The 44409-nt window shown below is 71.1% G+C and carries 36 protein-coding genes and 1 pseudogene; 23 read left to right on the forward strand and 14 right to left on the reverse strand.

Annotated elements, in window-relative coordinates; genetic code table 11:
• The first annotated feature begins 167 nt into the window (after window positions 1-167).
• Complete coding sequence (locus ABD256_RS40030; protein WP_344430912.1) at window positions 168-1241, forward strand: LysR family transcriptional regulator; 1074 nt, start codon at window positions 168-170, stop codon at window positions 1239-1241.
• A gap of 597 nt (window positions 1242-1838) precedes the next feature.
• Here the strand turns inward: ABD256_RS40030 and ABD256_RS40035 are convergent.
• The gene (locus ABD256_RS40035) at window positions 1839-2333 is read right to left on the reverse strand and encodes a MarR family winged helix-turn-helix transcriptional regulator (protein ID WP_344430914.1); all 495 of its coding nucleotides are present in this window, start codon (window positions 2331-2333) and stop codon (window positions 1839-1841) included.
• A 36-nt stretch (window positions 2334-2369) separates the two neighbouring features.
• Between ABD256_RS40035 and ABD256_RS40040 the strand changes: the two genes are divergently transcribed.
• Entirely contained in the window at window positions 2370-3914 is a 1545-nt protein-coding gene (locus tag ABD256_RS40040) for an FAD-dependent monooxygenase (protein ID WP_344430916.1), read from the forward strand.
• Between the two features lie 343 nt (window positions 3915-4257).
• Here ABD256_RS40040 and ABD256_RS40045 read toward each other — a convergent pair whose 3' ends face one another.
• The 4 genes from ABD256_RS40045 to ABD256_RS40060 form a co-directional block, all read right to left on the reverse strand.
• Window positions 4258-5226 carry an NAD-dependent epimerase/dehydratase family protein gene (locus ABD256_RS40045; RefSeq protein ID WP_344430919.1) on the reverse strand — a complete coding sequence of 323 codons (969 nt, stop codon included), beginning with the start codon at window positions 5224-5226 and terminating at the stop codon, window positions 4258-4260.
• Window positions 5227-5253: 27 nt separating this feature from the next.
• A complete protein-coding gene (locus tag ABD256_RS40050) occupies window positions 5254-5466 on the reverse strand; it encodes a DUF3072 domain-containing protein (RefSeq protein ID WP_344430921.1) in 213 nt (70 codons plus the stop codon).
• A 141-nt stretch (window positions 5467-5607) separates the two neighbouring features.
• On the reverse strand, window positions 5608-6933 hold the full coding sequence (locus ABD256_RS40055) for a pyridoxal phosphate-dependent decarboxylase family protein (protein ID WP_344430977.1): 1326 nt from the start codon (window positions 6931-6933) through the stop codon (window positions 5608-5610).
• A 631-nt stretch (window positions 6934-7564) separates the two neighbouring features.
• On the reverse strand, window positions 7565-9775 hold the full coding sequence (locus tag ABD256_RS40060) for a penicillin acylase family protein (protein ID WP_344430923.1): 2211 nt from the start codon (window positions 9773-9775) through the stop codon (window positions 7565-7567).
• A 261-nt stretch (window positions 9776-10036) separates the two neighbouring features.
• Here ABD256_RS40060 and ABD256_RS40065 point away from each other — a divergent pair, with 261 nt between their 5' ends.
• Window positions 10037-10990: an ABC transporter substrate-binding protein gene (locus ABD256_RS40065; RefSeq protein WP_344430926.1), complete on the forward strand. Its 954-nt coding sequence runs from the start codon at window positions 10037-10039 to the stop codon at window positions 10988-10990.
• 319 nt (window positions 10991-11309) lie between these two features.
• Here ABD256_RS40065 and ABD256_RS40070 read toward each other — a convergent pair whose 3' ends face one another.
• Entirely contained in the window at window positions 11310-11642 is a 333-nt protein-coding gene (locus ABD256_RS40070; protein ID WP_344430928.1) for a carboxypeptidase-like regulatory domain-containing protein, read from the reverse strand.
• 376 nt (window positions 11643-12018) lie between these two features.
• On the opposite strand from ABD256_RS40070, the gene ABD256_RS40075 reads away from it, so the two are divergent.
• The 12 genes from ABD256_RS40075 to ABD256_RS40130 all read left to right on the forward strand — a co-directional run bounded on the left by ABD256_RS40075 (window position 12019) and on the right by ABD256_RS40130 (window position 21835).
• Window positions 12019-12339: a DUF3870 domain-containing protein gene (locus ABD256_RS40075; RefSeq protein ID WP_344430930.1), complete on the forward strand. Its 321-nt coding sequence runs from the start codon at window positions 12019-12021 to the stop codon at window positions 12337-12339.
• 137 nt (window positions 12340-12476) lie between these two features.
• Window positions 12477-13217: an MBL fold metallo-hydrolase gene (locus ABD256_RS40080; protein WP_344430931.1), complete on the forward strand. Its 741-nt coding sequence runs from the start codon at window positions 12477-12479 to the stop codon at window positions 13215-13217.
• 118 nt (window positions 13218-13335) lie between these two features.
• A complete protein-coding gene (locus ABD256_RS40085) occupies window positions 13336-14106 on the forward strand; it encodes a LuxR C-terminal-related transcriptional regulator (RefSeq protein WP_344430932.1) in 771 nt (256 codons plus the stop codon).
• 215 nt (window positions 14107-14321) lie between these two features.
• Window positions 14322-14858, forward strand: coding sequence for a very short patch repair endonuclease (locus ABD256_RS40090; protein WP_344430934.1), 537 nt, complete (start codon window positions 14322-14324; stop codon window positions 14856-14858).
• Window positions 14855-15331 (forward strand): methylated-DNA--[protein]-cysteine S-methyltransferase, encoded by a 477-nt coding sequence (locus tag ABD256_RS40095; RefSeq protein ID WP_344430936.1) that lies wholly within the window; start codon window positions 14855-14857, stop codon window positions 15329-15331. Before ABD256_RS40090 ends, ABD256_RS40095 begins: the two co-directional genes overlap by 4 nt.
• A complete protein-coding gene (locus ABD256_RS40100; protein WP_344430938.1) occupies window positions 15328-15807 on the forward strand; it encodes an RNA polymerase sigma factor in 480 nt (159 codons plus the stop codon). The genes ABD256_RS40095 and ABD256_RS40100 overlap by 4 nt, the downstream gene beginning before the upstream one ends.
• The gene (locus tag ABD256_RS40105) at window positions 15804-16394 is read left to right on the forward strand and encodes a methylated-DNA--[protein]-cysteine S-methyltransferase (protein WP_344430940.1); all 591 of its coding nucleotides are present in this window, start codon (window positions 15804-15806) and stop codon (window positions 16392-16394) included. Before ABD256_RS40100 ends, ABD256_RS40105 begins: the two co-directional genes overlap by 4 nt.
• Window positions 16395-16433: 39 nt before the next feature.
• Entirely contained in the window at window positions 16434-17075 is a 642-nt protein-coding gene (locus ABD256_RS40110; protein WP_344430941.1) for a PadR family transcriptional regulator, read from the forward strand.
• A complete protein-coding gene (locus ABD256_RS40115; protein WP_344430943.1) occupies window positions 17072-18556 on the forward strand; it encodes an FAD-dependent monooxygenase in 1485 nt (494 codons plus the stop codon). The genes ABD256_RS40110 and ABD256_RS40115 overlap by 4 nt, the downstream gene beginning before the upstream one ends.
• The gene (locus tag ABD256_RS40120; RefSeq protein ID WP_344430945.1) at window positions 18553-19341 is read left to right on the forward strand and encodes an alpha/beta fold hydrolase; all 789 of its coding nucleotides are present in this window, start codon (window positions 18553-18555) and stop codon (window positions 19339-19341) included. The genes ABD256_RS40115 and ABD256_RS40120 overlap by 4 nt, the downstream gene beginning before the upstream one ends.
• Window positions 19342-19434: 93 nt before the next feature.
• The gene (locus ABD256_RS40125) at window positions 19435-20955 is read left to right on the forward strand and encodes a family 20 glycosylhydrolase (protein ID WP_344430947.1); all 1521 of its coding nucleotides are present in this window, start codon (window positions 19435-19437) and stop codon (window positions 20953-20955) included.
• Window positions 20956-20980: 25 nt separating this feature from the next.
• Entirely contained in the window at window positions 20981-21835 is an 855-nt protein-coding gene (locus ABD256_RS40130) for an SGNH/GDSL hydrolase family protein (RefSeq protein ID WP_344430949.1), read from the forward strand.
• A 21-nt stretch (window positions 21836-21856) separates the two neighbouring features.
• On the opposite strand, the gene ABD256_RS40135 is transcribed toward ABD256_RS40130, so the two are convergent.
• The 3 genes from ABD256_RS40135 to ABD256_RS40145 are packed head-to-tail and all read right to left on the reverse strand — an operon-like array spanning window position 21857 to window position 24946.
• Complete coding sequence (locus ABD256_RS40135; RefSeq protein ID WP_344430950.1) at window positions 21857-22462, reverse strand: TetR/AcrR family transcriptional regulator; 606 nt, start codon at window positions 22460-22462, stop codon at window positions 21857-21859.
• Between the two features lie 4 nt (window positions 22463-22466).
• Window positions 22467-23285, reverse strand: a complete 819-nt coding sequence (locus tag ABD256_RS40140; RefSeq protein ID WP_344430951.1) for an alpha/beta fold hydrolase — start codon at window positions 23283-23285, stop codon at window positions 22467-22469.
• Window positions 23282-24946 carry an FAD-binding dehydrogenase gene (locus tag ABD256_RS40145; RefSeq protein WP_344430954.1) on the reverse strand — a complete coding sequence of 555 codons (1665 nt, stop codon included), beginning with the start codon at window positions 24944-24946 and terminating at the stop codon, window positions 23282-23284. Before ABD256_RS40145 ends, ABD256_RS40140 begins: the two co-directional genes overlap by 4 nt.
• Window positions 24947-25164: 218 nt before the next feature.
• Here ABD256_RS40145 and ABD256_RS40150 point away from each other — a divergent pair, with 218 nt between their 5' ends.
• The gene (locus ABD256_RS40150) at window positions 25165-26697 is read left to right on the forward strand and encodes a trypsin-like serine protease (RefSeq protein ID WP_344430956.1); all 1533 of its coding nucleotides are present in this window, start codon (window positions 25165-25167) and stop codon (window positions 26695-26697) included.
• Window positions 26698-27650: 953 nt separating this feature from the next.
• Here the strand turns inward: ABD256_RS40150 and ABD256_RS40155 are convergent.
• From ABD256_RS40155 to ABD256_RS40165, 3 genes are all read right to left on the reverse strand, one after another.
• Complete coding sequence (locus ABD256_RS40155) at window positions 27651-28592, reverse strand: esterase/lipase family protein (RefSeq protein ID WP_344430958.1); 942 nt, start codon at window positions 28590-28592, stop codon at window positions 27651-27653.
• Between the two features lie 196 nt (window positions 28593-28788).
• Window positions 28789-29742: an alpha/beta hydrolase family protein gene (locus ABD256_RS40160; RefSeq protein ID WP_344430960.1), complete on the reverse strand. Its 954-nt coding sequence runs from the start codon at window positions 29740-29742 to the stop codon at window positions 28789-28791.
• Between the two features lie 575 nt (window positions 29743-30317).
• Window positions 30318-31055, reverse strand: a complete 738-nt coding sequence (locus ABD256_RS40165) for a polyprenol monophosphomannose synthase (protein WP_344430963.1) — start codon at window positions 31053-31055, stop codon at window positions 30318-30320.
• Window positions 31056-31227: 172 nt separating this feature from the next.
• Between ABD256_RS40165 and ABD256_RS40170 the strand changes: the two genes are divergently transcribed.
• Entirely contained in the window at window positions 31228-36681 is a 5454-nt protein-coding gene (locus ABD256_RS40170; protein WP_344430965.1) for a hypothetical protein, read from the forward strand.
• Window positions 36682-36749: 68 nt separating this feature from the next.
• Here the strand turns inward: ABD256_RS40170 and ABD256_RS44590 are convergent.
• Together ABD256_RS44590 and ABD256_RS40180 are read right to left on the reverse strand one after the other, a co-directional pair.
• Window positions 36750-36794 (reverse strand): annotated as a pseudogene (locus ABD256_RS44590) (hypothetical protein); the annotation flags it as partial.
• Window positions 36795-36801: 7 nt separating this feature from the next.
• A complete protein-coding gene (locus tag ABD256_RS40180) occupies window positions 36802-37395 on the reverse strand; it encodes a TetR/AcrR family transcriptional regulator (protein WP_344430967.1) in 594 nt (197 codons plus the stop codon).
• A 79-nt stretch (window positions 37396-37474) separates the two neighbouring features.
• On the opposite strand from ABD256_RS40180, the gene ABD256_RS40185 reads away from it, so the two are divergent.
• The 6 genes from ABD256_RS40185 to ABD256_RS40210 all read left to right on the forward strand — a co-directional run bounded on the left by ABD256_RS40185 (window position 37475) and on the right by ABD256_RS40210 (window position 44229).
• On the forward strand, window positions 37475-38365 hold the full coding sequence (locus ABD256_RS40185; protein ID WP_344430969.1) for a patatin-like phospholipase family protein: 891 nt from the start codon (window positions 37475-37477) through the stop codon (window positions 38363-38365).
• Window positions 38359-39825 carry a flavin-containing monooxygenase gene (locus tag ABD256_RS40190; protein WP_344430970.1) on the forward strand — a complete coding sequence of 489 codons (1467 nt, stop codon included), beginning with the start codon at window positions 38359-38361 and terminating at the stop codon, window positions 39823-39825. Before ABD256_RS40185 ends, ABD256_RS40190 begins: the two co-directional genes overlap by 7 nt.
• Before the next feature lie 17 nt (window positions 39826-39842).
• Window positions 39843-40682: an SDR family oxidoreductase gene (locus tag ABD256_RS40195; protein ID WP_344430971.1), complete on the forward strand. Its 840-nt coding sequence runs from the start codon at window positions 39843-39845 to the stop codon at window positions 40680-40682.
• Window positions 40683-40924: 242 nt separating this feature from the next.
• The gene (locus tag ABD256_RS40200; RefSeq protein ID WP_344430973.1) at window positions 40925-42094 is read left to right on the forward strand and encodes a Cmx/CmrA family chloramphenicol efflux MFS transporter; all 1170 of its coding nucleotides are present in this window, start codon (window positions 40925-40927) and stop codon (window positions 42092-42094) included.
• Window positions 42095-42299: 205 nt separating this feature from the next.
• Window positions 42300-43052, forward strand: a complete 753-nt coding sequence (locus tag ABD256_RS40205; protein ID WP_425546600.1) for an ArsR/SmtB family transcription factor — start codon at window positions 42300-42302, stop codon at window positions 43050-43052.
• A 79-nt stretch (window positions 43053-43131) separates the two neighbouring features.
• Complete coding sequence (locus ABD256_RS40210; RefSeq protein WP_344430975.1) at window positions 43132-44229, forward strand: NAD(P)/FAD-dependent oxidoreductase; 1098 nt, start codon at window positions 43132-43134, stop codon at window positions 44227-44229.
• Window positions 44230-44409 lie beyond the last annotated feature (180 nt).

The following is a 44409-nucleotide window of genomic DNA, read 5'->3' on the forward strand; positions in this document are numbered from 1 at the left end:
TCGACTACCGAACACCCCACGAAACCCGCATAAGCTATCGTCAAGACCTCGCACTCGCGGCATAAAGCCCGGTGTCCGGTTTCCGGGGGCAACCTCAAAGGCTTGTTTCGTATCCCGTGACGCGGTTCAGGCATCACGGGTCGACGAGTGGGCTATCTTGCGGTGTTGTGGGCACGATCAACGCGGTACCGTCGGCAGAGTTCGACCTCCGACTGGCCCGCTACTTCACGGTGGTCGCCGAGCAGCAGCACTTCGGCCGCGCCGCGGAACTGCTGCACATCACCCAGCCAAGCCTGAGCCGCCAGATCCGGACCCTCGAGCAGCGTGTCGGTGCCCGGCTGCTCGACCGCGACCGGCAAGGCACCCGCCTGACCCCGGCCGGGGCCGCGTTCCTGCCCCATGCCAGGCAACTGCTGGCCGTCGCCGCAACGGCCGCGGCGGACGCCCGTGCGGCCGCGCTGCCAAGTCGGGTCACCGTCGGCTACACGCGCGGGCTGATCATCACTCCGGCGGTGCGGCACCTGCGCCACCACCACCCCGAGGCCGAGGTACAGACCCTGCACCTGGAGTTGCCCGAGGTGCGCACGGCCCTGTTCGGTCACCGGGTGGACGCCGTCGTGACGCGGTTGCCGTTCGCCACCGACGGACTGTGCGTCACCGTCCTGCACCGCGAGCCCCGTGTGCTGCTCGTCGCCGGGGACCACCGGCTGACCGGCCGGGAATCGGTCACTCTCGACGACATCGCGACTGAGCCGATGCCGAGGTTGCCCGATGCCGAGTGGGACTCGTTCTGGCGCGTCGACCCCCGTCCTGACGGCACGCCGGCACCCGACGGGCCGCTGGCCGGCCACCTCGAGGACTTGCTCGAACTGATCGCGTCCGGGCAGGCGGTCGCCATCGTGCCCGCCGGGCTGCGTGCCGACAGCACCCGGCCGGACCTGACCACGATCCCGCTGCACGGGGTCGAGCCATCTCAGGTGGTGCTCGCCACCCGCGTCGGGGACACCGCCCCCTGGTGGCCGCGTTCCACCGATCCGTCCAAGCCCAACTGGTCAAGACGGGCTACTAGTGTTCTGAGTCGTCGATTCGTTGACAGCTTGTCGGTATGGGGTATGGGTGATGGTCGTGGTCCGAAGCTGGCGTCGCTGGAGCTGACGCAGGCTGAGCGGGACACGTTGCCGGGGCGGGTCCGGCGGGGTAAGACCACACAGGCGTTGGCGACGCGTGCGCGTCCTTCGTAGCGGAACTGGCGGGCGTAATTGGTCGATCCGCAACAACTCACGCGCGGTCACTGAGGTAAACCAGGACGCGGCGGTCTGCGGTGGATGCCCGTAGGCCGATGCTGGGCTCCGATTGTGCTCCGTTGCTCCCAGAGCACACGGCACGGCGCGACACCGCCCGACATCAACGCCCGCGAAAAATGCCGCCTGAACTGCACAGATTAGCCCTGGGCGGCACTATGTGACACTTATTGATACGGCCAACCCGGGGATTAAAAGTCCTTTTCTCCACCAACTGCGCTAGCGGCCCGCGAGCAGAGTTTAGCGGGAGGCCGTCGGTGTCGAAGTGTCACCACTGGTCTGCAGGGTGGGACGTCGGCGGGGATCGTGGTGTTGACGAGACGGTTCGGTGCGCATTGGGGGAAGGCGGGCGTGTGCTTGCCGTACGGGGTCGCTGCCGGGGTGTCGCGATCCCGCGCACGGTCCTGCGGCGTGGTGAAGCCGGTGCAGGGCCCGTCGGCTGTTGGTCGAACGGTGGCCTGGGGACCGACTGGTTGGTCCGCGGGCAGAGTGGCCATCAAGTCCGCGGCCGCCCCGGTCGAGCAGGCCCCACGCCTGTCATGGGTGGCCTGACGCGTGGTCGTCTCGGTACGCGGGGTGGACTCCGGCGCTCAAGCCCTGTTGCTCAGCCACGCGAGCCAGCAAAGTGGCGAGCGTTGCTTGTTCGGAGGACGTCAAGGCGCTCAGCAAGTCGTTTTGGTGGGTCAGGAACGCTTGCCCGACGCGGGTCAGTGCGCGGCGACCTTGCGTGGTCAGCCGCACCGCCCGGTTGCGCCGGTCGGCCGGGTCCACTTCGCGGCGCACCAGGCCGAGCTCCTCCAGTTCGTCGAGGAGGACGACGATCCGGCTGGGACGCACCCCGAACGCGGTGGCGACGTCCCGTTGCGTCGTCGCGCTGTTGTGGCTGATCCAGCGCAGCAGGCCGACGTGGCGTGGCGCCAGGCCGAGCGGTGCGATCCGCTCGGCGAACCGGTCGGCCGCGTGCGCGCCGAGCTGGGGTAACAGGAAAGCGGCCCCTGCCGGGGGAGCGTCGCCGCGGGGTCGGTTCGCCATGGCCAGATACTACACTAGTGTGTATCGTTCACTGCTATGAACGATACGCAGCCATTAACGATATGGCCGACCGACGTGCTCGTGGTCGGCGGCAGCCTCACCGGGTTGTCCGCCGCGCTGTTCCTGGCGCATCACGGTGTTCGCTGCGTCCTGGTCGAGCGTCATCTGGACACGTCGCCGCATTTCCGGTTCCGCGGGATCGCCGCACGGTCGATGGAGTGCTTCCGCGGCGTCGGAATCGAGGCCGCCGTGCGGGCCGCGTCCACTCAGGACCAACGCGCGGGAGGGGTGGCCAGAATGGCCAACCTCGCCGCCGCCGATGTCGCCTGGCTGCCAACACCGTGGGAAGACGACATCGCGGGGCTCAGCCCCTGCGCGCAGGAGACCTGCGATCAGGACCAGCTGGAACCCGTCCTGCGCCGGGAGGCCATTCGTCGCGGCGCTGACGTGCGATTCGGCACCGAACTGCTGGAGTTCCACCAGGACGCGGACGCGGTGCACGCGGTCGTGCGGGACCGAACAGCGGAGAAGCGTTACCAGATAAGGGCTTCCTACCTGATTGCCGCGGACGGCGTGCACAGCCCGGTCCGCGAAGCGCTCGGGATCGGCCGCACCGGTCCTGGTGTGCTGGAAGACCGGATGAGCGTGCTGTTCCGAACCGATCTGGACGCCGCTGTGCGCGGGCGCCGTTTCACCGCATGCGTCGTCGACGACATCGCCGCCACCCTGGTGCCTCGCGCGGGCGGGGCGTGGATGATGACGGTTCCGTTCGATCCCCGCGCCGGGGCCGGAACGGGGAGCCACTGGGCCGGCCTCGTCCGGGCGGCGTCCGGACGGCAGGACGCCGTGGTCGAACTGGTCGACACCCTCTCATGGCAGTGCGCGGCCCTGCTGGCCGATCGGTTCCACGACGGCAGGGTCTTCCTCGTCGGCGACGCCGCTCACGTCATGCCGCCCACCGGTGGCTTCGGTGGGAACACCGGCATCCACGACGCCTTCAACCTTGCCTGGAAGCTGAGCTTCGTGACCCGCGGCGCGGCGCCGCCTGCCCTGCTCGACAGCTACGAACGAGAATGCAGGCCGGTCGCCCAGCACACGATGGACCAGGCGCTGGCCCGGCACCGCCGCTGGTTTCCCGCCACCGCGTACGCGACCGGCCCGGCGCCGGACACGACGATCGTCGACGACAACACCGTGATGTTCGGCTACCACTACCGCGGTCCCGGGCACCCGCCGTTCGACGAGCCGGCGCGCCCCACCGGACTTCCCGGCACGCGGGCACCGCACGCTCCGCTCGACGAACACCTGTCCACACTGGACAGGTTCGGCTGTGACCTCGTGCTCCTCGGGGCGGATCCCTGGCGCGTAGCCGCCGCTCGGATCAGCACCGAGGACCGGATCCCCCTGCGAGACCATTCCGCGCGAACCGGCGACGGCGTCACCGGTGCCGGAGCGGTGCTGGTCCGGCCGGACGGGTTCATCGCCTGGCGCTGCGACGCCGCCGTCGACGACCACACCAGCGTCCTGCGCGGTGCACTTGACGACCTCGGGCTGGTGACCGCTCGGATGACGTACCGATAGCGACCGCGGTCTCTCGGCAACCCGGCGAATCCGGCCCTGACACCACGGCAAGGAGTTCACGATGTCGTATCCAGAACCGCGCTGTCTCGGGGACAGCGGCGAAGCCAGTGCGATGTATCGGCCGTCCGGGCAGGAGCCGGAGCTGACCGGCAGGGCGAGCAGGACGAGCTACCGGCGCGAGCACCCGGTGCGCGGTTCGGCCTCTGCCGATGGGACTTCACCGGACCGCCGAGCGGTCCGGACCCGCACGACGGCAAGCGCTGGATCGACGCGACCTAGGGTGATGTCCCCGGCCAGGGTGTGGGGCGTGGCCCCGCGAAAGGGCACCGCGCCCCGTGCGGATTCACTCCTGGGGTCGTGCCGAAGTGATGGTGCCGTCGACGGTCATCCAGCTCAGCGCGTCCTGGGTGGCTTCCAGTCCCGTGTAGCGCGGGTGGTGGCCGAGCAGCCGGTGTGCCTTGCCGACGCCGCAGTGGGGGCTGTGCCGGAGGTGATCCTCGGTGACGCGTGCGTCCTCGTCGTCGACGGTTTCCTTCCACCGGTCCCAGGGCAGGTAGTCCAGCCGTGCTGCGCGGCCGAACCAGGCCGCTGTCGCTTCGGCGTATCCGCGCATGGTCACAGCTTCGTGGGAGACCGCGTGGAAGCTTTCTCCGATGCTCACCGCGCGGTGCGCGATCGCGGCCAGGAACAACCGTGCGACGTCGTCGGCGTGGACGTGCTGCAGCGTGGTCAGCCCTCGGTCGGGCAGGGACACCGGTTCCCCGTCGGCGAGTCGCTGGAACACCGCCGGGTTGACGTTGCCGGCCGGGTTGACCGGCACCCAGCCCCGGCCCGTGATGTGACCGGGGTGGATGACCGTCGCCGGGAATCCGGTCGTCCTCGCCTGTTGGTGCAGGTACTGCTCGATCTCGGCTTTGCGCTTCCCGTACGGGGTCAGCGGCCGCCGCGGCCCGTCCTCGGTGGTCGGGACGCGGGTGCTCGCGCCGTGCACCCAGATCGTGCCGCAGTGCAGGAAGTGCTGGATCCTTCCGCGCAACCCGTCGACGAGCTGCTGGGCGCTGGCCTGGGTGAAGCAGATCAGGTCGATCACGATGTCCGGGTCCAGGCCGGCGATCCGGTCCCCGAACGCGTTGGCGGGCTCCTCGGCTTCGCGGTCGGCGGTCACCTCTCCGACCGTCGTCCATGCCCCGTGCCCGAAGTACGGCGCGCGGTGCCCCCTGCCCACGACCGTCACGTCATGGCCGGCTTCGACCAGGCGGGGCACCAGGTAACTGCCGATGTGCCCGGTCCCGCCGATCACGACGACCCGCATCGCGCCCTCACCCCCGTTCCCGGAAGGTCACTGGCCCCGCCCAGTCCGGTCCTGCAACCGGTCGATCAACTCCGAGGCCTCCGCCTTGCTCAACGTCTCCGGCACCGCCTCACCCGCCTCCTGCGCCAGGGTGGCCAGGTACGAGCGCTGGGGCCCGGTCATCGGCTCGTCGCCGGTCGCCCAGTCCGCGCGCGGTTTCTCAGGGCTGGGCGTCCCGCTCGAGTGTGTGCTGTCGTTCATCTGAATCCTCCGCGTCGGGCACCGGTCGATCGGGTACTACCCAGCGGCAGAAGAGACCACACCCCCGGCGGTTAGTTGCCCAGAACGCCGGGCGTGACGCCCGCACCGCGACGGGCGAGTGCCACCTCGGCTCTCGGCTGTTCAGTCGCCGTCGGCGAGCAGGTCCAGCACCTGCTGGTGCAGCCACGGCACGTACTGCTCGGTCTCCGGCTTCATCAGCACGCTGCGCAGGATGCGGCCGCGGGGGACGTCCGCGCGTACCCGGTGGCCTCGGGCCGCCAAGCCCGCGGCGTCGACGGTGTAGGTGGCCACGAACAGGGACCGCGCCGGGGGCAGCCGCATGCCCCGGGTCAGGACGTGGGCGCTGGCCTCGTCGATCTCCGACAGCCGGTCGCGGGTGGGGTAGTAGCCGAGGATGTCCAGTTGCGGGCGCTGGTACAGGGTCAGCCGCTCGCTGGCCTCGATGCGGTCGGCCCAGGCCAGCGCGGCGCGGCGGCCGGGGCGCAGGGCCGCCCCCAGTCCGCCGGGGGTCAGCGGCAGCAGCCGCAGCGTCAGCCAGAGCGCCGCGGCCGCCGCGCCCGCGCGCGAGCACTCCAGGGAGATCTCCCCCAGGTGCAGTTCGTCCGAGGTGAAGTAGGTGTAGGGCGAGTCGTGCAGGAAGTGCCTGGCCACACCCGGGTCGTTGAACAGCACCGCGCCGCAGCCGTAGGGCTGCAACCCGTGCTTGTGGGGGTCGATGACGACCGAGTCGCACTCGGCGATGGCGGCGAACGGTGCCGCGGCCACCCCGTCGGGGCTGTCGTCGGCGATCAGGCGGAAGAAACCGCCGTAGGCGGCGTCGACGTGCACTCGTGCCTCGTAGCGCCGGCACAGCGCGACGATTTCGTGCACGGGGTCGATCGTGCCCAGCCCGGTGGTGCCCGCGGTGGCCACCACGGTCCCGATGCCACCGGCTCGCAGCAGTTCCTCCAGCGCGTGCAGGTCCATGGTGCCCTCGGCCGTGACCGGCACGGCCATTCCCCGCACGCCGAGGAGATGGCACATGCGGGAGTGCGTGTAGTGCGCGTCGGCGCTGTAGGCCACCGCCCTTCCGGGGTGGGTCTCGCGCGCGACGAAGAGCGCTTCGAGATTGGCGATGGTTCCGCTGCTGGTCAAATGCCCCAGGTGCGGGCCGAAGCCGAACATCGTCGCCAGCTGCGCGACGACCTCCTTTTCCATCCGGGCCGTCGCGGGACCGCCGTCGAGGGCGTGGTTGTTCGGGTTGATCAGCATCGTCGTCACGTAGCCGACGACCGCCGCCGGATGCGGCGGCTTGAGCATCTGCCCCACGTAGCGGGGGTGGAAGAACGGGTAGTTCTCCCGCAGCCTGGCGCGCAGGTCCTCGGTGGCTCGCCGCAGTGCGCCCACTTCCACGTCCAGCGACGGGTGCGGGGTGTATTCGCCGTACTCGCTCATCCAGCGAGCCATCTCCGCCACCGCGGCGCGCACCTGCTCGCCCAGTTCGGCCGCGCCTGCCGGACCACCGCGAAGCAGGCCCTCCCCCGCCGGGCCGGCATTCCGCGTGGCGCGGCTGGGATCCGGCGTCGTCATATCGGGCTCCTCCGAGTTCGCCATTCCCGCCCGCGCGAAGCGCGGCCAGTCGCGCTGTATCCAGAGAAAAAACGAAGCCAACGTAACACGGCGGGGTCGCGGTTGCCACGACGATTCCGCACGGGTACTCGTAACGCCCGCTGAAAACTGCCGCGAATCCACTCGAATAGTCCTTGCCGCGCACCGCGGCGAATGCTTCGCCGGTCACCGGGCCCGAAAAACCATTGCATTCCAGGTGCGGAGGGGCCGCGCCGGTGCTCGATTCTTTTCGCGCCCGCCGGCGTTTCGGTTCTACGCCTCGTGGCCTGGCGGTTGCGCGAGGTGCCGACGTGGACCCGGCCGCACGGGGGCGCCCGGCAGACGCGACGGCCAAACCCGGCGGCGCTGGTCTTCAGCCGGGGGCATGGCCACCGCCGCCGCGCTCCGGGCGGGGATGGCCGCGCGATCGACCGACAGCCCGATCCGGTCCGGTCGCGGGCGTTCGTGGCGTCGCCGGGAAACGGCGGCTTCACCGGCCCGGGTGGTAGCGCCGCTCGATGTGGCCGTCGAGGTCGTCGGGGTGGAAGTAGACGGGCCGGAGGTCGCCGCGGGCGTACCGGTCGGCCTGGTCGGCGAAGTGCGGCGAGCCGGGGTGGCCGCTCGCGCCTCCCTCCCGCACCGCCATCGCCCGCAGCCTCGGGCCGAACTCCACGACCGCGACGAACGTGTTGCCGCTGGTGCCGTAGAAGCGCTTCGTGGTGCCGCCGGGCGATCGCGGTCCGCGGTCGGCCGCGAACGAGGCGAGCGAACCGAGCTTCGCGGAGACGAAAGGCACCGGGGTGCTCGGCTTCGCGTCGTCGAAGGTCTGGTCGATCGCGTCGTCGAGGCGCTGGAAGCGGTTGATCTCGCCCCAGGGAACCCGCCAGCCGCCGAAATCGCGCGTGAGCCGTGCCATCGCCGCTTCGAGCGAGACGAGTCGCTGCTCATCGGTGTCGCGCGGCCCCTCGGCCCAGAACACGGCCAGCGAGGTCTCGGTCGAGTCCACGCCCCAGCGGTAGTCCCAGCCGCGCAGCAGGGCGATCGGATCGGCGAGCTTCGCCTTTCGCGGGGAGCCCTCCGGCAGCTTTTCCCACGCCTCGACCAATTGCGGCACCAGCCCGCTCACCGGCTCCCCGTCACCCGCGTCGGGGGCGAAAGCGGGAATGCGGGAATCGAACGCGACATCGCGCAGGGTCTGCGGGGTGAAGGCGTTCCGCCCGCTCAGCAACCGGACGGCGTGCGGCCCGCGTTCGGTCTCGCCGACTTGGTCGCAGTACCGCGGGTGATCGGCGGCTTCGGGACTGTCCGGGCCGGCGCACGTCCAGGGCCAGTTGTTCGAGTTGAACACCCAGCCGTGCCGCGGATTCACCGCCCGCGGCAGGTCTTCGAGGCGGTGCAGCCCCTTCCAGTCGGTCGCCGGATCGCTGCCGTCGACCGGTTTCGTGTAATCGAAGCGGTTGTCGCGGATCGGCATGAACTGCGGCATGAGAAAGGCGATTTCCCCCCTCGAATCCGCGAATATCGTGTTGTTGGAGCTGTTGGCCTTGAATTCGGCCACCCGGAGGTATTCCGCGTAGTTCCTGGCCTTGGTGCGCAGGTAGCTTTGCTGCAGCGCCTCGACGGGCTTGTTCATCAGGGCGAACGCGATCCACTTGCCGCCAGCCTTGCCCACGATCGGGCCGTGATGCGTGCTGAAGGCGGTGAAGCCGCGCTGGGCCGTGCCCCCCGCCGTGCGGTAGGTCAAGGTGATCGTCTTCTTCGCCACCGGCCGCAGCGCGGCGCCGTACCGGTAGGAAAGGCGGCCGTCCGCCGCCGTCACGATCGTCTCGGCGAACTCGTCGACGTTGTCGGCGCCGGTCGAGGTGTGCATCCAGCCCGCGTTCGCGTTGAAACCCTGGTAGAGGAAGAACTGCCCCCAGGTGGCCGCGCCGTAGGCGTTGAGCCCTTCACCGCTGGTCACCTGCTGTTCCGAGCGGAAGTAGAAGGTGGTGTGCGGGTTGATCAGGAGCAGCGCGTTGCCGTCCCGCGTGCGGTTCGGCGCGATCGCGATGCCGTTCGATCCGGTGGGCTCGCGCGGCGGTTCGGGCTCGGCGCCGTCCGGGGCCGCCTGGTGGTCGTAGAACGCTTGGAGCCGGGAGAGCGGGGCTCGCGTGATGTCACCGCCGATGCTGCCTTCGGTGAAGCTCAGCGCCATCCACGGTTCGAACCGGGTGAGCACGCGCGGGCGCACCTCGGGGTGTACCGCGAGGTAGTAGTTCAGCCCGTCCGCCCACGCCTGCATCAGCTCGCGCAACCAGGCCGGGCTGTTCGGGTAGAGCTCGCACTCCAGCGCCCCGGGATCGACGAACAGGCGCTGGCGGAGGTCCTGCCAGAGCGCGCTCTCGCCGTCGGCCTCGGCGAGCCGGCCGAGGCTGGTCAGGTAGTTGGTTTCGATCCGGTCGAAGTCGTCCTCGGCCTGGGCGTAGATCATCCCGAACACCGCGCTGGCATCGGTTCTGCCGTGGATGTGCGCGATTCCCCAGTCGTCGCGGGTGATCGTCACCTGCGCCGCGCGCCCGCGCCAGCGGGCGAGATCGGGTTGGGCCGGTGCCGGAGCGGCGGCGGCCGCGCGGCCGGAGGGCAGGCTCGCCGTGACGGCGGCGCCCCCCGCCCCGCCCAGGAACCGCCGCCGGTTCACCTTGCTGTGCTGCGCATCGTTCATGCGTGGCTCCACCTTCCTCGGGCGTCAGACGGCGCGGGCCGAAGCTGAGCCGGAGACAGATACGTGCGGAGGATCTCACAGGTCCCCGGCTGTCAGCGGCCGGACGAAACCCCGTACCGCGATGGCGGCGCACCGCTCTCCACAGAGCCGCGCCACGCTCTCCACACTTCGGCGCGGCCACCGCCGCCACCATGACCGGCAGCGGACGAAGGGAGCGCGATGTCACGGCCGATGAGCGAGGCAGGCGAGGGAGCCGGCCGGATGAGCCGACGGTCGCTCCTGGCCACCACCGCGCTCGCGGCGGCGACCGTCGTGGGCGGCTGCGCCGCCGCCCCCGCCGGCACCGGCCCCGGCGCGTGGGCCTTTCGCGACGATTCGGGCAAGCTCGTCACGTCGAGACGACGCCCGGAGTCCGTGTTGTGCTACCTCGGACTCGCGGCCGCCCTGTGGGACCACGGTTTCCGATGCGCCGGGACCTACAGCGCGCTGACCTCGCCCGACCCGGACGACCGCAGCATTTCCGGGGATCTCGACCGGCGGGCGGTGCCGTCGTTCGGCGACCTCTGGGGCCAGGTCCGGCTCGAGAAGATCGCGGCCGCGCGCCCCGATCTCGTCATCGTCGGCGTGATGAGGGGCGAACCGTTGCTCGCCGACCACGACCTCGCCGGTATCGAGCGACTGGCACCCACACTGCGGATCGAAATGCACGACCGGCCGCTGGCCGCGACGCTGGCGAGGGTGGCGGAGCTGGCCGGAGCGCTGGGCGGCACCGACCGCGACCGCGGCGCGAAGGAGTACGAAAACGCGGTCGCCGCGCTCGGGCGTGCCGTCGACGCCCGCCGGGACGTCCGGACCGCGTTCGTCGCCGGGCAGACCGCGGGACTCGACTTCAACCTGGTGGCCTTCCCCACCGTCCGGCTCGTCCACGACCTGGGCCTGCCGACCGTGGTCCCGGATTCGCGGGGAACGGCGTACACCGTCAAGGTCTCGTGGGAGAACGTGCCCCGGTACCCGGCGGACCTGATCCTGGTGGACCAGCGGCCGTACAGCCGGCAACCGGACCAGCTCGCCGCGAACCCGATCTGGCGACGGCTGCCGGCGGTCGAACGGCGGCAGGTGGCCGCGTGGAACCCGGAGCCCGTGCTCAGCTATGCCGGGGTCGCGAAGGAACTCCAGCACCTCGCCGAGGTCCTCAACGGCGCCAGGCACCTCTGACCAGTGGTCCCAGATCGCCGGGCAGGGTCGCGGAATCGCCCTGCTCGCCGGCGCGCCGGACGCCCGCGAAAGTGAGAAAAGTGGCGCTGGATTCCCTGAAAGCGGGGCAGAGAGGCTGTCGACCCGGCATCCGGTGGACCGCAACACCGCCGCGTTCGCGGCGTTTCGCGAGCCGCTGGTCATCTTTACCGCAAACACTTACGAGGGCTTGTATTGCGTGCGGTACGAGCAGTTCTACTCGCCCGCCGAGCTTCCGGACGGTCGCTGCCCCGAACGCTGCTTGCGGTACGCCCAGTTCGCCGATGGGGCGCGCCCGGTGCTACTTGATGCCGAAGTTCACGGTCGTCTCGGTGTCCCGGACCGCGACCCCGACCGCCCACGGCGTGGTGGTGGCGTGCCCGTCGCTGTCGAACTGGACCGAGTACTTGCCGGGGGCGAGATCGGCGAAGCGGTAGTGCCCGGTGCTGTCCGTGCGGACGGATTTCCGCCATCCTTCGCTGGCGGACACCAGTTCCACCGCGAAGTCGCTCGCGCCGGGTTCGCCGGGTTGCTGCGCGCGGTCTTCGTTCAGGTCGAAGAACCCGGCCCCGGCTACCGCGCCGGTTTGCCGGTCTTCGGCTGACGCCGTCGATCCGATGGCCGTGAGCAGCAATGGTGCGGTGAGTAAGGAATGCGGGCACGTCGCCGGGTTGTGGCCCGGATCACTTTTCGGCGTGCGAGTGGGGAGCCGAGCCGGGTAAGTGCTGGTCAGTGTCGACGAGAGCCGCGCCAGGCAGTGCCGTGAACGCGGTCCATTGCCCGGGAGCGGTGAACCTCGTCGTGACCGGTACGTCCTAGGAATTACCAGTTCAGCTCAGGGCGACAAGCCCGCCGAAGGCGTTCCGCACAAGGCTGGAACGCGCTGCACCGACCAGGTGGACTACGCGGGCGACCCGCGCCCCAACGTCGAGATCAACAGCGAGGGGGAGGACACGGGTGTCTGCCCCGCGCCGAAGCACTCCTGACCGGCCGCGGGACAGAATGGCCCGATGGACGCCAGGAAGCACATGATCGTCATCGGCTACGCGAAGGTGCCCGCGCAGTCGACGACGCGCGCGACCCACGAGTTCTTCTCCATCAGCCTGCTCGTGGAGCCCCCGGGATCGACCGTCCTCGCGGTCGACTCCACCGCGGCCACCGCCATGGCGCGGGAGTGGCTGTCGTCGCTGCTGACCGGCGCCGACCTCACCGCGGACGACGCCCCGTACCTCGCCGCCGTCGACCGGAACTACCTCGGACCGGCGGCGGGATCGATCAAGCAGGCGATCCGGGACGTCTGGCGGCGCTTCCCGGCCAGCGGCACCGGGTAGCATTCGAAGCTGACAGACATGCGCGTCCGCGCCGGGTGTTCGGGAAACCCGCCCGCCCACCGGCCGATCCGACAGCGGTCTCCCTCGCCGGTTCCTGGGCGCGTGCCCCGGCACTGTTCGTCATGCGGAGCACAGCCATGTCAGCGGTACACCCCATCGAAACCGTCTTCATCCCCGACGGCGACGTGCGCGCCCGTCCGGCCGATCTCTTCCCCGGCACGACAGCCGAGCAATGGCGGGCGCACGGCGACCTCGTCGACGCGACCGGCAGGCTCGTGTTCGCGGTCGGCGCGTTCCTCCTGCGCGCCAAGGGATATCTCGCGCTCGTCGACCTCGGTCTCGGCGAGGTGCACATCGACACCCCGGCGGGCGCGTCCTACCGCGGCGGTGGCCTGATCGGCAACCTCGCCGCCGCCGGGGTCACCCCCGATGCCGTCGATCTCGTCGTCTTCACGCACCTGCACCGCGACCACGTCGGCTGGACCTCCACCGGCGGCGCGCTCACCTTCGCCAACGCGCGCCACGTCGTGCACCGCGCCGAATGGGAGCACTGGCACCGGAACCCGTCACCGCTGGGGCCGGACCCGGCCACGGTGCTCGAACCCCTCCGCGAGACGGTCGAGTTCTGCGCGGACGGTGCCGAGATCGCCGACGGCCTGCACGTCATCGAGACCCCCGGCCACACGCCGGGCCACATCAGCCTCGCCGCCGGTCCACGCACCGTCATCGCGGGCGACGTCCTGCATTCCCCGGCCCAGTTGCGGCACCCGCACTGGTGCTTCGGCTCGGACACCGATCCGGCGCGGGCCGCGGCCTCCCGCGGCCGCCTTCTGCGGGAGTACGGCCCGGACGTCCTCGCCTGCGGTCACTTCACCTGACGCGCCGGGTGAGACGGGAGCCACCGCGGCCGGGCGGAAAACCCCCCGCGGTTTCGCGTCACGGGGGTGTTCGCGGCTCGTCGCTGCTGCGAGAGCAGCACCGACGAGAGGACCGGATGTGAGGATCGAGCCGAGCAAGCACCGGGGGACGACCGAGCGCGGAGACGTCGACCTGGGGGTGGCGATGCTGGGCGCGATCCCGCTGGTACGGCACGCGGTGGGCACCATCGTGACCGTTTCACCCGGTTTTCAGTGGCTGGGCAGCGGCGGCAGCACCCACCACGCCATGCAGGCCTGCGCCCGGCTCCGCCCGGACGTGATGCTGGTCGACAGCGTGCTGGACCCGATGTGCGCGCTGGTCAGGCGGATCCGGTCGATGAACCCGGCGCCCGCGGTGGTCGTGCTCGTCGACGGCTGCCAGCGCACGAGCGACTACCTGCGGCGGGCGGTGGGCTTCGGGGCGTCCGGCGTGCTCGCGGCCACGGTGTCACCGTCCGAGCTGCTGGCCGGGATCCGGGCCGCCTGCGCCTCCGGGGACTTCATCGACGACGACCTCGCGCACCTGGTCGGCGTGCACGGTGAGGTCACGCCACCGCCGCGGGGCTGCCCCGGCACGCTGAGCGCGCGCGAACACGAGGTGCTCACGCTGATCGCCGACGGACTCGACAACCAGGCGATCGCGGGCAGGCTGACGGTGTCCGTCGAAACCGTGCGCACCCACGTGAAAGGCGTCCTGCGCAAGCTCGACGCGCGCGACCGGACCCACGCCACGTCGCGCGCCTACCGGCTGGGGCTGCTGTCCGTGCACGACACCCCGTCCGGGCCCGACGGCAGGTCGGCGCCCGCGCTGGTGCCGTCCGCCCGTCGCCCGCTGGCGGCCGCGACATGATCACCACGGCGGTGCTGCTCGTCCTGCTCGTGCTGGCGCTGCTCGGGTCGGCGGTGCTCGACCGGGCGGGCGACCCGCCGAAATCCCGGTGACCAGCCTGCCGCCCCGCGCCTGAGCGGCTCGGGCCGCTTCGTCCGAGGCGAGCCCGTCGCCGATGACGCGCAGGCGAAGAAGATCGATAAGCCGGTCACGGTGCACCACACCGTCAACTCCTCGTGCCCGGCACCAAGCTCGCGGTCACCGACTCGTCCGAGGACGTCGCGGGGGAAATCCCGATCGCCTGGATCTCACGTTTCGCCCCGCGCGGGCGTCTACCCGGTATGAACAGCAATTCATGGGCGTCGTCACCGGTGGTGCGGCGGGTGATGCGGGCCAACACCTCGCGCGACACGGCGCCGGAACGGGCGGTGCGGCGGCTCGTCCACGCGGCGGGACTGCGGTACCGGGTGGACGCGCGGCCGGAGCCGTCGCTGCGGCGGCGGGCGGATCTCGTGTTCACCCGCGCCCGCGTCGCCGTGTTCGTCGACGGCTGCTTCTGGCACGGCTGCCCGGCGCACTACTCGCCGCCGGGCACGAACAGCGGGTACTGGGCGGCGAAGATCACCGCGAACGCGGAACGGGACGCCGAGACCACGGCGTTGCTGCGAGACGCGGGGTGGACGGTCCTGCGCGGATGGGAGCACGAACCCGCGCACGACCTGGCCGCCAGGGTGATCCACGCGGTCCGCGCCCGGAACGGAGCGCGGGCATGAGGCACACCGTGGTGGATTCCCCGCTGGGCGAGCTGACCCTGGTCGCCGACGACGACGGGCTGACCGGGCTCTACTTCGAGGAGCACCTCCGCCGTCCCGTCGAACTGGGACCGCGCGTGGACGAGGGGTTCGAAGCGGCGGCCGGTCAGCTGCGGGAGTATTTCGCCGGGACGCGGACCGGGTTCGACCTCGACCTGGCGCCGCGGGGATCGGAGTTCCAGCGGGAGGTGTGGAAGCTGCTCACGAAGATCCCGCACGGCCGCACCACGACCTACGGCGAACTGGCGCGCGAGCTGGGCGATCCGGGGCTGGCGCAGGCCGTCGGCGCGGCGAACGGGCGCAACCCGGTGAGCATCGTGGTGCCGTGCCACCGGGTGGTCGGCTCGGACGGCGCGCTGACCGGGTACGCGGGCGGGCTTTCGCGCAAGCGTTTCCTGCTCGACCTGGAACAGCCGGACGGGCGGCTCTTTTGAAACCGTTCGAACAGGTGGTGGCCGAGCACGGGCCGGCGGTGCTGCGCGTGTGCCGGGCCGTGCTGGGCCCCGCCGACGCCGAAGACGCCTGGTCGGACACGTTCCTCGCCGCACTGCGCGCCTATCCGGAACTCGGCGAGGACGCGAACGTCGAGGCGTGGCTGGTGACGATCGCGCACCGCAAGGCCATCGACGTCGTGCGCCGCGCGTCGCGGCAGGCGACCCCGACCGACCGGGTGCCGGAGCGGCCGAGCGAAACCGGCCGCCCCGACGACTGGGACGGCGACCTGTGGCGCGCGCTCGCCGCGTTGCCGCCGAAGCAGCGCGCCGCCGTCGCCTACCACTACCTGACGGGCCTGCCCTACGCCGAGATCGCCGCCATCACCGGCGGCAGCGCGGACGCGGCCAGGCGCGCGGCCGCCGACGGCATGAAGGCCCTGCGCAAGAACTACCCCGTGGAGGGAGAACTCCGATGAACCCGTTGGACCGACTGTCCGAAGTAGACTCCTCGACCGTGGCGCGCCTGCACGCGCGGCTCGCTGCCGCTGCCGAGCGGGACGGCCTGCTGGATGTCGCCTACCGCACCGTCGACACCCCCGTCGGGCGGCTCCTGCTGGCCGCGACCGGTGCGGGCCTGGTGCGGGTGGCCTTCGCCAGCCAGGACCACGACCGGGTGCTGGCCGCGCTGGCGGACGCCGTCAGCCCGCGCGTGCTGCACGCCCCCGGCAGGCTCGACGACGCCGCGCGGCAGCTCGACGAGTACTTCGCGGGCGAGCGCACGGTGTTCGACCTGCCGCTGGACTGGCAGCTCTCGCACGGCTTCCGGCGGACCGTGCTCGGGCACCTACCGGACATCGGCTACGGGCACACCGCGAGCTACGCCGAAGTCGCTCTTGCCGCGGGCAGTCCGAAGGCCGTGCGCGCGGTCGGTACGGCGTGCGCGACGAACCCGCTGCCGGTCGTCGTGCCGTGCCACCGGGTGGTGCGCTCGGACGGCACCTCCGGCGGCTACGCGGGCGGAGCCGAAGCGAAGCACACCCTGCTGACCCTGGAAGCCGCCTGAGCCCCTTCTCGATTACGATCACCCTTGCATAGTCAGTTCATGACTAGTAATGTCCTGACTATGGTGACCGACAAGCGCTCCGCGCTCGGATTGACGGTGCTCGGCATCCTCGCCGGTGGGCCGATGCACGCCTACCGGATCCAGAAGCTGATCAAGGACTACGGCAAGGACCGGGTCGTCAACGTCCGGCAGCGCGCGAGCATCTACCAGGCGATCGAGCGGTTGCTGAAGCTCGGGCTGATCGAGGTCGACGGGGTCGACCGGGAGGCGGGGCGCCCGGAGCGCACCGTCTACGCCATCACCCCCGCCGGTTCTGAAACGGCGAAGGCGTGGCTCAAGGAGATGCTCGCGACGACCGGCGCCGAGTACCCGGAGTTCCCGGTCGGCCTGTCGTTCCTGATGATGCTCGAACCGGACGAGGCGGCGGCCCAGCTCGAGATCCGCTTGGCCGCCCTCGACGCGCAGGTCGCCGAGGTGGAGCCGCTGCTCGACGGTTCGGCGGGGGTCGCCCGGATCTTCCTGGTGGAGGAGGAGTACCGGCACGCCCTGCTGGCCGCCGAGCAGCGCTGGCTCCGCGCGCTCATCGGGGACCTCCGCGCCGGTGCGGTCACCTGGTCCGAGGAGTGGCTGCGCCGGGCAGCCGCCGAATTCGCCGCGAAACAAGAAGAGGAACAGTCGTGAAGAACGTGCCCGTTTTGCTCGCCGGTGGTGGTCTCGCCGGTCTGACCAGCTCGCTTTTCCTTGCCCGCCAAGGAATCCCGTCCTTGCTCGTGGACAGGCATCCCGGGGTTTCCATCCACGGCAAGGCACGCGGGATCAACCAGCGGACGATGGAGATCTACCGCGCGTACGGGATCGCCGACGCCGTCGAGCGCGCGGGTGCGCCGTTCGAGGCCGAATCCGGCGTCGCCCACTGCGAGACGCTCGCGGGCGAATGGCAGTGGCTGTTCGACGCGGACGTGCCGCGGGCTTGGCCGGACGTCACCGCCGGGGCCTTCTGCATGGCGGACCAGAACACCGTCGAGCCCATCCTGATCGACGCCGCGCGTTCGGCGGGTGCCGAGCACCTCTTCGACACCGAACTGGTCTCGTTCGACGCGGACGCCGGCGGGGTGATCGCGACACTGGAGAACCGCACCACCGGCGAGCGGCAGCGGGTCAGCGCCGAATACCTGATCGCCGCGGACGGGAACCGGAGCCCGATCCGGCAGAAGCTGGGCATCGCGAGGACGGGGGAACGCACCTTCCAGCACACCGTGAACATCGTGTTCCGCGCGGACCTCTCCGCGTTCCTCCCGCGCCGCGCGCTGTTCTGGATCATCGCCAACCCGGCCGGGTTCCACGGTGGGCTGGTCAGCACCGCCGATCCGCGCCGCTGGCAGGCGTCCATCGCGTACGACCCGGCCGAGGAGTCCACTGAGGACTTCACGGACGAGCGCTGCGCCCGGCTCGTCCGCGCCGCCGTCGGCGAGGACATCGACGTCGAAATCGAGGGCGTGGCGGCGTGGGAGCAGGCGGTCGGTGTCGCCGAGCGGTACCGCGACGGCAGGGTCTTCCTGGTGGGCGACAGCGCGCACGTGTGGCCGCCCGCCGGCGCGCTCGGCGCGAACACCGGGGTGCAGGACGCGCACAACCTGGCGTGGAAGCTCGCCGCCGTGGTCAAGGGCGAGGCGGGCGACGCCCTCCTGGACACCTACGACGCGGAGCGGCGCCCGGTGGCCGAGGCGCTGGCGCCCGCGATCGTCGCCCACCAGGAGGCGAGGATGAGCGGGAGGCCGGAACCCGCCGCGCTCGACGATCGTGCGCAGGCACTCGGCGCGCGCTACGGCGCCGGGGAAGCGCTGGGCGCACTCGCGCAGGAGGTCCGCGTCGGCGCCAGGGCGCCGCACCTCTGGCTCGGCGACGTCGCCGTGCACGACCTGTGCGTCGACGGGTTCGTGCTCCTCTGCGACAGTCCGGAATGGACAGACGCCGCGAGTGCGGCCGGAGTGCGCGCTCATCGCGCGGAGGAGGCCGAGGGCTGGGCGGAGCGGTACGGTTCCGGCGCCGCGCTCATCCGCCCCGACGGCTACGTGGCCTGGTGTTCTTCCGGCCCCGCGTCGGCGACGGAGCTCACCGGCGCCGTCGCTCGGGCGCTCGGCCCGGTACGGTCGCCCGTGTGATCGAGATCGACGGCGGCAAGCTGTTCTACGAGGTGCGGGGCAGCGGCAGCCCGGTGGTGCTGGTGCACGGCGGCTCCCTCGACGCCAGCATGTGGGACGCCCAGGTCGCGCTGCTCGAAGGCGCGCACACGGTGATCCGGTACGACCTGCGCGGCCACGGGAAGTCGTCGTCGCCGACGGCGCCGTTCTCCCATCACGAGGATCTCCGGCAGTTGCTGGACGCACTCGATGTGCCCAGCGCCGAAGTGGTCGGTCTCTCGCTCGGCGGTCAGATCGCGATCGACTTCGCGATCGCGTACCCCGGACGCGTCGCCAAACTCCTCCTCGCCGCGCCGGGGATCAGCGGGAAGCCGTTCCGCGACCCGTTCATCCTCGGCAACCTGGCGGAACTCGCCGCCGCCAAGGAAGCCGGGGAGCACGAGCGCGCCGTCGAGCACATCCTGCGCATGTGGGTAGACGGTCCACATCGGACGTCCAAAGAGGTCGATCCGGCGATCCGCGCGTTCTGCCGCGAGCTGAACTTCGCGAGCGTGACCCGTCCGGAGGGGGCGGGCCACAGCTTCGCGACCGGGTTCGGCGCCGCCGGTCGGATCGCCGAGCTTCGCGCGGAAACGCTGCTGCTGGTCGGCGATCTGGACTGCGCCGACATGCTGGGCACGGCCGACCTGATCGCCCGCGAGGCCCCGCGCGTCCGGAAGCACACGCTGCCCGGCGCCGGGCACATGATCAACCTCGAAGCACCCGCCGAGTTCGCCCGTTTGCTGAGGCGCTTCCTCGCGCGCTGAGTAAGAAGGCTCTTGCGTGACGTAAGAGCACTCTTGCATACTCGATGCGGTCAGTGCGCAGACATGCGTGTATCCCGACGCCGGGGAGCATTGATGAGCAGATCCGTTCGCTTGGCCGCGGTGGCGGTCGTGGCCGGTGCCGCACTCGCCCCGCCCGCGCAGGCGACCCCGGCGGACGTGCCGCCGAGCGTTCCGGCGGTGCGGGACTGGCAGCCCGCCGCGGGAGCGTTCGAGCTGGGCGCCGAGCCGGTGATCGTCGCCGAGACCGCCGCGCTGCGTGAGACGGCCGACGTGTTCGCGGCGGACCTCCGGCAGGTCACCGGGAAACCGGTCGGCTCGCGCACCGGCGGCCCCGCCGGTTCCGGTGACATCCTGCTGTCGGCGGACGAGCACGACCAGGGCAGAGCGGGCTACCGCCTCACCGTCGCGCCCACCACCGTGGTGCGGGGCACCGCGGACGGGGTCTTCCTCGGCACCAGGACGCTCGTGCAGTGGCTGCGGCAGCGACCCCGGATTCCCGCCGGAACCGCGACCGACTGGCCCGACTACCCGGAACGCGGCCTGCTCGTCGACGCGGGCCGCCGGTACTTTTCGCTGCCGTGGCTGCGCGACCGGATCCGCGAGCTGTCCTACCTGAAGATGAACTACCTCCACCTGCACCTGTCCGATGTCCAGGGGTTCCGGCTGGACAGCGCCACCCACCCCGAAATCGTGGCCGACCGGCACTACACGAAAGCCGAAATACGCGAGCTGGTCGCGTACGCGGCGCGCTACCACGTGCTGGTCGTGCCCGAGCTGGACTTTCCAGGGCATGCCGACGCGGTGCTGAAGGCGCATCCGGAGCTGGCACTGCTCAACCGGGACGGGACGGCCGAAAAGGGCGCGCTCGACATCACGAAACCCGAAGCCCTGGCGCTGGTCCGCGATCTCGTCACCGAGTTCCTCCCGCTCTTCCCCGGTCCGTACTGGCACCTCGGTGCCGACGAGTACATCCGGAACTACGACGACTACCCCCGGCTCGCCGCCTACGCGAAGGTCCACTACGGACCGAATGCGACCGGGAGGGACGCGCTCTACGACTTCGTCAACTGGGCGGACGAACTGGTGCGGGGCAACGGGAAAACCTTGCGAGTGGCCAACGACGAGCTGAGCCGTGGCGGCGGGGCGACCCGTGTCGCACCCGATGTCGTGGTGGACCACTGGTCGGCGGACGGGCCGCTGCAGGCCCCGTGGTTCGGTGCCGCGCAGTCGCCGCGCGAGCTGATCGCGGCGGGGCACCGCGTGCAGAACTCGTCGTTCACGCCGACCTACTACGCCACCGGCGGGGCCGCCGCGCTGCTCAACGCGCCGCCGATCGCGATGTACAAGCTGTGGAACCCCACCGTTTTCGTCGACGGGACCAGGCTGGACGCGAACGAGAACATCCGGAACCTCGGCGCGAAGCTCAGCGTCTGGTGCGACGACCCCACCACGATGACCGAGCCGGAAATCGCGGACGCGGTGGCGCCACGCCTTCGCGTGCTCGCGCAGCTCACGTGGGGATCTGCCGCGCCGCCGGGCTATCTGAGCTTCCTCTCCCGAACCCGAGCCGTCGGCACCCCGCCTGCCGGCTGAAACCGCACCGGAAAACGAGGTCAGCATGCGTATTCGAGGTATCGCGATCGCCGCCGCTGCCGCCGTGGTGATGACCGCACCGGCCGCACGGGCAGCCGAACGGTACGAACACTACGTCGCGCTCGGCGATTCCTATGCCGCGGTGGGGAACCTGCTCAGCACGCACGGCACCGCGGGGTGCTTCCGGTCGACGGAGAACTATGCCGCCGATCTCGCCAAGTCCTTGCACATCAAGGATTTCACGGACATTTCGTGCGGCAGCGCCACCACGGAGCACCTGGTGAAACCGCAGAACACCGGCCTCGGCACCAACCCGCCCCAGCTCGACGGGCTTTCCGCGGACACCGATCTGGTCACGCTCACCATCGGCGGCAACGACCTCGGGTTCGTGGACATCGCCACCGGGTGCGGGCTGCTCAGCGCCACCAACCCGTTCGGAAACCCTTGCCAGCGGGCGAACACCGCGCACGGCGTCGACAAGGTCATCGCGAAGATCGACGACGAGGTGGTGCCGAAGGTCGCCGCCGCGGTGCGCGCGATCGCCCAGCGGGCGCCGCGCGCCACCGTCGTGGTCGCGGGCTACCTGCCGTTGCTGCCGCCCCAAGCCGGCTGCTGGCCCGTGGTTCCGCTCGCCGCCGGTGACGCGACCTGGTTGCACGGCGTGCAGCGCCACCTCGACGACGCGATCACCGCGCAGGCCGGACTCGCCGGTGGCATCGCGGTGAACCCCAGCGGCCGCACCGGGCACGACGCGTGCCAGGTGCCGTCGAAGCGCTGGGTCGAGCCGGTGCTGCCCGCCGCGGCCACCACCCCGTTGCACCCCAACGCCGCCGGCCAGCGCGCGCTGGCCGGGTTCGTCGAGGCCGCCATCACCGGTTGACGGGTTCCCGCGTAACCGGCATCACGGGCTGACGGGCTCCGAGGCACCGTCGAACAGGATCGGCAGGAACGTCCGTTCCAGCGTGCCGAGCGGCAGCGCCTCGGGCTCGACGAAACTCTGCAGCAGCGCGCCTTCGCGAGCCGCGATCAGCATCCGTGCCAGTTCGCCGATGTCCACCGAAGGGCGCCTGCCCATCCTGGCGCACAGCTCCCGCAACGCGATCACGAGTTCGGCGCGGATCTTCGCGTCGTGATCGGCCAGCCGCCGTGCCGCTTCGGGATGGCGGATCGCGTACAGCGTGAACTCGGTGCTCACCAGGAACCACCGGCGCTCCTCGTCGCCGAACTCCGAGAACAGCTCGCCGATCTGCTCCGGCGAGGGCGGGGCCGCGTCGAGCGCGCGCGTGACCCGCTCGATGACGCTTTCGGCGTGCTGGTCGAACAGCGCGAAGAACAACTCGTCCTTGCTGCCGAAGTTCGAGTAGTACGCGCCGGTGGTGTACCCGGCCCTGCGGCAGATTTCGTCGATCGTCGCGCCGCCGAAACCGAGTTCGGCGAACGCTTCCAGCGCGGCGTCCAGCAGGCGCGCCCTGGTCTGCGGGCGGCGTTTCGTCGGTCCCTTCGGCATCGTCTCAGCCTGCCACGAAGTCCTGGACCAGTTCCGCGACGCGCTCGGGCCGCTCCAGGATCGGCGAATGCCCGGAATCCTCGATCACGTCGACCTTCGCGCCGATCGCGGCCCAGCGCGCGGCGGTCTTCTCGCAGTCGTAGAACCGGTCCCGCCGCCCGAGGATGGCCGCCACCGGAAGGCCGACGGCGCGGGCCTGCTCGTCGAGCGGGCGGGCCGCGAGCAGGCGCCGCCGCTCGACGATGACGGTGCGCGCCATCGCGGGCGACATCGCCGCGTGGTCGAGCACCGCCTGGTCGGGACGGTCGAAGGCGCGGTTGAAGGCGAATCCCCGCGCGAAGCCGAAGCGCACCCCGAGCCGCACCGCCGACGGGGTGGCCAACCGGTGCGCCAGCGTCCCGAGCACCGGAAGCGCGAGCAGGCCGTTCCCCGGCGGGAAGGTGGCGAACGAGTAGTCCGGTGCCTGCCCGATGACCACGATCTTCCCGACGTGCCGGGATTCCTCGGCGAGTGCGATCGCGACGTCCGCGCCGAACGAATGCCCTGCCGCGACGACGTCGGTGACGCCGATCGCGTCGAGGGCCGCGGCGACCGTGCGGGCCTGGGAACGCGCGTCGAGCCCGGTGTGACCGCCGGTGTGGCCGTGCCCGCGCAGGTCGAGGCGGACGACGTGGTAGCGCTCGGCGAGCAGTGGTGTCACCCGGTCGAACCAGTGCACCGACCCGCTGAACCCGTGCAGCAGCAAGACGACCGGCCTGCCCCGGTCACCGTCCTGTCTGATGTGGACGGTCCCGTCGCCCGCCGCGACCAGCTCGCCGATCACGGCAGTGCCCGCGCCAGTGCCAGTCCGGCGGCGCGGCCGGAGAAGATGCAGCCGCCGAGGAACGTCCCTTCCAGCGCGTTGTAGCCGTGGACGCCGCCCCCGCCGAAGCCCGCGACCTCACCCGCCGCGTAGAGCCCGGGGAACGGGGTGCCGTCACCGCGCACGACCTGGGAGTCCAATGTGGTCTGCACACCGCCGAGGGTCTTGCGGGTGAGGACGTTGAGCCGCACCGCGATCAGCGGGCCGTGCGCGGGGTCCAGGATCCGGTGCGGCTTCGCGACCCTGGACACCCTGTCGCCGAGGTAGCGGCGCGCGTTCGCCACCGCCATCACCTGGAAGTCCTTGGCGTAGCGGTTTCCCACCTGGAGGTCGCGCGCGACGATCTGCTCCTCGATCGTGGCGGGGTCGAGCCGGGGGCCGCGGGACAGCTTGTTCATGCCGTCGACGAGTTCGCCGAGCGTGTCCGCCACGACGAAGTCCACCCCGTGCCGCTTGAACGCCTCCACCGGTGCGCTCGCGCCCTTGCCGCCGCGCTCGCGGAGCACGCGCTTCAGGTCCTTCCCGGTGAGATCGGGGTTCTGCTCGGATCCCGAGAGCATGAACTCCTTCTCGATGATGGTCTGGTCCAGCACGAACCACGAGTAGTCGTATCCCGTCGACAGGATCGCCTTGAGCGAGGCGTTGGTGTCGAAACCGGGGAAGTTCGGCGGGGCAAGGCGTTTCCCGGTGGCGTCGAACCACATCGACGACGGGCCGGGGATGATCCGGATCGCGTGATCGGGCCAGATCGGGTCCCAGTTGTGCAGCCCCTCGGTGTAGTGCCACATGCGGTCGCGGTTGACGATCCGGCCGCCCGCGTCCTCGGTGATGCCGATCATCCGTCCGTCCACATGGGCCGGAACGCCGGGGATCATCGTCTCCGGGCACGGGCCGAGCCGCTCGACCGGCCAGTTCCGGCGGACGAGGTCGTGGTTGTGGCCGATGCCGCCGGAGGTGACGACCACGGCCTTCGCGCGCAGCTCGAACTCGCCGGTCGCCGTGCGGGAGGAGGCCTTCCCGCGATCGAGATCGCTCGCCTCCAGCACGGTCCCGCGCACGCCGACCGCCGCGCCGTCTTCGACGAGGAGCTCGTCGACCTGGTGCCGGAACGCGAACGAGACCAGCCCGCGCCGCTCACCGTCGAGCACCGGCTCGGCGAACACGCGCACCACCTCGGGCCCGGTGCCCCAGGTGAGGTGGAAGCGCGGCACCGAGTTGCCGTGCCCGTCCGCGGCCCCGCCGCCGCGCTCGGCCCAGCCGACCATCGGCGTCACCCGGAGGCCGAGGTCGTGCAGGTAACGGCGCTTCTCCCCGGCGGCGAACCGCACGTAGGCCTCGGCCCACTGCCGCGCCCAGTGGTCCTCGTCGTCGCGGTCGAACCCGGCCGAGGAGAGCCAGTCGTGCAGCGCCAGCTCGTAGGAGTCCTTGATGCCGAGGCGGCGCTGTTCGGGACTGTCGACGAACAGCAGCCCGCCGAGCGACCAGAACGCCTGCCCGCCGAGGTTCGCGCGGTTCTCCTGCTCGACGACGAGCACCTTCCGCCCCGCCTTGACCAGCTCGTGCGTCGCGACGAGCCCGGCGAGCCCGGCGCCGACCACGATCACGTCCGGTTCGTCGACCATGGCGTGCCCACCTCAATCCGATAGGAGTTCCTATCCGTTGAGCATACGACCTGAGGCGTAGCGGGGCCAGAGCGGATGTCGTCCTTGCGCGCCGACCGCGCCGCCTCGGCCATACGGTCTCTCCACCAGTTCACGCCAGTTCACGAAACCGATGTCAGTCACGGAACTGTCACACGACGATCGCCTCACGCGGACATCGGACGAGCAGGGTGAAGCGCATGCGAAGTCGTTTTCTGTTGCTCGGAGCCGTGTTCGCGCTCGCCGTGCTCGGCGCCCTTCCGGCGCAGGCTGTCGTCGGCGGTACCGAATCGGCGCAGGCCTACTCGTTCATGGGCTCGTTCCAGCCGTCCTTCCCGGCGCCACCGCGCGCGGACGGGCACGGCTGCGGGGTGGAAGTCCTCGCACCGCAATGGGTTCTCACCGCCAGCCACTGCGCCGGCAAGAACCCGACCGACGCGAGATCCGGCGTCCCGCGCGGCTGGAAGGTCAGGGTCGGGTCGCTCGACACCACCTCGGGCGGCGAGGTCGCCGAGGTCGACCACTACTACCGGCTGGCGACCAGCCACGACGAAGGCGGCTTCTGGGGCAAGGACCTCGCCCTGATGCACCTGCGGACACCGGTCCGCGCCGAGCCGGTGCGGATCGCCGCGGCCACGCCGCCGGACCACGCGCCCGTCCGCATCATGGGCTGGGGCATGACCTGCGACGACAGCCACGACCCCGCGTGCTACCCCACGCGGCTGCGGGAGGCGGACACCGTCGTGCAGCCCGCCTCGACGTGCAAGAACGCCTCGCCCGGCGAATTGTGCGTCGGCCGTCGCGACGGCAGCATCGCCGCGTCCAACATGGACTCCGGCGGGCCCGCGCTGGTCCGCGACGGCGACCGGTGGGCGCTGGCCGGGGTGGTCAGCGGTCCCGACGGCGTCCACGCGCCGACGCTGTACACCGATGTCACCAGGCACGCGGGCTGGATCAACGACGTCATCACCGGGAAGATCGTGCCGCCGGACGACCAGATCCCGAACGTGGAAGGCGCGGTGGAGCTGTACGGCTGCGTCGGCTCGGTGGTCCGCGGCCCCGCCTCCGGCCAGGCGGACCCGGCGCTGATGCTGACCAACGGGCACTGCGTGCCGGGACAACGGCCCGCGCCAGGGGCCGCGCTGGTGGACCAGCCTGCCGACCGCGTGGCGCCGATCGCCGACCGTCAGGGCTACCCGCGGGTCACCGCCCGTGCGAACCGGCTGGTGTACGCGACGATGACCGGCACCGATATCGCGCTCTACCGCCTGGACAAGACCTACGGGGAGCTGGCGGCCGATGGCGCGAAGGTGTTCCAGCTCCCGTCGGCGCCCGTGCGCGCGGGCGATCCGCTGACCATGGCCTACACCAGTGAGCGCATGGCCTGCACTGCCGAGGCCGTGGTCCCGCACCTGCGGGAAGGCGGTTACCAGCAGGACGATTCGATCCGCTACGCGACCAGCGAGGGGTGCCATCCCTGGCCGGGCACGTCCGGTTCGGCGCTGCTGGCCGCCGACGGCACCACGGTCGCGGGCATCCACAACACCCACAACGTCGATGGCGCGCAGTGCACTGTGGACAATCCGTGCGAGGTGGGCCAGGACGGGACCGTGACCTCCGTGCGGGGTCGTGGCTACGGCCAGCAGGTGCACCTTATCGCGGCCTGCCTGGCCGAGGAGTCCGAAGTGGACCTGTCGCGCCCCGGCTGCGCCCTCATCGGCGCCCGCGGATGATCGGTGAGCGTGCGCGGCGACGGTGCTGCACGCGCCGGAAGGCCCGAGGGCGGGGGAAACGCGCTCGGGCCGGACGATGCTCGTGCAGGACGGGAAGATCCGGATGTTCCACAACACGATCCAGGGCACCTTTTCGCCGCGGGATCCCCTCGCTCGACGCCCTGACGGATGCTCGTGGCGAGTTCCGCTGCGCATGCCCTGAAGGGGCCGTTGGGGGATTGTGATGCCGTGAAGGCGTCCTTCAGGGCATGAGGGCCGCTGTGTTGTGTGTCGTGAGGGGTGGGATTGTGGCGTCAGATTCCCCGAAGGTGCCCTTCGGGGACCTGGCCCGGTGGCTTGCTTTTCTCTTCTCGTGTCCGCGCTGGTGCCTCGAAAGAGGTTTCAGGGGCGTGAATGTCGTGGATGTGGCCTTCGTGGGCCTGCTCTGCTCGGGTGCATGCCCTGAAGGGGCCCTTGGGGGATTGTGATGCCGTGAAGGCGTCCTTCAGGGCATGAGGGCCGCCGTGTTGTGTGTCGTGAGGGGTGGGATTGTGGCGTCAGATTCCCTGAAGGTGTCCTTCGGGGACGGAACCCCGGGCGGTGCCACGTGTCCGCCATTCGTCGCACCGGAATTGGTGCGGGCATCGGTGTTGCGGCCGTCGGGGTCAAGGATGCTGGATTCTGTCTTCGCGAGAACTTGCGCTGTCCCAATGGGGTTCCGCGTGCCCTGAAGGGGCCGTTGGGGGATTGTGATGCCGTGAAGGCGTCCTTCAGGGCATGAGGGCCGCCGTGTCGTATGTCGTGAGGGGTGGGATTGTGGCGTCAGATTCCCTGAAGGTGCCCTTCGGGGACGGAACCCCGGGCGGTTCCACGTGCCCGCCACCCAGCGCACCGGAATCGGCGCCCCGAAGGTGCCCTTCGGGGACCAGGATGCCCCGAAGGGCGCCTTCGGGGCATCCGGATCACCCGCAGGATCAGAAGAAGGACGGGCCGAAGCCGACGCACTTCGGCTGGAAGTCCGCCGGGCCGTCGGCGAGCGCGTTCAGGGTGAGCTGCGTGGTCGGGTCGTCGAAGGCGAGCCCGGCGTGCCCCGCACCGTCACCGGCGCACTTGTCCTGCAGCACGATGTTGTGCGTGTTCTCCCCATCGAGTGCCTGGGTCGTGTAGGGCGTGACCACGCGGTCGGACTTCGAGGCGATGACCGTGTAGTCCGGTCCCGGCGGCACGGTTTTCCCGTCCGCCCACAGCTCCTTGATGAACTCGCTGGTGTTGGCCTGGTCGAGGACGCCGGGGAACTGCAGGACGTTGCTGAGCCCGGTGGCGAATCCCATCAGCTTCAGCTTGTCGGCGAAGGTGACGATCCCGTTGAGGTCGGTGCCGTGCGAACTCGGCGCCCAGCCCACGTAGTGCGCCACCTTGGCCGCGCCGCCGCCCTGCTTGATCCACGACAGCGGCACCGCGCCGCCCTGCGAATGCCCGATCACGTCGACCTTGTCCGCACCCGTCGCGGCGCGGACCTTGTCCACGAACGCGTCGAGCTGCTTGGCGGAGGACCTGACCGGCGCCAGCCCGCCGACGCGGCCGAGGGAGATGATCGTCTGCCCGTAGTTCAGCCCGAAGACGCAGTAGCCGTTGTTCTTCAGGCGCGGCGACAGCTTCACGAAGTTGGAGCCGATGTTGAAGAACGTGCCGGGCAGCAGCACCACCGGATTGGGGTGCTCCGCGCTCGGCTTGCACTTCCAGTCGTTCGCGCCGGGGACCGCGCCGGGCGAGACGAGGTAGGCGGCGCCCGCCTCCAGCAGGCCGCCTTCGGGCAGCTCGGCCGCCTGCGCGGACGCGGTCCCCGCGGCGACCAGTGCGGCCGACAGGCCGAGCGCGGTGACGGCGGCGCGGATCCGCCTGGTGATACGGGGCATGGGTGCTCCTCGGACTTCGTCGTCGTGCGGAAGGGGGTGGCACCCGGAGCTACTGATCAGTAGCTCCGGGTGTCCCATGATGCCCCTCACATCGTGGCGCAGTCCTCGGGAGAATTCCCAACAATCCGCCACCCCCGTTGTGACGAATCACCAGCTCGCTCCGGCCCCGCACGCCCCCTCGGTGTGCGGGCCGGGGTCACCAGCCCCGGAAAACCGCGGCCTTTCCGTTGGCGGAGTTGAACATCGCGTCCGAGTCGTGCCCGACGCCGGGCACCGTGCTCAGCTCGTGCGGCGCCGACGGGAAGTCGTGGTGGATGGTGGAGAAGTAGGCCTTTCCGCGCTCGAAGCGGTTTTTTCCCTGTGCTTTCGCTTCGCAGCCGTCGTCGATTCCGTGATCCTGGTGCACATCGTCCTCACCGAGCAGGTAGGTGACTTTCCGCGCGCTGTACTGGGCGCGCAGCTTCTCGCCGGTCAACGCGCCCATGTAGGCGTTGCGGTCCTCGAGGCCGTACTTGTACCGGTTGAAACCGGAGCACGAACCGTGCCCGGCGGGGCGTTTCTCGTCGAAGTACAGATACGACGACGGGTTCGCCGGAACGTAGGAGATTTCGACGCCGCCGACCTCGGCGGGTGCCCTGCCGCCGACCGCGTAGCGCTGGGTGAACTGGCCGCCCGCGGAGTGCCCGGCGATCGTGATCCGCTTCAGGTTCGGGAACTTCGACTTGTCCGCGAGCACCCGCACGATGTGGTCGACGGCTTCGAAGGAACTGAGCCCTGCCGGGCTTTCCGCGCCGCCGCCGTCCTTCCAGGAGGTGTCGCCGCCGTTCGTCCAGTAGGCGTCGCCCTTTTTGGAGTGCTCTTTCTCGGTCTGGAACCACGGGGCGACGACTTCGGCTTTCGAGCCGTATTCACGGGCGGCGTCGGACATGCGGTCGAAATAGCCCTTGGCGTTGCGGCCGGTGCCGTGGATGACGACGACCGCGCCGGTCGGGTCGGCCGAACCGGTCAGCGGGTAGCTCGCGTAGTAGGGCAGGTTCACGCCGGAGCCAAGGCTCAGGCGGTGGAGCTGGTCGGCGGCGCTCGCGGTCGCCGGGACGGTCGTGGCGAACGCCAGTGCGAGACAGGTGGTGACTACAGCGCGTCGGCTCATGGGCCCCGACGGTAGGCGGGTTCGCCGGGACCGGTCCCGGGCTCAGCGCTTCTCGATGGCGGCGGCGATGCCGTCGAGGATGCGCTCGAGGCCGAACCGCCGGCCGTGGCCGGACTCGGCACCGTCCACTTCGGACGCCGCTTTCACCAGGGCGGGGAACAGCTCGGGGCGCGGCCACCGCAGACTCGGTCCGCGCGACCTCGCGCGGCGCGGGCCCGGTCGCCAGCTCCGTCATCACCCCGAGGAGCTGGGCCTTGTCCGCCACGTGCCGGTAGAGCGCCATTTTCGTCACGCCGAGCCGGGTGGCCACCTGCCGCATCGACACCGTGAGCGCGGGCCTTGCCGGTTTCGGCTGGGCCGCCCGCCGGTTCCCCAGCAGGTCGGTGCCGGTCATCGGCCCTCCGGACGGTCGGGAGTATCCGCTGGACATGCCAGTGTCCGCGGGAAACACACCTTCACCGTTCGCAGCGGAGATCCACCATGCGCAAGATCGTGAGCAGCCTGCGCCTCGACGGCGTCGTCGAGGCGCCGGACAAGGCCGGTGCCGTCGCCCGGGGACGGCACCGGGCGACGGGTCAGCGCTTCCGGTTGCCCAGCAACAGCTTCCACGGCATCAGCGCCGATTCGACCTGCACGCCGAGGCTCATCTTCGAGTCGCCTTCGGCGCGCTCTTCGAACCGGATCGGGGTCTCCGCGATCCGCATGCCGGCCCGGACCGTGCGGTAGTTCATCTCGACCTGGAACGCGTAGCCGTTGCTGCGGATCGTCGGCAGGTCGATCTTGCGCAGCGCGGAGGCGTGCCAGGCCTTGAAGCCCGCCGTCGCGTCCTTCAGGCGCAGCCGCAGGATGGTGTTGACGTAGAAGTTCGCCCACGCGGAAAGCGCCTTGCGGTGCCAGGCCCACTCACCGGCGGCGGACCCGCCCGGCACGTACCGCGAACCCAGCACCACCGCGGCGTCGGTGGTGGCGAGGATGTCCAGCATGGTCGGGATCACCTCTGCCGGGTGCGAGAGGTCGGCGTCCATCTGGAGCACGATGTCGGCGCCCTCGTCGAGCGCGCGCGTGATCCCGGCGACGTAGGCGCGGCCGAGCCCGTTCTTCTCGGTGCGGTGCAGCACGCCGACGGTCTCCGGCGACTCGGCGGCGAGCTCGTCCGCGACTTCGCCGGTGCCGTCGGGGGAGTTGTCGTCGACGACCAGCACGCGCAGGTTCGGCACCGCCAGCCCGGTCACCATGCCGACGAGCTTGGGGAGGTTCTCCCGCTCGTTGTAGGTCGGCACCACGACCGTGACCTGTGGGTCACCTTCCCCCATAGTTCGCACTCCTCGGTCGGGGCTCGGCTGGCTTGGATACGAAGGGTATCGGACGGCGACGGCGCGTGCGGCATACCTGTGCCCGACGGCAGGCCCCCGGCACCGCCACCCTGCCCGAACGGCCTCCCGATCGTCCGCTGTGCGCGCGCCGGGGCGTCGGTATCACTGGGTCATGATCACGGTACGACAGGTGGTTCCTCGCGATCACGCGATTCTGACCGGCCGCACCGCACGGCTGACGGTGGGCCTCGACGGCAAGGTCTACCTCGGCGCGGGCGCCGATCTCGGCCGCGGCCGGATCGACGCGATCCTGCGGATGAACGCCGACGGCTCCGACCGGACGGTGGTGGAGACGCCGCGGCCGCTGTGGGGGTTGCGCAACGTGACCGCGAACGCCGACGGTGTGCTGGCACGCTGCGACCTGCACCACTCGCCGAAGGTGACCGTGCTCGCCAAGGACTTCACCGAGGTGGGCACGAGGTTCTATGCGCGCCTCGACCCGTACTGGCGGAACCCGATGAAGGTCGAGGCGAGCACTCGCCCCGACGGCGCCTTCTACGTGCTCAACCGGGTCCTGCGGCCGGACGGGAAGACGGTGCGCGACGTCGTCGAAGCGCTCACGCCGGCCGCGCCGGTGCGGGTGGCGCAGGACTTCGGCCTCCCGCTGCCCGAAAACTCCGAGCTGCCGCTCGACTTCCGCCTGCTCGTGCGCGGCACCGTCTACGTGTACGTGCTCTACACCGCGCCGGGCGGGTCGTTCGTGCGCAGGCTGGTGGCGAGGGGCGGGCAGTTCTTCGAAGAGGGCAGGAAGACGCTCGGCGTCCATCCCGACGAGCCGTCCTACGGGCTCGGCGGCTGGGAGGTCGACGACAACGACGTGCTCTACCTCCTGCGGCCGGGACAGGGCCCGAAGCTCCGGCGCTACCGGCTCGACAAGGGCACCGAAAAGGACCTCGGCGATCTCGCGCTGACCGGCGGTCCGAAGTGGACGGCGGAGCCGAGGACGGTGCGGATCCAGGGCGGCGTGGTGTTCGTCCAGCTCAACACCGACGACGAGCTGTTCCGCTGCTACCGGCTTTCGGACGGCGCCTACCTGCGGACCGTCGAGCCGAACCGGGACGTGCTGACCGCCGTCTTCCCCGGTGACGGGAGCGAATTCGGCCCGTGGACCGCGGGCACCGCGGTTCCGGTCGAGCTGACCGTCGAGCGGCACGAGGACGGCGCCGTCACGGTCCTGCCGCCGCCGCGCTGGCGGGTCTGGGCGCGCACGCTCGGCTGCCTCGACTACCGCGAGCTGGCGCTGACGCCGGGCGGCACCGGGTTCACCATCGCCGTGCCGCCGGACCTGACCGGGCTGATCCAGCTCAAGATCACCGCGGAAACCGCGGGCTGGCAGCGCGGCGCCGAGCCGGAATGGGCGGTGCGGCGCTGGCTGGAAGTGCGCGCGCCCGGTGCGACGGGCTCGGCGGCGGTGATCACCCGCGCGAACCTGAGCCGGACCGCCGGTGCGGACCTGAAGACGACCAGGGAACCGGTCAACCGCCTGTGCTACGGCCGAGGAGAACCGATCGAGGCCGAGGTGCTCGCCGACGGCGCGGCCGTGGTACCGGTGGAACTCATCGACGGCGGCGGCCGCGTGCTCGCCGCCGGGAAGGTACCGCCGTCGGGCGCGTTCACAGTGGACGGCCGCCTCACCGCGCTGCTGCCACCGGGCGACTACCGGCTGCGCGCGCGGATGGCCGGGCGCACCACGGCCGACCAGCCGCTGCGGATCGGGCCGGGCCGGCTGCCGGCCCCGTTCCCCTACCTCCAGTACGGCGACTACCGGCCGGCCTACCCGTGGACGTCGCCGACACCGTCCACATGGGACCTCCCGGACCGGGTGGTGGCGCATCTCGAACGGACCAGAACGCTCGGCGTGCGGATGTTCGCCGAGCGGATCGGCGGCGGACGCAAGGGTGATCTCGATGTCGGCCATGCCATGGAGGACACCCGCGCACTGCGCGACTGGCTCACCGCGCACGGCGTCGTCCCGCCCGAGCGCGCGATCACGCTGCCCGCGGCGAGCCAGGCGGTCACCGGGTACGGCGCGTACGGCGCGACGCTGATGGCGATCCTGCTCGACATGGACGCCGGGCTGCCGTTCCGCGACGGCAAGATCGACGGGCGCACCCGCGAGCGGCTGCTCGCCGACATCGACCAGGTCAGCGACGCGCTGGCGGGCGAACCCGGGTTCAGGGGCTGGGTGTGGGCGGCGAACTGGTGGCTCGGCTCCGACGAGCACGGCGTCTCGCTCCAGGACGCCGACGCACAGGCCAAGACGGATCCGGAATACCAGCGGGCGCTGGAGCGGAGCAGGGTCACCGGGCGATGGGATCCCGTGCACGACACCAGGTCCGATCAGCGGCTGACCGTGGCGCCCGCGCTGTGGCGGGACTTCGGCGAACACCTGCGCGCGCGGTACCCCGGCCTCGTCACCGCGGCGAGCGGCTCGTTCAACAACGGCAACGTCTACGCGCCGCTGTCGTTCGACGGCGTCGACGAGGTCGACCTGCACTTCCAGTTCGAGGGCATGACGGTGCCCGGCTGGACCGCGCTCGCGCACGACCTGCGGCGGCGGCCGGGCAAGCGCACGCTGCTGCACGCCGAGCACAACAACGATCCCGGCACCGGCGAGCAGGTGCTGGCCATGCACGGGCTGGCGCTGCTGCGCGGCGCGGACAGCGCCGGTACCGCCGGATCGATCCCGAACTCGTACCGGTTCGCGCCGGAGGACGGCCGCAGCGGCTATCCCGGGATGACCTCGGTGTACCGCGCGCTCGGCGCGCTGCTGCGCGAGCACGGGCCGTGGATGTCCACTTTGGAGGGTGCGGACCGGCTGGCGATCCTGCTCTCCGGCCGTGGCTTCCGGCTGCAGAGCTGGACGATGATCCCGGTGCACCTCCGCCGCGTGCACGAGGCGTACCTGTCCTGCCTGCTGGCCGGTTTCCCCGCCACGATCGTCTACGCCGAGGACCTCGCGACCACCCCGCTGACCGGGTTCGACGCGATCCTGCTCGTGGACGAGCAGTTCGAACCGGAGCCCGCGGTGGCCGAGGCGATCAAGGCGGCGGGTGTCCCGGTGTTCCGGGACGGCACCTGCAATGCCGCCGCGGTACCGGAAAGCACCCCGCTCGGCGTCTCCTTCGACGCCGTGCCCGCCGACGTGTACGAGTCCAACACCGATTCCGCCGCGGGGTACTGGCGCGAGGCCGTGCTCGGGCACGTCGCCGAGCTGCGCCGGGTGCTGGCCACGGTGACCGATCCGGTGGCGGAGGTGTACGCCGGCGACGACCGCGAGCCGGAAGTGCTGGTCTCCCACCGGGTCGCCGAAGACGCGGACTACCTGTTCGTGGCCAACGACGCGCTGCTCGGGCTCGGCCAGGGCCTGCTCGCGCGCACCGCGAGCGGAAATGCCGGCCGCGCGCCGCTGACCGCGCGGCTCGGATTGGCCGGGCGCGAAGGCGTGGTGTACGACGTGTTCGGCGGCACGCGGGTCACGCCCGTCGACGGTGCGGTGACCGCGGAGCTGCGGCACCTGCCGTTCGCCGTGTTCGCGATCCTGCCTGCCGAAATCCGCCAGGTGCGCCTGGTGCTGACGCTGTCCGGCCGCGAGATCGGCTGGTACGCCGAGGTCGTGGGTCCGGACGGGGCCAGTATCCCGGCGAGCGTCGGGATGCGGATCGTCTTCCGCGACTCCGCCGGTGCGGTGTTCGACGAGCGCGTCGAGGTGGCGGGCTCCGAAGGCGTCCGCGGCACCTGCGTCCCGCCGGTCACCGCGGCCGGGAGGTGCGCGGTGACGGCCACCGAGCTGTTCAGCGGGCGCGCGGCGCAGGCGACGGCCGACCTTCCCGCGGTGCCGCTGCCGCTCGACCTCACCGGAACCGGGGTCGTCACCGGCGGGCCGCGCGCGAGTGCCGAATCGCGCGCGGTCGAACCGGCCGAACCGTTCCAGCCAGTGCGTTCCCGGTTCGGGGCGAAACTGCGCAGCGTCGCGGTGTCCGCCGACGGGACTTCCGCGGTACTGGCCGGTTTCGACTGGGACGCCAATACGCACGGCATCGACCTCGTCACCGGCGCGGTCCGCTGGCAGCGCCGGATCGGGCAGCACTTCGCCTTCGCGCCTGGCCGGGCGGGTACCGGGTTCGCGGTCACCGGAACCGCGTTCGACCGCCCGCAGGGTTACGGCCTCTACCTGCTCGGCGCGGACGGCGTCCCGGCGCGGCGGTTCGACCTTTACGGACTGCCCACGCGCCTCGGTTACCGCACCGTGCAGGCGTTGCAGCAGCGCGACGACGGCGGGTTCGCGGTGGCGGCGAGCGGTTCCTGGGTCGCGTCTTCCGGCAGCCTCGGCATCGTGGTGTGGAACGCGGCAGGCTCGGCCCGGTGGCGCCGGGACACCCCGCGTGACGCGAAGTTCGGCAGCAGGGCGCCCGCGGTGCTCGCCGCGGTGGGCGAGTCGCTGCTCGTCGCCGACGGCACGACCGTCCACTTTCACCAGTCCGGTGCGGAAACTCCACTGTGGACCGTCGATCTGCTGGCCGCGCAGTCCGGTACGAAGGGGCCCGGCGCGCCGCGGTCGCTGGTGCTCTCCGCCGACGGCCGCACCTGCGCCGTGCTGACGAACTGCCGTGGCGGGCTCGTGTTCGTGCTGGACGTGGCGACGGGCAGGCCGCGGGCGACCCTGCCCGTCGACGCGAACCAGGCCGCCCTTTCCGCCGACGGGTCGCGGCTCGCCGTGGTCGGGCAGAACCAGCTCCGGTGCTTCGACCTGCCGTGGTCGGGTGTGGAGCGCTGGGTGTACGGCGGCGACGACCTCCTGCGCGGCCCGGTGTTCGCCCCCGACGGCAGGCTCGCCGCGGGTACCGAGATCGGCACGCTCGTGGTACTCGACGTCGACGGGAACCCGGTGCTGGAAAAGGATCTCGAAGCGCTGCCCGCGGTGGCGTGGCTGCCGGGAGGCGACCTGCTCGCGGCGACCTGGATGGGCGGCGTGCACCGGTTCGGCGCCGATCTCCAGCCGCGCTGGCACACCAGGGTCACCTGTTCCGGGCCGGACGTCCGCGGCGGGCTGCTGGCCCCGGACGCGGTGCCGGTCACCCGCGTCGACGGCTGGGGCAACGCCGAACCCGGACCGGCGCCGCTGCGCCCGAACCTGATGGCGGGCGGGAAGGCCTACCTCGACCTGCGCCTGGACCGGATCGTGGACCGCCCCGAAGTGGCCGACGGGAACCTCACGCCCCGGATCCCGCTCCCGGGCGAATGGGGCCCCGTCGAATTCCCCGCGGAGACCCCCGGCCTGGAGTCCTACCTGTACCTCGACCTGCCCCGCCGATGCCGCGTCACCGGCGTCACCGTCGTCGAAGACGCCCGCCGCCCCGAATCCTGGTGGCGCGACCTCCGGCTGGACTACCAGAACGCCGCGACCGCCTGGGTTTCCGCCGGGCCGCTGCTCTCGGACACCGCCGTGCACACGCATCTGCTCGCGGCACCCGTCGAGACGGCGAAGCTGCGCCTGCGGCTGCCCACCCCGCCGGTGGACCTGCCGCGACAGGCCGAGGTGATCGTGCACGGCGACTTCCTCTGAGCGCGCCGGGAGCAGCCGCACCGCATGGTGCACCTCGCCGCGTCGAACCGGCCCGCGGCGAGGTCCTCGGTGCGGATGAGCCAGTACAGCATCCCGCAGCCGCCCCACCTCATGCCGGTTTCACGAGCGCGCGCCGAGCATGATCCGGATCGTGCCGGTCAGCACCGAGACCGGCACCGACGGGTCGAGCGCGCGTTGCACGCCGAGCCCGATGCCGAGGCTCAGCAGCGCGGTCGCGACGTCTTCGGCAGGCATTGGCAGGGAGATCCCGAACTCGCCCGCGTTCGCCTCGACCAGCGCCGCGACCATGCCGCGCACCGCTCTGTCCCGTTCGGACAGTTCCGCGCGGATCCGAGGGTCGCGGCCGGCGCTGAACGCGAACTCCACTTCGAGCGAGGTCCACGCCTCGTCGCCGATGTTCGACTCGGCCCACCGTTCGAACGCGGTCAAACGCTCTTCGACGGTCCGCGCGCCGCCCATCGCCTCGGCGATCCGCCCGGTCTGCTCGGCGTGGATCCGGTCGAGCACGGCGAGGCACAGGTCGTCCTTGTTGCGGAAGTTCGAGTAGACCGCGCCCTTCGAATACCCGGCCTCGTTCGCGATCGCGTCGAGCGAGGTCGCGGCGAACCCGTCGCGGAGGAACAGGGTCATGGCCGTCGCGACGAGCCGCTCGCGGATGCGCTCGGAGTTCTCGGCGCGGGTGAGGCGGGGCATGCGTCGAGTCTAATCACGGGTACCGTAAGTTTTCGAATACTGCTAGTCTCCGAATCGGATCGACGACGAGGAGGTTCGGGTGCGACGAGGTCTCGCCATCGGCTGCGGAGGCACCCTCGGGGCGGCCTGGACCGTCGGCGCGCTGGTCGCCGTCGAGGAGGCGCTGGGCTGGGACCCGCGCGAGGCGGCGGCGATGATCGGCACCTCCGCGGGCGCCGAGTTCGTGACCGTGCTCGGCGGCGGGGTCGGTGTCGGCGAACTGCTCGACGCCCAGCTCGGAAAACCGGAAGCGCGATCGGAACTGCGCGCGCATCTCGCGGCGGCGCCGGGAAGGTTCCCGCCGGTGCCGCGGTTCCGCGTCGGCTCCCCGAAGCTCCTGCGGGCGAACGCCTCCCCGATGACGAGGGCCTCGGGACTGCTGCCGATCGGCCGCGGCGACGCGTCGTGGCTCGCGGAACTGGCCGGCGCCTTCGCGCCGACGGGCTGGGTGGCGCATCCCAGCGCGTGGGTCGTCGGCGTCGACTACGACACCGGCGAACGGGTGGCCTTCGGTTCACCCGGCGCGCCGGAGGCACGGCTCGCCGACGCGATCCGGGCCTCCTGGGCGATTCCTGGCTGGTTCCCGCCGGTGGAGATCGGCGGACGGCGCTACATCGACGGCGGCGCCGCGTCCCCGGCGTCGGTCGACCTGCTGCCGGACGACCTCGACGAGATCGTGGTGCTCGCCCCGATGACCTCGTCGGAATCCGTGCCCGCCAAGGGTTTCTCCCGGTTCGAACGGTTGCTGCGCACGCCGATGACCCGGCGGCTGGACGCCGAAATCGCGGCGCGCGGGACGCGGGTGCTCCGCCTCGAACCGGGGCCGGAGGACCTGGCGGTGCTGGGCGCGAACTTCATGGACGGCAGGCGACGGCGGCGCGCGCTGGAAACGGCGCTGCGCACGACAAGGGCGAAGGCGGCGGCATGGTGAACGATTTCGAGGTGCTGGTGATCGGCGCGGGCGCGTCGGGGATCGGCGCGGCGATCCGGTTGCGGCGCATGGGCGTGACCGATTTCGCCGTGCTGGAGAAGGCGGGCGGCCTCGGCGGCACCTGGCGCGCGAACACGTATCCGGGATGCGCGTGCGATGTCCCGTCGGCGCTCTATTCGTACTCGTTCGCACCGAATCCGGAGTGGACTCGCGCGTTCGCCGGGCAGGACGAGATCCGCCGGTACCTGGTCGCCACGGCGGAAAAGGCCGGTGTGACCGGGCATGTGCGGTTCGGCGTCGAAGTGCGGCGCGCCGAGTGGAAAGCCGATCACTGGGAGCTGGACACCACCGAAGGGCGCCTCACCGCGAAGATCGTGATCGCGGCGGCGGGGCCGTGGCACGAGCCGCTCATCCCGGAACTGCCCGGCCTGGAAGGGTTCGAGGGCGAGGTGTTCCACTCCTCGCGCTGGAACCACGACTACGACCTCACCGGCAAACGCGTCGCGGTGGTCGGCACCGGTGCGTCCGCGGTGCAGTTCGTGCCGGAGATCCAGCGGCAGGCCGGGCGCCTGCACCTGTTCCAGCGCACCGCGCAGTGGGTGCTGCCGAAACCGGACCACCACGTGCCCAAGGCGGAACGCTGGCTGCTGCGCACGGTCCCCGCAGCGCGCCGGGCGTTGCGCGCCGTCGAATACGGCGCGATGGAGGCGCTCGGGCTCGGGTTCCGGCACCCGTGGATCCTGCGGCTGGTGCAGCGGATCGGGCTCGCGCACCTGCGGTTCACGGTCCGCGACCGCGCCCTGCGCGAGGCGCTGACCCCGGACTACACGCTCGGCTGCAAGCGGCTGCTGATGTCGAACAGCTACTACCCCGCGCTGACGAAGTCCAATGTGGACGTCCATGCGACGGCGGTGGCGAAGATCGACGGCAGCACCGTGGTCGGTGCCGACGGCTCGTCGGCGGAGGTGGACGCGATCATCTTCGGCACCGGGTTCCACATCCTCGACATGCCCATCGCCGACCGGGTCTTCGGTGCCGACGGGCGCAGCCTCGCCGAGCACTGGCAGGGCAGCCCCGAGGCCTATCTCGGCACCGTGACCAGCGGGTTCCCCAACGCGTTCCTGCTGCTCGGCCCGAGCCTCGGCACCGGGCACTCGTCGGCGTTCATGGTCATGGAGGCGCAGCTGGCCCACCTGACCGCGGCGATCGGCCGCATCCGCGCCGGGAACTGGTCCAGCGTGGACGTCCGGAAGGACGTGCAGGACGCGTTCAACGCCGAGGTGCAGGCGGCGCTGCCCGGCACGGTCTACAACGCGGGCGGCTGCTCCAGCTACTATCTGGATGTCAACGGGCGCAACAGTTTCAACTGGCCGTGGTCGACGGGTGCGCTGCGCAGGCGGGTCGCCCGGTTCGACCCGGCGGCGTACACGATCACGGCAGGATCCGGCGACCGCGCTTGAGGCTTGAGGAGTTTCGAATGTCCTACCCCGGTATCGAAATCCGCGACGCGGTCGTGGCCGTCACGGGCGGTGGCCGCGGGATCGGGCGCGCCACCGCGGCCGCCTTCTCGGCGCTCGGCGCGAAGGTGGTGGTCGGCGATCTCGACGCCGACACCGCCGCGGACACCGCGAAAACCCTTGGCATCACGGGGAAGAAGCTCGATGTGACGTCGAAGGGGTCGTTCACGGCCTTCGCGGGCGAAGTCGCCGAAGAGCACGGCCGCATCGACGTACTGGTCAACAACGCGGGTGTGATGCCGCTCGGCCGCTTCCTGGACGAACCGGATTCGCTGTCGAAGACCACGCTCGACGTGAACGTGTGGGGTCTCATCCACGGCATGCGGGCGGTGGCGCCGGGCATGGTTTCGCGGCGGCGCGGGCACATCGTGAACATCGCGTCGATGGCGGGCAAGATCCCGATCCCCGGGATGGCGGTCTACAACGCGAGCAAGTTCGCCGCCGTCGGCCTCACCGCCGCCGTTCGCCGCGAACTGGACGGCACGGGGGTCAGCGTCAGCGCCGTGCTGCCGTCGGCGGTGCGCACCGAACTGTCGTCGGGGGTGCCGCTGGGCAAGGGCATGGCGACGGTCGATCCCGAGGTGATCGCGGCCGCGGTGGTCCGCAGCGTGCGCACCCGAAAGGGCGAGATCCCGGTGCCCGGCTACCTCGGTGCGTGGGACCTGCTCGCCGCGGTGGTGCCCGAGCCGGTGATGCGGTTGGGCAGGCGCCTGATCCGCGACGACCGCGCGCTCACCCAGATGGATCACGAGGTTCGCGCGGCCTACGAGCGCCGCGTCGCCGGCCAGTCCGGCGACTGACCGCGTGGACGTGGCGCGGGTGCCGTTGTTACGCTCCGATCATGTCCACCCCTGAGGCGTCCAGACTCTAGCCACCGGTTTCCGGTGGCTTTCGCGACCCGCATTCCCGTGTCGCTGAACCCTGCCATCGGAACGGCTCGTGTCCTCACCTCGCGCTTTCGCGGGGTTCCTCCGGTGGTGGGCGTCCCTCCTATGTGGACTTTGTGGATCGCTGCCGCCTTTCCGGTGTGCGGAGTTCTGTCATGCCTTTCGCTGTGTACATGCTCGGCCTCGCGGTCTTCACGCAGGGGACCTCCGAGTTCATGCTTTCCGGTCTCGTCGCGGACATCGCGCGGGACCTGCACGTGTCCATCCCCGCCGCGGGCCTGCTGACCTCGGCGTTCGCCGTCGGCATGGTGGTCGGCGCGCCCCTGATGGCGGTGCTGGGCCTGCGCTGGTCGCGGCGGCGTTCGCTGACCGGGTTCCTGGTCACGTTCATCGCCGTGCACGTCGTCGGCGCGCTGACGCCCGGTTACGAGGTGCTGCTGTGCACCAGGGTGGTGGGCGCGCTCGCCAACGCCGGGTTCTGGGCCACCGCGCTCGCGACGGCGAACGCGCTGGTCGAACCGGGTCTGAAGGCCCGCGCGACGTCCACTGTGGTCGGTGGGGTCACCCTGTCCTGCGTCGTCGGCGTGCCGGCGGGCGCGCTGCTCGGCCAGTGCTGGGGCTGGCGCGCGGCGTTCTGGGCCGTCGCGGTCCTGTCGGTGCCCGCGGTGTTCGCGATCCTGCGCGCGATCCCCGGCGGCGGGCCGTCGCCGTCCGCGGAGATGTCCGCGCGCCGGGAACTGCGCGTGCTGCGAAACCCGCGGGTGCTGGTGGTGCTGCTGCTGGGCGCGCTCGTCAACGGCGCCACGTTCTGCACGTTCACCTATCTCACGCCGCTGCTCACCGGGGTCACCGGGTTCGGCGAGGGCTGGTTGCCCGCGTTGCTCGTGCTGTTCGGTGTGGGCTCGTTCGTCGGGGTCGCGGCCGGGGGCCGGATCGCGGACGCGCGCCCGGTCGCGTTGCTGTGGACCGGTTCGGCGGCGCTGGGTGCGGGCTGGGTGGTGTTCGCGCTGACCGCCGGGATCCCGGTGCTGGCGGTCGTGTTCGTGCTGGTGCAAGGAATCCTGTCGTTCGGCGTCGGCTCGACACTGGTCGCGCGGGTGTTCTCGGTGGCGACCGGGGCGCCGACGCTCGCGGGCGGCCTCGCGACGGCCGCGTTCAACGTCGGCGCGACCGCCGGGCCGTGGCTGGGCGGGCTCGCGATCGGCGCGGGCGGCGGGTTCCGCTCGCCGGTGTGGGTGAGCGCCGCACTGGTCGCGCTCGCGTTCGCCGTCTTCGCGCTGAGCAGGGTGACAGTCGCACGCCACGCCGAGACCCGGCCACGGTGAACACCTCCCCGGCGAACGAAGTATCCCTTTCGTTCGCCGGGGGACCCCCGATTTCGATTCTGTTCGGGGGCACCGACAGTTTCGGTGTCGCGCCGGGTGTCCACTGAGGACGAAGGGTTCGGCGGCGCCGCCGGAGCAGGCCCGCCGGTGACCTGGCTGGATCGGGCGAGTTGACATGCAGGTATTTGCCTGCATAATTGGCGGTGTGCTGAACGAGGTCTTCAAGGCGCTCGCCGACGAAACCCGGCGGTACCTGCTCGACAGGCTGCGCGAGCGGAACGGGCAGACGCTCGGCGAGCTGTGCGAAGGCGTCGGGATGACGCGGCAGTCCGCGACCCAGCACCTGCAGGTGCTGGAGGCGGCCAACCTGATCAGCGCGGTGCGCCGCGGCCGCGAAAAACTGCACTACCTCAACCCCGTTCCCCTGCACGAAATCCAGGAGCGGTGGATCGACAAGTACGAGCGGCCGCGTCTTCGCGCGCTGAGCACGCTGAAGAACCGAGCGGAGGACCTCATGGCCGACAGGCCGTCATTCGTCTACGTCACCTACATCGAAAGCACCCCGGAGAAGGTGTGGCAGGCGCTCACCGACGCCGACCTCACCGCCGAATACTGGGGCCACCGCAACGTTTCGGCCTGGCAGCCCGGTGCGGCGTGGGAGCACCAGCGCACCGACGGGTCCGGGATCGCCGACGTCGCCGGCACCGTCGTGGAGAGCGCCGCGCCCGCGAAGCTCGTGATCACCTGGTCCGTGCCGGGCGCGGGCGAGGAGCCCTCCCAGGTCACCTTCGACATCGAGCCGCACGGCGAAATCGTCCGGCTCACGGTCACCCACGAGAACCTCGCCGACGAAGCCGAGCGCGAAGGCGCGGCCAAGGGCTGGTCCGCCGTGCTGTCGAACCTCAAGTCCCTGCTCGAAACCGGGCACGTCCTGCCGCGGGCGCCCTGGGAGATGTGACCCGCTTCACGGCCCGCGCTGTCACACATCCCGCTCCTGTCCAGTCTGACTGGTGCGACCCACAGGAGGGAGTGTCGAAATGACAGCGGAAAAGATCGTGGTGATCGGCGCCGGGTACACCGGGCTGGCCGCCGCCAAGCTGGCCGCGAAGTGGACCGGCGCCGAGGTGACCCTGGTCAACGCGAGCGACCGGTTCGTCGAGCGGGTCCGGCTGCACCAGCTCGCCACCGGGCAGCGGTTGCGCGACCTCCCGTTGCGGGACCTGCTGGCGGGCACCGGGGTGCGGCTCGTCGTGGGCAAGGTCCGCGCGATCGACCCCGATGCGCGGGAAGTGCGGCTCGACAACGCCTCGATCGGCTACGACAAGCTCATCTACGCGCTCGGCAGCCACGCCGCTCTCGACGACGTGCCCGGCGCGGCGGAACACGCCAACACCGTCGCGAGCCACGACGACGCCGAGCGCCTGCGCGGCAAGCTCGCCGAAAGCAGGACCGTCGCGGTGGTCGGCGGCGGGCTGACCGGTATCGAAGCGGCGGCCGAGCTCGCGGAATCCCACCCGCGGCTGAAGGTCAGCCTGGTCACCGGTGGCCCGCTCGGCGCGACGCTGTCCGAGCGCGGCACCCGGCACCTGCACCGCGTGTTCGGCAGGCTCGGCGTCGACATCCGGGAAAACGCGAAGGTGATCGAGGTCCGCGCCGACGGGCTCGTACTCGCGGACGGCGACACGGTCGAAGCCGACACCGTCGTCTGGACGGCCGGGTTCGTGGTGCCGTCGATCGCACGCGACGCCGGGCTCGAGGTCGACGCGGCGGGCAGGATGATCGTGGACGAGGCGCTCCGGTCCGTTTCGCATCCCGACGTGGTCGCGGTCGGGGACGCCGCCGCGATCCGCCTCGCCAGCGGGCTGGAACTGCGCATGGCGTGCGCCACCGGGCTGCCCACCACGCAGCACGCCGTGCGCGTGCTCGCCGGGAAGGGCACGGGAACGCCACGGTTCCGGTACTTCAACCAGTGCATCAGCCTCGGCCGCCGCGACGCATTGATCCAGTTCGTCCGCGCCGACGACAGCCCCGTCGAAGCCGTGCTGAAAGGCAGGGTGGCCGCCTTCTACAAGGAATCGGTGGTGCGCGGAACCATTCTGTTCGAACGCCACCCGACACTCCCCACCTCGCTCTGAATTTTTACCGGCTGTGTTGTTTATCGGTCGTCAGAATTTGCGCTGCCAGGGCGCGGCTTCCAGCGTGTGTGGCAGTTGGGTGGGTTGGCGCCCTGCCATCGCAAATTCAGAGGGCCCAGGGGGCCCTGCGACCGACCGAGACGCTCCCCGCCGCGCGGGGCGCGTCGGCTCGCCGGTGGG

It is taken from the genome of Amycolatopsis minnesotensis (assembly GCF_039529815.1).
Taxonomy (GTDB): Bacteria; Actinomycetota; Actinomycetes; order Mycobacteriales; family Pseudonocardiaceae; genus Amycolatopsis; species Amycolatopsis minnesotensis.

Bases quoted from the DNA above. Each gene is read 5' to 3' on its own strand.
- ABD256_RS40050 (WP_344430921.1), bottom strand. From the start codon at position 5,466: ATGAACGACAGCACACACTCGAGCGGGACGCCCAGCCCTGAGAAACCG.
- ABD256_RS40035 (WP_344430914.1), bottom strand. From the start codon at position 2,333: ATGGCGAACCGACCCCGCGGCGACGCTCCCCCGGCAGGGGCCGCTTTC.
- ABD256_RS40105 (WP_344430940.1), top strand. From the start codon at position 15,804: ATGAACCCGTTGGACCGACTGTCCGAAGTAGACTCCTCGACCGTGGCG.
- ABD256_RS40150 (WP_344430956.1), top strand. From the start codon at position 25,165: ATGCGAAGTCGTTTTCTGTTGCTCGGAGCCGTGTTCGCGCTCGCCGTG.
- ABD256_RS40045 (WP_344430919.1), bottom strand. From the start codon at position 5,226: ATGCGGGTCGTCGTGATCGGCGGGACCGGGCACATCGGCAGTTACCTG.
- ABD256_RS40075 (WP_344430930.1), top strand. From the start codon at position 12,019: ATGGACGCCAGGAAGCACATGATCGTCATCGGCTACGCGAAGGTGCCC.
- ABD256_RS40170 (WP_344430965.1), top strand. From the start codon at position 31,228: ATGATCACGGTACGACAGGTGGTTCCTCGCGATCACGCGATTCTGACC.
- ABD256_RS40155 (WP_344430958.1), bottom strand. From the start codon at position 28,592: ATGCCCCGTATCACCAGGCGGATCCGCGCCGCCGTCACCGCGCTCGGC.
- ABD256_RS40145 (WP_344430954.1), bottom strand. From the start codon at position 24,946: ATGGTCGACGAACCGGACGTGATCGTGGTCGGCGCCGGGCTCGCCGGG.
- ABD256_RS40210 (WP_344430975.1), top strand. From the start codon at position 43,132: ATGACAGCGGAAAAGATCGTGGTGATCGGCGCCGGGTACACCGGGCTG.
- ABD256_RS40110 (WP_344430941.1), top strand. From the start codon at position 16,434: ATGACTAGTAATGTCCTGACTATGGTGACCGACAAGCGCTCCGCGCTC.
- ABD256_RS40095 (WP_344430936.1), top strand. From the start codon at position 14,855: ATGAGGCACACCGTGGTGGATTCCCCGCTGGGCGAGCTGACCCTGGTC.
- ABD256_RS40180 (WP_344430967.1), bottom strand. From the start codon at position 37,395: ATGCCCCGCCTCACCCGCGCCGAGAACTCCGAGCGCATCCGCGAGCGG.
- ABD256_RS40060 (WP_344430923.1), bottom strand. From the start codon at position 9,775: ATGAACGATGCGCAGCACAGCAAGGTGAACCGGCGGCGGTTCCTGGGC.
- ABD256_RS40160 (WP_344430960.1), bottom strand. From the start codon at position 29,742: ATGAGCCGACGCGCTGTAGTCACCACCTGTCTCGCACTGGCGTTCGCC.
- ABD256_RS40195 (WP_344430971.1), top strand. From the start codon at position 39,843: ATGTCCTACCCCGGTATCGAAATCCGCGACGCGGTCGTGGCCGTCACG.
- ABD256_RS40200 (WP_344430973.1), top strand. From the start codon at position 40,925: ATGCCTTTCGCTGTGTACATGCTCGGCCTCGCGGTCTTCACGCAGGGG.
- ABD256_RS40165 (WP_344430963.1), bottom strand. From the start codon at position 31,055: ATGGGGGAAGGTGACCCACAGGTCACGGTCGTGGTGCCGACCTACAAC.
- ABD256_RS40135 (WP_344430950.1), bottom strand. From the start codon at position 22,462: ATGCCGAAGGGACCGACGAAACGCCGCCCGCAGACCAGGGCGCGCCTG.
- ABD256_RS40040 (WP_344430916.1), top strand. From the start codon at position 2,370: ATGAACGATACGCAGCCATTAACGATATGGCCGACCGACGTGCTCGTG.
- ABD256_RS40065 (WP_344430926.1), top strand. From the start codon at position 10,037: ATGAGCCGACGGTCGCTCCTGGCCACCACCGCGCTCGCGGCGGCGACC.
- ABD256_RS40190 (WP_344430970.1), top strand. From the start codon at position 38,359: ATGGTGAACGATTTCGAGGTGCTGGTGATCGGCGCGGGCGCGTCGGGG.
- ABD256_RS40125 (WP_344430947.1), top strand. From the start codon at position 19,435: ATGAGCAGATCCGTTCGCTTGGCCGCGGTGGCGGTCGTGGCCGGTGCC.
- ABD256_RS40055 (WP_344430977.1), bottom strand. From the start codon at position 6,933: ATGGCTCGCTGGATGAGCGAGTACGGCGAATACACCCCGCACCCGTCG.
- ABD256_RS40080 (WP_344430931.1), top strand. From the start codon at position 12,477: ATGTCAGCGGTACACCCCATCGAAACCGTCTTCATCCCCGACGGCGAC.
- ABD256_RS40130 (WP_344430949.1), top strand. From the start codon at position 20,981: ATGCGTATTCGAGGTATCGCGATCGCCGCCGCTGCCGCCGTGGTGATG.